Origin of the sequence: Caballeronia sordidicola, assembly GCF_001544455.2 — a bacterium.
GTDB lineage: Bacteria > Pseudomonadota > Gammaproteobacteria > Burkholderiales > Burkholderiaceae > Caballeronia > Caballeronia sordidicola.
Window position 1 is genome coordinate 115343 of the sequence record NZ_FCOC02000015.1, and the last position, 57472, is coordinate 172814.

At 60.8% G+C, this 57472-nt stretch carries 52 protein-coding genes and 1 pseudogene (2 of these 53 cut by a window edge); 27 read left to right on the plus strand and 26 right to left on the minus strand.

Annotated features, from left to right (window positions below; genetic code table 11):
* The 3 genes from AWB64_RS21725 to AWB64_RS21735 form a co-directional block, all read left to right on the plus strand.
* Positions 1 to 409: the 3' end of an error-prone DNA polymerase gene (locus AWB64_RS21725; RefSeq protein ID WP_060857499.1), read on the plus strand. The gene continues 2741 nt to the left of window position 1, outside the view; the window shows 409 of its 3150 coding nt (coding positions 2742-3150); its start codon lies beyond the left edge, outside the window; it ends in the stop codon at positions 407 to 409.
* 156 nt (positions 410 to 565) lie between these two features.
* A complete protein-coding gene (locus AWB64_RS21730; protein WP_060857500.1) occupies positions 566 to 2995 on the plus strand; it encodes a penicillin acylase family protein in 2430 nt (809 codons plus the stop codon).
* A gap of 240 nt (positions 2996 to 3235) precedes the next feature.
* Entirely contained in the window at positions 3236 to 3715 is a 480-nt protein-coding gene (locus tag AWB64_RS21735; RefSeq protein ID WP_060857501.1) for a YjjA family protein, read from the plus strand.
* Positions 3716 to 3797: 82 nt separating this feature from the next.
* Here the strand turns inward: AWB64_RS21735 and AWB64_RS21740 are convergent, their stop codons facing one another.
* Positions 3798 to 5669, minus strand: coding sequence for an ABC transporter ATP-binding protein (locus AWB64_RS21740; RefSeq protein WP_060857502.1), 1872 nt, complete (start codon positions 5667 to 5669; stop codon positions 3798 to 3800).
* A 518-nt stretch (positions 5670 to 6187) separates the two neighbouring features.
* Here AWB64_RS21740 and AWB64_RS21745 point away from each other — a divergent pair.
* The 5 genes from AWB64_RS21745 to AWB64_RS21765 all read left to right on the plus strand — a co-directional run bounded on the left by AWB64_RS21745 (position 6188) and on the right by AWB64_RS21765 (position 10294).
* Positions 6188 to 6763 (plus strand): RNA polymerase sigma factor, encoded by a 576-nt coding sequence (locus AWB64_RS21745; protein ID WP_060857503.1) that lies wholly within the window; start codon positions 6188 to 6190, stop codon positions 6761 to 6763.
* Positions 6760 to 7203 carry a hypothetical protein gene (locus tag AWB64_RS21750; protein ID WP_060857504.1) on the plus strand — a complete coding sequence of 148 codons (444 nt, stop codon included), beginning with the start codon at positions 6760 to 6762 and terminating at the stop codon, positions 7201 to 7203. Before AWB64_RS21745 ends, AWB64_RS21750 begins: the two co-directional genes overlap by 4 nt.
* Positions 7200 to 7673, plus strand: coding sequence for a periplasmic heavy metal sensor (locus AWB64_RS21755; RefSeq protein WP_063493259.1), 474 nt, complete (start codon positions 7200 to 7202; stop codon positions 7671 to 7673). The genes AWB64_RS21750 and AWB64_RS21755 overlap by 4 nt, the downstream gene beginning before the upstream one ends.
* 73 nt (positions 7674 to 7746) lie before the next feature.
* The gene (locus tag AWB64_RS21760; protein ID WP_060857505.1) at positions 7747 to 9141 is read left to right on the plus strand and encodes a DUF1800 domain-containing protein; all 1395 of its coding nucleotides are present in this window, start codon (positions 7747 to 7749) and stop codon (positions 9139 to 9141) included.
* 4 nt (positions 9142 to 9145) lie between these two features.
* Positions 9146 to 10294: a DUF1501 domain-containing protein gene (locus AWB64_RS21765; RefSeq protein ID WP_060857506.1), complete on the plus strand. Its 1149-nt coding sequence runs from the start codon at positions 9146 to 9148 to the stop codon at positions 10292 to 10294.
* A gap of 82 nt (positions 10295 to 10376) precedes the next feature.
* Here the strand turns inward: AWB64_RS21765 and AWB64_RS21770 are convergent, their stop codons facing one another.
* Together AWB64_RS21770 and AWB64_RS32000 are read right to left on the minus strand one after the other, a co-directional pair.
* On the minus strand, positions 10377 to 11009 hold the full coding sequence (locus tag AWB64_RS21770; protein WP_099050583.1) for an alanyl-tRNA editing protein: 633 nt from the start codon (positions 11007 to 11009) through the stop codon (positions 10377 to 10379).
* Between the two features lie 43 nt (positions 11010 to 11052).
* On the minus strand, positions 11053 to 11295 hold the full coding sequence (locus tag AWB64_RS32000) for a hypothetical protein (RefSeq protein WP_167353935.1): 243 nt from the start codon (positions 11293 to 11295) through the stop codon (positions 11053 to 11055).
* Between the two features lie 43 nt (positions 11296 to 11338).
* Here AWB64_RS32000 and AWB64_RS21775 point away from each other — a divergent pair, with 43 nt between their 5' ends.
* Both AWB64_RS21775 and AWB64_RS21780 read left to right on the plus strand, forming a co-directional pair.
* Positions 11339 to 11830, plus strand: a complete 492-nt coding sequence (locus AWB64_RS21775; protein WP_244164145.1) for a hypothetical protein — start codon at positions 11339 to 11341, stop codon at positions 11828 to 11830.
* Positions 11831 to 11880: 50 nt separating this feature from the next.
* Positions 11881 to 13041: a PAS domain-containing sensor histidine kinase gene (locus tag AWB64_RS21780; RefSeq protein WP_244164146.1), complete on the plus strand. Its 1161-nt coding sequence runs from the start codon at positions 11881 to 11883 to the stop codon at positions 13039 to 13041.
* A 6-nt stretch (positions 13042 to 13047) separates the two neighbouring features.
* Here AWB64_RS21780 and AWB64_RS21785 read toward each other — a convergent pair whose 3' ends face one another.
* Positions 13048 to 14541: an MDR family MFS transporter gene (locus AWB64_RS21785; protein ID WP_060857508.1), complete on the minus strand. Its 1494-nt coding sequence runs from the start codon at positions 14539 to 14541 to the stop codon at positions 13048 to 13050.
* A gap of 188 nt (positions 14542 to 14729) precedes the next feature.
* Here AWB64_RS21785 and AWB64_RS21790 point away from each other — a divergent pair, with 188 nt between their 5' ends.
* Positions 14730 to 15155 (plus strand): GFA family protein, encoded by a 426-nt coding sequence (locus AWB64_RS21790; RefSeq protein ID WP_060857509.1) that lies wholly within the window; start codon positions 14730 to 14732, stop codon positions 15153 to 15155.
* Positions 15156 to 15165: 10 nt separating this feature from the next.
* Here AWB64_RS21790 and AWB64_RS21795 read toward each other — a convergent pair whose 3' ends face one another.
* From AWB64_RS21795 to pdxR, 3 genes and pseudogenes are all read right to left on the minus strand, one after another.
* Positions 15166 to 18651, minus strand: coding sequence for a response regulator (locus AWB64_RS21795; RefSeq protein WP_060857510.1), 3486 nt, complete (start codon positions 18649 to 18651; stop codon positions 15166 to 15168).
* A gap of 233 nt (positions 18652 to 18884) precedes the next feature.
* Positions 18885 to 19598, minus strand: a pseudogene (mnmC2, locus tag AWB64_RS21800) (tRNA (5-methylaminomethyl-2-thiouridine)(34)-methyltransferase MnmC2); the annotation flags it as partial.
* Positions 19599 to 19641: 43 nt separating this feature from the next.
* Complete coding sequence (pdxR, locus tag AWB64_RS21805) at positions 19642 to 21111, minus strand: MocR-like pyridoxine biosynthesis transcription factor PdxR (protein ID WP_060857511.1); 1470 nt, start codon at positions 21109 to 21111, stop codon at positions 19642 to 19644.
* 145 nt (positions 21112 to 21256) lie between these two features.
* On the opposite strand from pdxR, the gene AWB64_RS21810 reads away from it, so the two are divergent.
* Both AWB64_RS21810 and AWB64_RS21815 read left to right on the plus strand, forming a co-directional pair.
* Positions 21257 to 21967 carry a GNAT family N-acetyltransferase gene (locus AWB64_RS21810; RefSeq protein ID WP_060857512.1) on the plus strand — a complete coding sequence of 237 codons (711 nt, stop codon included), beginning with the start codon at positions 21257 to 21259 and terminating at the stop codon, positions 21965 to 21967.
* 15 nt (positions 21968 to 21982) lie between these two features.
* Positions 21983 to 22444: a GNAT family N-acetyltransferase gene (locus tag AWB64_RS21815; RefSeq protein ID WP_060857555.1), complete on the plus strand. Its 462-nt coding sequence runs from the start codon at positions 21983 to 21985 to the stop codon at positions 22442 to 22444.
* Positions 22445 to 22496: 52 nt separating this feature from the next.
* Here the strand turns inward: AWB64_RS21815 and AWB64_RS21820 are convergent, their stop codons facing one another.
* The 6 genes from AWB64_RS21820 to AWB64_RS21845 form a co-directional block, all read right to left on the minus strand.
* Positions 22497 to 24299, minus strand: a complete 1803-nt coding sequence (locus AWB64_RS21820; RefSeq protein WP_060857513.1) for an NAD(P)/FAD-dependent oxidoreductase — start codon at positions 24297 to 24299, stop codon at positions 22497 to 22499.
* An 84-nt stretch (positions 24300 to 24383) separates the two neighbouring features.
* Positions 24384 to 25526 carry a sigma-54-dependent Fis family transcriptional regulator gene (locus AWB64_RS21825; protein WP_060857514.1) on the minus strand — a complete coding sequence of 381 codons (1143 nt, stop codon included), beginning with the start codon at positions 25524 to 25526 and terminating at the stop codon, positions 24384 to 24386.
* Positions 25527 to 25668: 142 nt separating this feature from the next.
* Positions 25669 to 27624, minus strand: coding sequence for a sigma-54-dependent Fis family transcriptional regulator (locus AWB64_RS21830; protein ID WP_244164147.1), 1956 nt, complete (start codon positions 27622 to 27624; stop codon positions 25669 to 25671).
* 102 nt (positions 27625 to 27726) lie between these two features.
* Positions 27727 to 28119 (minus strand): DUF779 domain-containing protein, encoded by a 393-nt coding sequence (locus AWB64_RS21835; RefSeq protein ID WP_060857515.1) that lies wholly within the window; start codon positions 28117 to 28119, stop codon positions 27727 to 27729.
* Between the two features lie 76 nt (positions 28120 to 28195).
* Positions 28196 to 29716, minus strand: coding sequence for an aldehyde dehydrogenase (adh, locus tag AWB64_RS21840; RefSeq protein WP_060857516.1), 1521 nt, complete (start codon positions 29714 to 29716; stop codon positions 28196 to 28198).
* A 209-nt stretch (positions 29717 to 29925) separates the two neighbouring features.
* Positions 29926 to 31263 (minus strand): hypothetical protein, encoded by a 1338-nt coding sequence (locus AWB64_RS21845; protein ID WP_060857517.1) that lies wholly within the window; start codon positions 31261 to 31263, stop codon positions 29926 to 29928.
* A gap of 260 nt (positions 31264 to 31523) precedes the next feature.
* On the opposite strand from AWB64_RS21845, the gene AWB64_RS21850 reads away from it, so the two are divergent.
* Genes AWB64_RS21850 through AWB64_RS21860 form a run of 3 tightly spaced genes read left to right on the plus strand, consistent with a single transcriptional unit; the run spans position 31524 to position 34438 of the window.
* Entirely contained in the window at positions 31524 to 32129 is a 606-nt protein-coding gene (locus AWB64_RS21850) for a lysozyme (RefSeq protein WP_244164148.1), read from the plus strand.
* Positions 32130 to 32158: 29 nt separating this feature from the next.
* Positions 32159 to 33202: a hypothetical protein gene (locus AWB64_RS21855; RefSeq protein ID WP_060857519.1), complete on the plus strand. Its 1044-nt coding sequence runs from the start codon at positions 32159 to 32161 to the stop codon at positions 33200 to 33202.
* A gap of 36 nt (positions 33203 to 33238) precedes the next feature.
* Entirely contained in the window at positions 33239 to 34438 is a 1200-nt protein-coding gene (locus AWB64_RS21860) for a T6SS phospholipase effector Tle1-like catalytic domain-containing protein (protein WP_060857520.1), read from the plus strand.
* A gap of 58 nt (positions 34439 to 34496) precedes the next feature.
* On the opposite strand, the gene AWB64_RS21865 is transcribed toward AWB64_RS21860, so the two are convergent.
* The 3 genes from AWB64_RS21865 to AWB64_RS21875 form a co-directional block, all read right to left on the minus strand.
* Positions 34497 to 34823: a DUF4148 domain-containing protein gene (locus AWB64_RS21865; RefSeq protein ID WP_060857521.1), complete on the minus strand. Its 327-nt coding sequence runs from the start codon at positions 34821 to 34823 to the stop codon at positions 34497 to 34499.
* A 471-nt stretch (positions 34824 to 35294) separates the two neighbouring features.
* Positions 35295 to 35981, minus strand: a complete 687-nt coding sequence (locus AWB64_RS21870) for a TetR/AcrR family transcriptional regulator (RefSeq protein ID WP_060857522.1) — start codon at positions 35979 to 35981, stop codon at positions 35295 to 35297.
* Positions 35974 to 36207, minus strand: a complete 234-nt coding sequence (locus AWB64_RS21875) for a hypothetical protein (protein ID WP_060857523.1) — start codon at positions 36205 to 36207, stop codon at positions 35974 to 35976. The genes AWB64_RS21870 and AWB64_RS21875 overlap by 8 nt, the downstream gene beginning before the upstream one ends.
* 118 nt (positions 36208 to 36325) lie before the next feature.
* Here AWB64_RS21875 and AWB64_RS21880 point away from each other — a divergent pair, with 118 nt between their 5' ends.
* The gene (locus tag AWB64_RS21880; protein WP_060857557.1) at positions 36326 to 36676 is read left to right on the plus strand and encodes a response regulator; all 351 of its coding nucleotides are present in this window, start codon (positions 36326 to 36328) and stop codon (positions 36674 to 36676) included.
* Positions 36677 to 36690: 14 nt separating this feature from the next.
* Here the strand turns inward: AWB64_RS21880 and AWB64_RS21885 are convergent, their stop codons facing one another.
* The gene (locus AWB64_RS21885; protein WP_099050584.1) at positions 36691 to 37536 is read right to left on the minus strand and encodes a phytanoyl-CoA dioxygenase family protein; all 846 of its coding nucleotides are present in this window, start codon (positions 37534 to 37536) and stop codon (positions 36691 to 36693) included.
* A 309-nt stretch (positions 37537 to 37845) separates the two neighbouring features.
* Here AWB64_RS21885 and AWB64_RS21890 point away from each other — a divergent pair, with 309 nt between their 5' ends.
* Entirely contained in the window at positions 37846 to 38871 is a 1026-nt protein-coding gene (locus AWB64_RS21890) for a TcdA/TcdB catalytic glycosyltransferase domain-containing protein (protein WP_060857525.1), read from the plus strand.
* Between the two features lie 12 nt (positions 38872 to 38883).
* On the opposite strand, the gene AWB64_RS21895 is transcribed toward AWB64_RS21890, so the two are convergent.
* Complete coding sequence (locus tag AWB64_RS21895; protein WP_060857526.1) at positions 38884 to 39795, minus strand: AraC family transcriptional regulator; 912 nt, start codon at positions 39793 to 39795, stop codon at positions 38884 to 38886.
* Between the two features lie 155 nt (positions 39796 to 39950).
* On the opposite strand from AWB64_RS21895, the gene AWB64_RS21900 reads away from it, so the two are divergent.
* From AWB64_RS21900 to AWB64_RS21925, 6 genes are all read left to right on the plus strand, one after another.
* Positions 39951 to 40730 (plus strand): SDR family NAD(P)-dependent oxidoreductase, encoded by a 780-nt coding sequence (locus tag AWB64_RS21900; RefSeq protein ID WP_060857527.1) that lies wholly within the window; start codon positions 39951 to 39953, stop codon positions 40728 to 40730.
* Between the two features lie 84 nt (positions 40731 to 40814).
* Positions 40815 to 41468, plus strand: a complete 654-nt coding sequence (locus AWB64_RS21905; RefSeq protein ID WP_060857558.1) for a TetR/AcrR family transcriptional regulator — start codon at positions 40815 to 40817, stop codon at positions 41466 to 41468.
* 246 nt (positions 41469 to 41714) lie between these two features.
* Positions 41715 to 42113, plus strand: coding sequence for a VOC family protein (locus tag AWB64_RS21910; RefSeq protein ID WP_060857528.1), 399 nt, complete (start codon positions 41715 to 41717; stop codon positions 42111 to 42113).
* 344 nt (positions 42114 to 42457) lie between these two features.
* Positions 42458 to 43030, plus strand: a complete 573-nt coding sequence (locus AWB64_RS21915) for a DUF2760 domain-containing protein (RefSeq protein ID WP_060857529.1) — start codon at positions 42458 to 42460, stop codon at positions 43028 to 43030.
* The gene (locus AWB64_RS21920) at positions 43027 to 44874 is read left to right on the plus strand and encodes an Hsp70 family protein (RefSeq protein WP_060857530.1); all 1848 of its coding nucleotides are present in this window, start codon (positions 43027 to 43029) and stop codon (positions 44872 to 44874) included. The genes AWB64_RS21915 and AWB64_RS21920 overlap by 4 nt, the downstream gene beginning before the upstream one ends.
* 6 nt (positions 44875 to 44880) lie before the next feature.
* Positions 44881 to 47694, plus strand: a complete 2814-nt coding sequence (locus AWB64_RS21925; protein WP_060857531.1) for an Hsp70 family protein — start codon at positions 44881 to 44883, stop codon at positions 47692 to 47694.
* An 81-nt stretch (positions 47695 to 47775) separates the two neighbouring features.
* Here the strand turns inward: AWB64_RS21925 and AWB64_RS21930 are convergent, their stop codons facing one another.
* Entirely contained in the window at positions 47776 to 48045 is a 270-nt protein-coding gene (locus tag AWB64_RS21930) for a hypothetical protein (protein ID WP_060857532.1), read from the minus strand.
* 383 nt (positions 48046 to 48428) lie between these two features.
* On the opposite strand from AWB64_RS21930, the gene AWB64_RS21935 reads away from it, so the two are divergent.
* The gene (locus tag AWB64_RS21935; RefSeq protein WP_157766673.1) at positions 48429 to 48617 is read left to right on the plus strand and encodes a hypothetical protein; all 189 of its coding nucleotides are present in this window, start codon (positions 48429 to 48431) and stop codon (positions 48615 to 48617) included.
* Positions 48618 to 48644: 27 nt separating this feature from the next.
* Here AWB64_RS21935 and AWB64_RS21940 read toward each other — a convergent pair whose 3' ends face one another.
* The 6 genes from AWB64_RS21940 to AWB64_RS21965 all read right to left on the minus strand — a co-directional run bounded on the left by AWB64_RS21940 (position 48645) and on the right by AWB64_RS21965 (position 55648).
* Positions 48645 to 49163, minus strand: a complete 519-nt coding sequence (locus tag AWB64_RS21940) for a DUF6622 family protein (RefSeq protein ID WP_060857534.1) — start codon at positions 49161 to 49163, stop codon at positions 48645 to 48647.
* A gap of 231 nt (positions 49164 to 49394) precedes the next feature.
* On the minus strand, positions 49395 to 50246 hold the full coding sequence (locus AWB64_RS21945; RefSeq protein WP_060857535.1) for a carbohydrate ABC transporter permease: 852 nt from the start codon (positions 50244 to 50246) through the stop codon (positions 49395 to 49397).
* A gap of 26 nt (positions 50247 to 50272) precedes the next feature.
* On the minus strand, positions 50273 to 51181 hold the full coding sequence (locus AWB64_RS21950) for a carbohydrate ABC transporter permease (protein WP_060857536.1): 909 nt from the start codon (positions 51179 to 51181) through the stop codon (positions 50273 to 50275).
* A gap of 55 nt (positions 51182 to 51236) precedes the next feature.
* On the minus strand, positions 51237 to 52493 hold the full coding sequence (locus AWB64_RS21955; RefSeq protein WP_060857537.1) for an ABC transporter substrate-binding protein: 1257 nt from the start codon (positions 52491 to 52493) through the stop codon (positions 51237 to 51239).
* A 57-nt stretch (positions 52494 to 52550) separates the two neighbouring features.
* Complete coding sequence (locus AWB64_RS21960) at positions 52551 to 54494, minus strand: beta-galactosidase (RefSeq protein WP_060857538.1); 1944 nt, start codon at positions 54492 to 54494, stop codon at positions 52551 to 52553.
* An 11-nt stretch (positions 54495 to 54505) separates the two neighbouring features.
* Positions 54506 to 55648, minus strand: coding sequence for an ABC transporter ATP-binding protein (locus AWB64_RS21965; protein ID WP_060857539.1), 1143 nt, complete (start codon positions 55646 to 55648; stop codon positions 54506 to 54508).
* A gap of 281 nt (positions 55649 to 55929) precedes the next feature.
* Here AWB64_RS21965 and AWB64_RS21970 point away from each other — a divergent pair, with 281 nt between their 5' ends.
* Both AWB64_RS21970 and AWB64_RS21975 read left to right on the plus strand, forming a co-directional pair.
* Entirely contained in the window at positions 55930 to 56952 is a 1023-nt protein-coding gene (locus AWB64_RS21970; protein WP_060857540.1) for a LacI family DNA-binding transcriptional regulator, read from the plus strand.
* A gap of 82 nt (positions 56953 to 57034) precedes the next feature.
* Positions 57035 to 57262, plus strand: coding sequence for a helix-turn-helix domain-containing protein (locus AWB64_RS21975; protein WP_060857541.1), 228 nt, complete (start codon positions 57035 to 57037; stop codon positions 57260 to 57262).
* Here AWB64_RS21975 and AWB64_RS21980 read toward each other — a convergent pair.
* Positions 57259 to 57472, minus strand: the 3' portion of a protein-coding gene (locus tag AWB64_RS21980) for a DOPA 4,5-dioxygenase family protein (RefSeq protein ID WP_060857542.1). It continues 137 nt past the right edge of the window; only the last 214 of its 351 coding nucleotides appear in the window; its start codon lies off the right edge, out of view — the gene reads right to left on this strand; the stop codon is at positions 57259 to 57261. The genes AWB64_RS21975 and AWB64_RS21980 overlap by 4 nt on opposite strands.

A 57472-nucleotide genomic window follows, 5' to 3' on the forward strand; every position in this document is an offset into this window, starting at 1 on the left:
TGAAATCATCAGCGACTACAAGACCGCCGGTTTATCGCTCGGGCGTCATCCACTTGAATTGCTTCGGCCGGAATTGCTTGCACATCGGTTGATGCCGGCTGCGACGTTGCGCAATTATCGCAATGGCAAGCTGGCGCGAGGATGCGGATTGGTGACCGTGCGGCAGCGGCCGGGAACCGCAAAGGGCGTGATGTTCGTCACGCTGGAAGACGAGACCGGAAACGTGAATGTGATCGTGTGGCCGAGTTTGCTGGAGAAGCAGCGTCGCGAAGCGCTGGGCGCGACGCTGCTTGCGGTGTATGGCACCTGGCAGTGCGAGGGAGAAGTGAGGCACCTCGTGGCGCAGAGGCTGGTGGATATGTCGCATATGCTGGGCGGCTTGACGAGCGTCAGCCGGGATTTTCATTGACACGGTCAAGCAAGCCCGCATGCGACGCATGGTCAGCAACTGGACAAATTCCGCGTCACACCGCTGCAGTCACGGCCGTGCTATGGTTTTTCGCCGTGCGCCAGAGCTTCACGGCGAAAAACCATATCGTGCGCCACGAACTGTCCGGATCTATCGATGAAAAGGCGCTTCTTCGCCTCGCTGATCACACTCCTGTGTCTCCTGATACTGATGGTCGCGGCGGCCGGAACCGCCGGCTGGATGACCTTGCGTGGCAGCCTCGCGCGACTCGACGGTACGCATGTCGCGCCGGCGTTGTCCGCCCCGGTCGGCATCGAGCGCGATTCGCTCGGCGTGCCCACCATCAAAGGCAATACGCGCAACGACGTTGCGTTCGGAACCGGCTTCGTGCAAGCGCAGGACCGATACTTCCAGATGGATCTGCTGCGCCGCGTCGCGTCCGGTGAAATGTCCGAACTGGTCGGCCCCGCCGCACTTGAACTGGATCGACGCAACCGGCCGCATCGTTTTCGCGAACGCGCGCGCAAGGCGTTCGACGCCCTGCCCGCCGCCCAGCGGCAACTGATCGAGCGTTATACGGCGGGTGTCAATGACGGGCTTGCGTCGCTCGCCTCCCGGCCGTTCGAATATTGGGTGCTGCGCACGCCGCCCGCTGCATGGCGGCCGGAAGATACGCTGCTGGTGGTGTACGCAATGTACTTCGACCTGCAGTCCGACGAGGTGCGCCACATCCTCTCGCGCGCGGCCTTGCGCGAACGCGTACCCGCCGACTTGTTCACGTTCCTGTTACCCGCGACGAGCCATTGGGATGCACCATTCGATACCGCCGTGTCTTCCAGCAATCAACCTCCGGCACCGCCTGCAACGCATCCGGACTGGTTGCAGTCATCGAGAAGCGGCTCGCAGCACGGCAGCATCGCCATCACGGATTCCATGGTCGGCAGCAACGGCTGGGCAGTCGATGCCGCCCACAGCGCGCATGGCGGCGCCATCCTTGCAAGCGACATGCATCTGGGTCTGTCGTTGCCCAACATCTGGTACAGGCTGTCGCTGGCGTGGCCGGGAGCCGATGGCCAGTTGCGCCACGTCACGGGCGTCAGCCTACCCGGGGCGCCGTTGGTGATCGCCGGAAGCAACGGGCGGATCGCCTGGGGCTTTACGAACAGCTACGGTCGTTTTATCGACCTGATTGCGTTGCAGCGCAATCCCGCCAATCCGCTGGAATATCGCGTAGCAAGCGGCGAGTGGGCGCTTGCTGCCGTCATTCATGAACGCATTCTGGTGAAGGGCGGCGCGAGCGTGGACCTGCCCGTCGTCGAGACACAATGGGGGCCGCAGATCATCGCCGGTTCAAATGCAGATGCAAACAAAAATGCCTATGCGCTGCGCTGGGCCGCGCACGACCCAGAAGCCGTGAACTTGAACCTGCAGCAACTGGAAGACAGCGCGAACGTCGCGCAGGCGCTCCACATCGCGCAAATCAGCGGCATTCCCACACAGAACTTCATGGTCGCGGACTCGAATGGCGAGATTGGCTGGACCCTCGCCGGGCCGCTGCCCAAACGCGATGCCGCAACCGACCCATCCACAGGACCGCTTAGCGACTTGCCGTTTAATTCGGCGACGTATCGCGGATGGCAAGGCTATCTCGCGCTCGATGCTTATCCGTCGCGCATCGCCACGCCGCTCGGGCGGCTCTGGAGCGCGAACAATCGAACCTTGCCGCTCGATCAGGAGGCGCTCGCGGGCGATGCCGGCGCGGATCTCGGCGCGCGTGCATCGCAGATTCGCGATGACCTGCTAGCGTTACCGCGCGCCACGGAACGCGACATGCTCTCGATCCAGACGGACGACCGCGCCCCGTGGATCGACAACTGGCGCAGCGTTGCCCTCTCCGCGCTCGATGCCGCCGCGCTGGAAGACCATCCGCAACGCGCGGAATTCCGCCGGCTGATCGAGACATGGAACGGCCGCGCGGATGCCGGCTCAACCGGTTACCGGCTCGTGCGCGCATTCTATTTTTCGCTCTACGACGCGTGGTTCGGAAAGCTCGACGCGGACCTTGCCGCAGCCGGTTCGCAACTTGGCTATCGCGCCGCGAGTTCACGCTACGACGCGGTGATGGAAGCGCTCGCCGCACACCATGCGTGGGTGCCGGATGGCTTCGCCGACTGGCGTGCGTTCATGCTCGACAGAATCGATCACGCGATCGCGCAATTGCCGTCAGGCACAAAACTCGCCGATGCACGCTGGGGCGAGCGCAATCGCGCGGCGATCGAACATCCGTTTGCGCGGCTCGTGCCGCCGTGGCTGCCCTGGGTGCGCAACTGGCTTGGCGCACCGCACGACGCGCTGCCGGGCGACATCAACATGCCGCGCGTGCAAACGCCAACATTTGGCGCATCGGAGCGCATGGTCGTGTCGCCGGGACACGAACAGGACGGCATCTTCGAGATGCCTGGCGGCCAATCGGGCAATCCGCTGTCGCCGTATTTTCTGGCGGGACACGACGCATGGGCACGCGGCGAAGCAACGCCGTTCCTGCCGGGTAAAACGGTGCATCGGCTTGAACTGATGCAGCATTAGAAACCAAAAACGCTTTTACCTCGCTTACGTCAGCACGCTTACGTCAGCGGCCGAGTCAAGCCTGCAAACGGCTGCCAGTTCCGTTATGAAGATGGCCGTTTTGTCATGTTGTGCGGAACCAATGCATTGATTAGGCGCTCTGAACCCTGCGCCAGCGCAAACAAGCCGCGTTCTCTTCCGGCCTCACGCGCGAAAAGCACTATATTGGAAGCTCGTTTTTGTTATCTGAAGGAGTACAGCATGAAATTCCGCACAACCCGAAGCACCGTTGCAGGCATCGCGATTGCGCTGTCGTTGCCTTTGTTGTCCATGTCCGCCGCGCACGCGCAACTCGGCAATCTGCTCAAGGGAGGAGGAAGTTCCGACGGGTCATCGAGCAGACTCAGCAACCTTGGCAGCATGGGCAGTGCGCTGACCGGGCAATCGCTGACATCGGGCAGCACCAGCAACGTGGCGGGCGTGCTGCAGTTTTGCATCAAGAACAACTATGTCAATGCCAACAGCGCCTCAACGGTAGAAAACTCGTTGATGAGCAAGCTGGGCGGCACGTCGGCCGCATCGCAGGATAGCGGGTACACCGACGGCGCGAACGGCCTGTTGAAAAGCGGTAACGGCAAGCAGGTCGACCTGAGCGGCAGCGGCCTGAAAGAACAGGTCACCAAGCAGGTCTGCGACAAGATCCTGTCGCAAGGCAAGTCATTGCTTGGCATGGGGCAATAAGCAATCGGGCAATAAGCCACGGTTCAAGGAACGGTCCCGCTTGCCGGGACCGTTCTTTTGTCACAGCCTATCTTTTTACAATCTATCTTCCCGCGGCCAGCGTAGCGTCGCCAACATAACCATGCGTCATTGAAGGTTCATCGAATTCCTTCATCAGTCCGAGCGCCTGCCGTTCATACAACCGGCGATACAACCCGTTGTCGACCTGAATCAGCGCGTCGTGGCTGCCCTCTTCCGCAATCCGGCCGCGGTCGAGCACGAGCAACCGGTCCAGCGCCCGCACCGTGGAAAGCCGATGCGCCACCACCAGCGTGGTGCGCCCGACCATCAGCCGTTCCATTGCCTGCTGGATCAGCACCTCGCTTTCGCTATCGAGGCTTGACGTTGCTTCGTCGAGTATCAGCACCGGCGCGTCGGCCAGGAAAGCGCGTGCAATCGCCACGCGTTGCCGTTCTCCGCCCGACAACTTGATGCCGCGCTCGCCCACCAGCGTGTCATAGCCTTGTGGCAACGCCGCAATGAAGTCATGCGCGCTCGCAAGCCTGGCGGCACGTTCGATTTCCGCTTGCGTCGCGCCCGGCTTCGCATACGCGATGTTCTCCGCGAGCGACCGGTGAAACAGCACGGGCTCCTGCTGAACGATCGCAATTTGCGCGCGCAGCGAAGCCTGGCGAACATCGGCAATGTTCTGTCCGTCGATGGTGATCTGCCCGCTGGAGACGTCGTAAAGACGCTGGATCAGCTTGATCAGCGTGGTCTTGCCCGATCCCGAATGCCCAACCAGTCCGACGCGTTCCCCTGGCGCGACATGCAGCGAGAAATCGTCGTAGAGCGGCCTGGTGTGGCCGTCGTAGCAGAACGTCACGTGCTCGAAGCGAATCTCGCCCCTGGTAATCGCAATGGGGCCCGCACCCGGCTTGTCTTCAATGCCCAACGGCTGCGCCTCCAGCGACACGAGCTCTTCCATGTCGTTGACCGAACGCTGCAAGTTGCGCACATGCATGCCGATTTCGCGAAGATAACCTTGCAGCATGAAGAACATGGTGAGCGTGAACGTGATGTCGCCGACGCTGGCTTTATCGGCGTTCCAGAGCAGCAAGGCCGCGCCGAGAATCGCCACCTGCATGGCGACGAGCATGCCGCCCTGCACGCCGCCGTTGATCGTGCCGCGCGCCCAGGTGCGCTTCGTGCGGTGCCGCCACTTGCCGATCACCCGCGCGAGCCGCGCCTCTTCGCGCGTTTCCGCGCCGAAGGCCTTGACTACCGTATTGCAGCTCACCGCGTCGGCCAGCGCGCCGCCCATGCGCGTATCCCACGCGTTGCCAAGCCGCGCGGCGGGCGCGACGAACCCGAGCGACAACGCCACGGTCACGCCGATATAAACCAGCGACCCAATGCCGACCACCACGCCCATCACGGTCCAGTGCGCGCCCAGCAGCAAGGTTGCGCCAACCAGCATGACCAGCGAAGGCAACAGCGCGATCAGCAACGTGTCGTTGAGCAGGTCGAGCGCCCACATGCCGCGCGTGATCTTGCGGACAGTGGAGCCTGCAAAGCTGTTGCCGTGCCAGTCGGTGGAAAACCGCTGCACACGATGAAACGCGTCCGCTGCGATTTCGCTCATCATCCGCAACGTCAGCGCGATGATGTTCATGAACACGAGTTGACGCAACAGCGTTGCGCTAAGGCCAAGCGCGGCCAGTGCGCAAAACGCGGTAACGGCTGCCTGCCACGCAAGCGCCTTGCCGCTCGCGCCTGCAGCGAGTGCGTCGACAAGGCGTCCTGCGAAGAGCGGCGTGAGCACGTCGGCTAGCGCCGCGAACAGCGCAAGCACAACGATTGCAACGATCCGCCAGGGCTGCTTGCCCCAGTGAACAACGGTGAAACCGAGAACGTCCTTGAACGCCCGTCCGCCGAAGTCGAGTTTTCTTGCGGTTTTTCTTGTATAGGCCATTTGCCACAGCTCGTGGCGCGAAACGCCGCGAAGCTATCCTGTCGAAAAGAAAATAGAGCGACAGCCAAAGCGCGCCTCTTGCGAGCAAGGCGAACGGATCAGGGGCTGTCTGGAATGAGCGCGGGCTTCAGCACCTGCGCGGACGGCGACTCAGGCGTGTCGCGGCGTCTGGGAAAAGACAGCACAAGGGAGAGCGATAGCCATTGGATACATATGGTGCCTCCCTTTGAGAGATGATTTGAAAGATGAAATGCGGTGTAGGGTTTGACTTTTAGAAGCGACCCGAGTCCTGATTTTATCAGGCGTGTGCGCTCCTTGCCAACACCCGCGGCGAACTTTCGGCCAGCTCATCGGCCACTTCACAAAGCCGTAAAAAAGCCGAGACCGCGCGACGGATTTTCGCTGCAACTACGTTCAAGTATTCGTGCCGCGCGCCGGTCGTGGTTTACTGATGCGCGCGCCGGGCCGCTCGAACGCCCGGCGCGGGCTGTTCAACATGTGCTGCGAGACCCAACACATTGATCGAAGAAGATCCGGACGCGGACCTGCTGGCTCGCATGAACGACGAGGAACCGGGTGCAGTTCGCGAAATGGTCGCGCGCAAGCTGCCGCGTCTGCTCGCGCTCGCCACGCGCATGCTGGGTGACCGTGACGAGGCAAGCGACGTGGCGCAGGAAGTGTTCATCCGCATCTGGACGCAGGCGTCGCGCTGGCAGCGCGGGCAGGCGCGCTTTGACACGTGGCTGCATCGCGTGGCGCTCAATCTTTGCTATGACCGTTTGCGCCGACGGCGCGACGTATCGCTTGACGACGACATTCCGGAGCCGGCCGGTCACGCGCCGCTCCCGGAAGACCAACTCGACGATACTGCCCGCAACACCCGCATCGCCGCGGCGCTCGCGGCGCTTCCCGCGCGTCAGCGCGAGGCGCTCGTGCTGCAGTATTACCAGGAACTATCGAATATTGAAGCCGCCGCCGTGATGGGCATCAGCGTGGACGCGCTGGAAAGCCTGCTTTCGCGGGCGCGCCGCACATTGCGCAGCCGTCTTGCCGGCGAACGCGGCGAGCATGTCTCTGGAAAGGAACGCCGATGACCCCCGAACGTTTTCGCCGCCTCACCGAGGCTTATGGCGCGATGCCTGAACACTGGCCACAAGCCGAGCGCGCAGACGCAGAGGCGCTTCTCGCGCAACGCCATCCCGACGCGCTGGCGGCGCTTGCCGAAGCCGGTTCGCTCGATCTGCTGCTGTCGGCGCACGCTGTCGCCGCGCCCGAAACCGAGTTGATCCGGCGCATCGTGGAATCGTCGCCAGCGGGCTCGTCCAGTCGCAAACCCGCGTGGAAAAAGCCTAACTGGTGGCTGTCGGGCGCGGGTTTTGTCGGCGCGGGCGTGGCGGGCATTGCGGCCGGTGTACTGGTCATGTCGCTGGCCACATCGCTTTCGGGCGCCCCGGGCGGGCCGCCCAGCCTCTTCGATCAAACCGGTGAAAGCACCGTTTTCAGCAACGGCACGACCGACTGGAGCGATCAATGACCATGCCTATAAAAAGGCTCAGGACGCTGCTGGCCGTATCGGCGGTGCTCAATATCTTTCTGCTTGGCGCCATTGGCGGCGGCGCATACAGGTGGATTGAAAAGCAGAAAGCCGATGCGCTTGCGCAGCAGCGCGGGCTGCGTTTTGCCGCCGCCGAATTGCCGCAGGCACGCCGCGACCAGTTGCGCGATGCGCTCAGGCAGACGCGCCGTGAAACTTTGCCGCTGATTCTCAGCGCGCGCTCGGGACGGATCGATGTCGTGCAAGCGCTTCAATCGCCGCAATTCGATCGTGCGGCGCTCGACGCCGCCCTCGCGCGCACGCGTGACGCCGACATGGCCGTGCGTGCGCGCGTGGAAGGCACGGTCGCCGATTTCGCCGCGACGCTGGACGCTGGCGAACGCATGAAACTCGTCGACGCGTTGCAGCGCCACGGCCCGTTGCACGTCGGGCCTGCACCGAAAAAATAAACTGGCGGGATAGCGACGGAATCGCCCCGCCTTCACGTTTAAGCACCATGGCAACTCAAAACGGTGGGACACCATGACCGGCGTGACGCCTGCTGCAATCGCGATGAACCGCTTCGGCCTCGGCGCGCGCGCCGGGGAAACGGCGCCGTCCGACCCAAAGGGGTGGCTTGCCGCGCAACTCACGGGCGCGACCTACCAGCCCGTGTCGCCGGCGCTCGCAAACCAGCCTTCGAGCAGCGTGCTGGCCGCGGATTTCGCCGAGGCCCAAAGCGCGATCCGCGCAGCCGGCGCCGACGACAAAAAGGGCGTACGCAAGGCCTACAATGAGAAACTGCGCGATACATACCGCGCCGCCGTCAATGCGCGATTCACGAGCGCGTTGCAGACGCAGGCGCCGTTTGTCGAAAGGCTGGTGGCGTTCTGGGCGAATCACTTTGCGGTATCGGTGGAAAAACCCGCCGTCGCGGTCCTCGCCGGTTCATTCGAAACCGAGGCTATCCGTGCGCACGTGCTCGGCCGTTTCGAGGACATGCTGGTTGCAGCCGAACGTCATCCGGCCATGCAGATTTTCCTCGACCAGGCACGCTCCGTCGGTCCCGATAGCCCCGCCGCAGAGCGCGCCGCTGCGCGCCATCCGGATAACAAGCCGGGGCTCAACGAAAACCTCGCGCGCGAGATCATGGAACTGCATACGCTTGGCGTGCGCAGCGGTTACGCCCAGCAAGATGTCACCGAGTTCGCGCGTGCACTGACCGGATGGAGTATTGGCGGGATGGGCGGCGGACCTCGGCGCAACGACGCCGCGCCCGGACAGTTCGTGTTTCGCGAGCCGCAGCACGAGCCGGGGACCCGCACGATCATGGACCGCCAATATGACCCGCCTGGCGAACAACAGGCGCTGGCCGTGCTGCACGATCTGGCTCGATCGCCCGCGACGGCGCAGCATATCGCCCAAAAACTCGCCCGGCATTTTGTCGCCGATAACCCGCCGCCCTCGCTCGTCGAGCGCCTCGCCAGCGTATTCAGCGCGACAAACGGCGATCTGCCGAGCGTGTATCAGGTGCTGATCGATTCGCCGGAAGCGTGGTCGCCCGTCGACGCCAAGTTCAAGACGCCGTGGGACTGGACCGTGTCGTCCATGCGGGGTCTGGGTCATGACGATACTGGCAAGATGCAGGTTGCGCCCTTGCTTACGCAGCTTGGCCAGCCCGTCTGGCGCCCGGGTTCTCCCGCCGGTTACGACGATATTGCCGCAAGCTGGGCCGCGCCCGACGCGCTCGTGCGCCGCGTGGAGATGGCCCAGCGTCTTGCAGCACGCATAGGCGATACGCTCGATGCCCGCACGCTCGGCAATCAGTTGCTCGTGGGTTCATTGAGCGATGCTACGGCATCCGAACTATCGCGCGCCGAAAGCGCGCAAACGGCGCTTGCGCTATTGCTTGTTTCCCCCGATTTCCAAAGGAGATGACACCATGATCACGCGTCGGAATTTCTTGTGGTGCGCCGGTGCGGGCGTTGGTTCAATGCTCGTGGGATCGCGCATGGCGTTTGCATCGGTGGAATCGGACAGGCGTTTCGTGTTCGTGATCCAGCGCGGCGCGGCCGATGGACTCAATATCGTCGTGCCTTATGCCGATCCTGCCTATTCGAGTCTGCGCGGCGCGCTGGCAATCGACCCCTCGTCCGCGACAAAACTCGACGGCACGTTCGCGCTACATCCGTCGCTGGCTGAAACCGCGAAGATGTACGCCGCGCAGCAGGCGCTGTTCGTGCACGCGGTTGCGTCGCCGTATAGGGACCGTTCCCACTTCGACGGACAGAATGTGCTCGAAACCGGCGGGACCGCGCCGTATCAACCGAAGGACGGCTGGCTGAACCGGCTGGTGTCCATGCTGCCGGTATCGAAGGCGAACGCCATTGCGCTCGCGCCCACGGTGCCGCTCGCGCTGCGCGGCCGGGCCGACGTGACGTCATACGCGCCGTCCGGACTGCCGCAAGCACCCGACGACCTGCTGGTTCGCGTCACGCAACTCTATTCCGGCGATCCACAGCTTCACGCGCTCTGGACTTCGGCAATGGACGCCCGTGGCCTTGCCGCCGATGCCGGTGCACGCCAGGACCCCGCTAGCCTCGGCAAGCTCGCTGCGAGCTTCCTGAGCCGTGCGGATGGTCCGCGCATAGCCATGATAGAAACCGGTGGATGGGATACGCACACCGCGCAGAACCAGCGGCTCGGCGCACAGCTCAAGGCGCTGGACACCATGATGGCCGCCATGCGCGATAGCCTTGGCGAGCATTGGGCCAACACCACCGTGCTGGTCGCAACCGAGTTCGGCCGCATGGCCGCGGCGAACGGAACGGGCGGGACGGACCACGGGACGGCGTCGGCCGCGATGCTGTTGGGCGGCGCCGTGCAAGGCGGCAGGATCCTAGCGGATTGGCCGGGGCTTGCGCCTTCGGCGCTTTATCAGGGACGGGATTTGCGGCCGACGCTCGGGCTGGATTCGTTGATAGCCGCGGCGGCCGCCGAAACATTCGGTCTTGATCCTGTGCGGGTCAGATCGAGTCTTTTCAATCAAAAGGCTGCAAGCCCGATGTCGACACGGCTGCTTCGTACCTGATCTGTTCAAGGCATCCAGATTTTGGATTATCGATAAACATCTGGAATGCCGTGTCTTGCTGCTGCTTTGGGCGAACACCTGCTCATTGGCCCAACGCATAATGCACGGAGACCTGCCCTTTCTTTTCCTTGATCTTCAGGATTTTTATCTCGCCAATATCCGAGGTCGATGCAACATGCGTCCCGCCGCAGCTGTAAGCGGGCAAGTCGCCGAACGTCACCATCCGCATGCCGTCGTGCTCAGTCACACGTCGCGCGAGACTCCTTGACGTCAAGCCGTTGACGAGTTGTTCCAGCGCCGCGGCATCGAGCGCTTGCGCATTGCCTTGCGCCTCGAACACCACGCGCGCTTCGCCTGGCCAATGATGGCCCTTTACCGCCTGCCAACCGTTCTGCTCGCCTGCATAACCAAGCAAATGGCCCGCTGAATGAAGACGCGCATGCAGGCTTCTTGCCTCAGCCACAACCCTTATCACGACCTCGCCTGCTTCAACTGGACGGTCCGCAAAATGAACGATCTCGTCGCCGTCCTGCACGACACGAAGCACGTTCGCTTCACCTATCGTGCCTGCATCCGACGGCTGGCCGCCACCCTGCGGATGAAACAGCGTTGCGTCCAGAATGATCCGAAATTGCCCATTCTCGTCAGGCGTGCAATCGAGCACGCGCGCGGACATCTGCAATTCGTCGCTGCTGAAATAAATGCGGTGTGCCACGTCCTAATCTCCTTACAATTTCTTGAAGCATCGATTTCGCTCATCATTCCCGCATGATTCTAGCGTCGATTTCCGTAACGGATATTTCGCCAGATTCGGCATGGAAATTAACGTGCGCATGGTCGCCGATACACTCGCCCGACATCACGCCGGTTTTTGGCCGGGAACCGCGGTTACGATAATCTTCGTCCGGCGCGATATGATCGGGGAAAGACGGGCGACGCTCCAACGCGTCAAGGGTCGATTTCCCAAACGGCGAAAAGCACCAAACAAGCGCCCCAGTCATGCTCCGCCGGGTTGAGCGGAAGTTCCGGCGGTAACTGGTGCATATGGACAACTACGGCAACAATGGGTCTAGAGCTTTGGATATTTTTTATTACTGGAAGGATTATGCGTCGGACATTAAGGAAGGGCGCATTGGAACACTGGGTTCAAATGGGGACAAACTCGAGGGGATGAAGGAGCGTCTGCCCCGCAAGGTCTGGACATTTTTGACCCCCAAGACAATGAAAGGCAAGCTTCAGCTGATCGGATCCTTTTTAGTGACCGACACGAAGCCCGAGAATTTCGTGCCCAAGTGGAAGCACAATCTTTTCTACGATGCCGCATCGCCAAAGTCGGTTCTGTACCCGGATTCGGGCACGATCGAGCATATCGAGGAAATAAGCGACTTCATCAATACACGTTTTCACGCGGCTGTGCGTGCCCGGTTCCAGGGCGACAAGAGTCTGCTCGAAATGGAAGCGGATGTCGTTCGCGGTCTGGAAAAGCTTGTCCAGAACTACGAGACCATCCAGTTGATGGACGGGTTGAAGAAGTAACGGGAAGTGAATGGGCACTGCGGTTGACGATCAATCCAGGAGAGAAACACGTGTCGGGCGATCTCAAAGGCGACCCATCTTCCTCGCGTGAGCTGGCTCCGGCTCCGGCCAACAACGCGCCGCCAAGCAAGGCGTTCCCGCACGGGTTAAGCGATGTTCACTTCCGGATGCTCGTCGACGCGGTACAGGACTATGCGATCTTCATGCTTGATCCGCAGGGCCATGTCGCAAGCTGGAATCGCGGCGCGCAAAGCATCAAGGGTTATACGGCGAGCGAAATCGTGGGGCAGCACTTCTCCGTGTTCTATACACCCGAGGACATTGCGAGCCGCAAGCCGCGCACCGAACTGACGCTGGCGGCAGCGGCGGATCGCATAGAGGACGAAGGCTGGCGCGTGCGGAAAGACGGCTCGCGCTTCTGGGCGAATGTCACGATCACCGCGATTCGTGCGCCCGACGGCGCACTTCAAGGTTTCGCGAAGGTGACGCGGGACATGACGGATCGCCTGCGGCTGATCGAACTGCAGCACGCCCGTGCATTGTCCACGCACGTGCAAAGCGCCCGCGAAGAAGAACGCGCGCGGATTGCACGTGAGCTTCACGACGATCTAGGCCAGCAACTGATCGCACTCAAAATAGATGTCGCGATGCTCGATCAAGGTTCGTCGCACAAAGACGGCAAGGACGAAAACGCCCTTCCGGTCGAATCACGCACGCTTTTTTTGCAGGACAAGATTGATTCCATCATTGCTTCGGTACGGCGGCTGGCCGGCGGTCTGCGGCCGCCCATGCTCGACGACCTGGGACTCGAAGCCGCGCTCGAATGGCTCGTTGAAGAATTTCGCAGCCGCTACAAACTCGTTGTGACCGTGAACAACCTCGCGGCTTCGCTGGACTTGTCGGCGGCTGCCTCTACAGCCGTTTTTCGATTGGTGCAGGAGGCACTGCACAACGTCACGCGTCACGCAGAAGCCACCTGGGCTCGCATCGAGTTGCGCCTGACGCCCGATAAACTCCTGCTGCACATTGAAGACAACGGCAAGGGAACAACGCTTGACGGCAACCGGAACAAGGACAGCTTTGGACTTCTGGGCATGGAGGAACGCGTGCGCCAGCTACAGGGACGGATTGCTTTCGACAGCGCCCCGTCGGATGGATTTCGAATCGACATCGAGTTGCCTGTCAGCGCGATCAAGCACCAGACAGAGTGAGCACCGTCAGTCCTCCAGCGGCGCCAGGCCCTCCACCGGCATCTTCCGTTGGCCGCCAATATCGACCCGTGGCACGAACAGCAGGAACCCTACGACGAATATCGCGATCACGAAGATCGATACGAACGTCAGGTGCAACGAGTCGTGCAACACCTGACGTATCGCGTCGCCACCGCCGAGGCTCGTTGCCTGGTTTTGCAACAACGCTTTCAATTGTTCCGATGTCACCGCGGCCACGTTCTTCGAATGGCTCAGTCCGAAATTCAGCACCGCGCCGAATAACGTGGCGCCGAGCGTGCTCCCCAGATTCCGCGAGAACAGGTTCGACGCGGTCGCGCTGCCGCGTTGCGCGACATCCACGATCTCCTGGATCAGCATAAGCGAACTGACGCTCGACGTACCCATGCCGAACCCCATGATGAGCGAACCGAACGCCGCGATCAGCGGCGAGCTTCCCGGCGCCAGCATCAGCAACAACACCGCGCCAGCTGGAATGAACGCACTGCCCCAGATCAGGATTGGCCGCAATCCGAAACGATGCAGTGACTTGGCCGCAAAAGTCGCGCCGGCGGGCCAGCCGACCATCATCATGGTGAGCGCCAAGCCTGCGATTACAGGTGAACGATGCAGTACGCCCTGCACGTACATGGGCAGGAACGTGGTCGCTCCCATGAGAATCATGCCGGACAGGACGGTCGCGCCGTTGCACGCGGCAATCGGGCGGCGGCTCCAGAGCGCGAATGAAATCATGGGCTCGGCTGCGCGCTTTTCCTGCATCAGGAAAAACAACAGGCATACCACGAATGCGCCGCCGGCCATGGACGCCTTGGCGATATCGTCGTCGCCCGCATAGGTCAGCGCCATCATCAGCGCCGTGATTGTGACCATGAAGAGCCCCGCGCCCGCGAAGTCGATGGACGGCCGCGAATGCCGCTCGGATTCGCGCAGGAACATGATGAAACCCGCCGCCGACAAAAGCCCGATCGGCACATTCATCCAGAAGATCCACGCCCACGAAAAATCATGGATGATAAAACCGCCGACCATGGGACCGACGACCGCGGAAATGGCCCAGACGCTCGCGAGATAACCCTGCACCTTGCCGCGTTCGCGCGCCGGATAAAGATCCGCCACAATCGTCAGCGTGACCGGCTGGATCGCCCCCGCGCCAACGCCCTGGATCAGGCGAAATACGATCATGGCGGGCATGGACCACGCGAAGCCGGCGAGCACCGAGCCCAGCAAGAAGATTGCTATGCCGATGAGCGCAATGGGCTTCCTGCCGTATAGATCGGCAAGCTTGCCGAAGATGACGGTCATCGCGGTCTGGGTCAGTAAAAATGACGAGAAGACCCAGCTATACAAATGCAGGTCGCCAAGTTGCGCGACGATCTGCGGCATGGCCGTGGAAACAATGGTGGCTTCGATGGCGACCATTGCCATGGAAGCCATCACCGATGCAATGACTAACGGACGCGAAGTCTGCTGGCTGCGGGGCATGGGAATTGTTGTAATGAAGGAACGTGGAGCCGGCGCGGGGCCGTTGCCGCCGCGACGAATGAAACGGTCGCAGCAAGGCGGCCATCCGTAAGTATGAACCCTGCTAAGAATATTCGCTCGACGGGAAAAGCGCGGCGGCCTCGGCACACCTACACTACGGGCATACGAAACTCTTTCATTCAACGATCATGAAGCCATCGACCGGAATTCAAGCGAGCACGTTGCTTGCCGGAAAGTGCCTGTGCGGAGCGGTTCGCTACGCGGTGAAAGACGAATTCGCCTATGCGCTGAATTGCCATTGCTCCAATTGCCGCCGCGCAACCGGCTCGGCTTTCAAACCGTTCGCAGGAATAGAGCGGCATAAGCTCAGGCTCACGCACGGCGAGGACGCGTTATTGATCCACGGCGACCCGCACGCTGCGCACGACGTGCATTGCAAGCGCTGCGGCTCGCTGATGTATTCGATCGTCCGCGAAGGCGCGTATGCGCATGTCACGATGGGCACGCTTGTCGATAGCCCGGCCATTCGTCCCACGGCGCATATTTTTGTAGGTTCGAAGGCGCCGTGGTACACGATCACCGACTCGCTGCCGCAACACGACGAGTTCGATTGACCTCGATCTGCTAAGCCCGAATCCGCTCCAACCCCGGCAACCAGACACGCAGCAGCGAATAAAGCCTGTCCAGATCGATGGGCTTGGCCAGGTAATCCGTCATGCCGGCCGCGCGCGCCTGCTCCTGGTCGTCTTTCATTGCCTTCGCCGTGATCGCGATAATCGGCAGGTTCCTGAAGCGGGCATCGGCGCGAATACGGCGCGTGGCTTCCAGCCCGTCCATCTCGGGCATCATCACATCCATCAATACCAGGTCGATATCCGGTACTTCGTTGAGCTTTTGGATAGCCTCGAAACCATTCCGCGCAATATCAACCGCCATGCCCTTGTGCTCGAGCGCGCTGCTAAGCGAGAAGATGTTGCGGATGTCGTCGTCAACAAGAAGAATGCGGCGGCCCTCGAACGCGCGGTCACGGCCGCGCACGGTCTTCAACATGGTCTGCCGTTCGGTAGACAGATCAGTCTCCACCTTGTGCAGGAACAGCGTGACTTCATCGAGCAGACGCTCGGGCGAACGCGCGCCCTTGATGATGATCGAGCGGGAGTACCTGAGCAGGTCGGCCTCTTCCGCATGCGTCAGGTTGCGCCCGGTATAGACAATCACTGGCGGGAACGAATACATGTTCTCGCCCGACATGCGGTGCAGCAACTCGCCGCCCTGCATGTCAGGCAGTTTCAGGTCGATGATCATGCAGTCGAAAATGGTCGTGCGCAGCAACCCAAGTGCTTCCTCGCCGAACTCGACGGCGGTAATCTCGATGTCGTCATCGCCAATGAGCTGCACGATACTTTCGCGCTGGCGGGCATCGTCTTCGACCAGCAGCACCCGCTTGACCTTCTGCGTGAACTTGTCCTCGAGCTTGCGGAAAATTTCCTTGAGCTGCTCGCGCGTGGTCGGCTTGATTGCGTAGCCAATCGCGCCAAGATGCAGCGCGGCCTCGCTGTTGTCGTTGGCGGACACCACATGAACGGGAATGTGACGTGTCTGCGGCCCGTCTTTCAACTGCTGCAAGACCATGAGCCCGGAGCGGTCAGGCAAGCCGATGTCGAGCAGGATGGCATCGGGCAAATGCTGTGCGACGAGTTGCATGGCTTCGGCAGCGGTCTGCGCGACCAGACAGCGGTAACGCATTTCGTGCGCGAGGTTGTACAGGATGCCTGCAAACTCCGGATCGTCTTCGATCACCAGCACGGAACGCCTGCCGGCCTTCGCGTCTTGCCGGTCGTCGTCATACGCGGGCACGGGCGCTGTCTCCACGAGCGGCGCTTCAGCAAGCACGACCGGAATGTGCGGCATGACCGGGACATGCGCCGGGAAAACGACAGGCACGTCTTCTGCCACATTGCCCGCATCCGTCCAACTGGAAGGCAAGATGAGTTCGAACGTGCTGCCGGCGCCCAGCGCGCTGCTCACGCGGATCGTGCCGCCTAGCAGCTTCGCCAGATCGCGGGAGATCGAAAGCCCGAGTCCGGTGCCGCCATAACGGCGGCTCGTCGTGCCGTCGGCCTGACGGAAGGCTTCGAAGATCGTCTCGTGGTTTTCCGGCGCAATGCCAATGCCCGAGTCCCTCACCGCGAAGCGCACGTGCTCCCCGCCCGTGCGGCTCAGCGTGAGCGCGATCGTGCCGGCATCGGTGAACTTCAGCGCATTCGATATCAGGTTCTTCAGTATCTGCTCGAGCCGCCGTGAGTCGGTGAAAATCGACTGCGGCGTGCCGGGTTCGATATCCACGGTGAACGCCAGCCGCTTCTGCCCGGCGAGCGGCTCGAAGGTGCGCTGCAACGACTCGGTCAGGCGCGACAGCGATACGTCTTCGGGCGCGAGTTCGAGCTTGCCCGCCTCGACCTTCGAGATATCGAGAATGTCGTTGATGAGGTTGAGCAGGTCGTTGCCGGCCGAGTAGATCGTGTTCGCGAACTTGACCTGTTCATCGCTCAGGTTGCCGGTATGGTTTTCCGACAGCAGCTTCGCGAGAATCAAGGAGCTGTTCAACGGCGTGCGCAACTCGTGCGACATGTTCGCGAGGAACTCGGATTTGTAGCGGCTCGCGCGCTGCAAGTCGTCGGCGCGCTCTTCGAGTTCCGTCTGCGCCTTGTTGAGCGCCTCGTTCTTCTCATCGAGCGTCAATGCCTGATACGTGAGCTGCTCATTGATGGTTTCAAGCTCGGCCTTCTGATTGTTCAGATTGGATTGCGACTCTTCCAGCGCGGCCGTCTGCTCTTCCAGTTCCTCATTGGCGGATCGCAATTCCTCCTGCTGAACCTGCAACTCCTCATTCAATTGCTGCGTTTCCGCGAGCACGTCCTGCAGGCGCTCACGATACAACGCCGCTTCCACCGACGCGCCCACGCTTGCCGATATCAGCTTCAGGAAGTCGATATCCCGCGCCGCCGCCGGCTGCATGAAGCCAAGTTCGATCACACCGTTCACGGCGCCGTCGTTGTCGATGGGCGTCATGACAATGCTCTTCGGCGGGCTGGTTCCAAGACCCGAAGTGACCTTCAGATAGTTGTCGGGGATATCATCGAGTTCGATCAGGCGACGCCGCGCGGCCACCTGACCGACGAGCGTCTCGGCGTCCTCGAAGCTTTGTTCGCGCGCCTCGTTCTCGCGGCTGAAACCATACGCGGCGACGCGGCGCAACCGGCCGCTCTCGTCGCGAACGTAAAGCGCCGCCACCACCACACCAAGATATTGCGCAAGGAAGTCGAGCATGGCGCGGCCAAGGCGCGGCAACGCCTGCTGTCCGACGAGGCTCTCCGCAAGCTGGCTCTGCCCGGTTCGCAGCCACGCCTGCTGATGCAGGACTTCGTTGTGTTCGGCCTGGGCTGTCAGCGCGCTATCGTAGGTCTCGGACAGCTTCATCAACTCACGGCGGCCGAAGATGGCAAGCAATGCGCTCAACGACAAACTGATTGCGAGGAAAATGGCGACAGCCGTTGTCGTGACCTGCCGGGCAGTCGCCGCGCGTTCCCAGCGCAGGTTCAGCTCCACGTCCAGGAAGTCCTTGAACTCGCGGCGCGTCTCGTCGAATTCAAGTTTGCCGCGCCCGCTGCGCAAAATCTCCACGACATCCTGATTCGCCCGGCGCATTGCGATCGTCTGTTCGGCGAAGCGATCCCATTGCGCCTGCAATGCTTCAATGCGCTTCAGGCGTTCGACTTGGGGCGGGTTATCGCTGACCAAATCCATCAGCGTCGAGAGCTTTGCGTTAAAGCTCGCCTTGCCCAGTTGGTACGGCGCGAGAAAGCTGTCATCGCCCGTGAGCAGGTAGCCGCGCTGCCCCGACTCGCGATCGACCGCGAGCTTGATCAGGTCGTTGCTGTCGCCAATGACACGCTCCGAATGCTCCAGCCAGTTCATGGCGGACAGCAGATAAAACAACAGCGCGACAAACACGACCGCAGTCGCGATCCCGGCGCCAATAGGCAAGGCGATATTGCGCCGGATAATGCGGCGGAAGCTGTTTTGATCGACAGCGCGATGATCGGGCATTGCTTTATCCCTGTTATTGATTGAGCGCCTCGAAGGACGCCATACATGCCATTTGGAAGCGTGCGCGGTGCCTTATGACAAAGCCGCCGACAAAGCCGCCGCGCACGCAGGCGCAGATAATACAGTCTCCAAAGCGTACTGTCGGTGATGATGAGCACCCGGCCTTTCAGACGTATTTCATCAAGGACAAAACCGTCTTGATTGGCAATTTTTACTATATTAAGCAAAGCTTATTGCGGTAAATATTGCCCGATCAGCATTGCGCGTTTCCAACCAAAGCCCGGCACTTTTTTATATTCGAAGCCCGCGTGCAGCAGTGCGCGTTTGACTTCGCCCGCGCTCGTATACGTGGAGAACGTTGCACCTTCGCTCGCAAGACGGCCGAGCGACTCAAACAAGGCCGGCGTCCAGAGTTCGGGATTCCGGGCCGGCGCAAAACCGTCGAGATAAAACGCATCGGTGCGAAGCTGCAACGTGGGCAAGACCGAGACCGCATCGCCGAAAATCAGCGTCAGGGTGACACGGGTGTCATCGAAGGCGAGCGTATGGATGCCGGGCGTGAGGTCCGGCCACGCATCGGCAAGCGTTGGCGAAAGCGCCGCGACGGCTGCGTCGTCGATAGTCGCCGCATGCGTGAGACGGAGATCGCTGGCGCAGAACGGATGTTTTTCGACCGATACGAAATGCAGACGATCGCTGCGCGACGGATCCGCACGCCATGCAGCCCACGTCGTCAGGAAATTGATGCCCATGCCAAAGCCGGTTTCCAGCACGGTGAAATCCGGGCGGCGCTGCCATCGTTCCGGCAAGCCGTTACCTTGCAAGAATACGTATTGCGCCTGCGCGACGCTGCCCACGACGCTGTGATAAATGTCGCCGTATAGCGGCGAATAAGGCGACCCGTTCGGGCGGAACGCAACGGTGGCGGGAATCAGCGGTTCGGGCATGTTTGGTTCGTTGATGATTGATTGGTCAGCGCGCTCGGCGCATTCACGGCAGCATCGATCTTACGATCCGCGCGAGTTTTTCGACGGCGGCGTCCGCCTCGGTCACAGGCACGCTTGCATAACCCAATACCAGTCCGTTATAGGCTTCGGCGTTCGCGCCGGCCAGGCAAAATTCACTGACCGGGACCGCCCATAGCCCTTCCGAGCGCGCTGCATTGCATACGTCCATATCACGCAAGGGCGCGTTCAGCCGGGCAGTCAGATGCATGCCGCCCGCCCCGCCCGATACCGTCAGCAAGTCGCCGAAATGGTGGTCAAGTGCGGCCTGCAACGCTACGCGCCTGCGCGCGTACAGCCCGCGCATGCGCCGCAGGTGCCGCGTATATGCGCCGCTTCGCATGAAATCCGCGAGCGCCAGTTGATCGGCTGTACGGCCCTGCCGCGATATCTCCCCGAGCGTGCGCGCGAACTCGCGGGAGAGTCCCGGCGGCACAACCATGAAACCAATCCTCAGCGCGGGAAACATGGTCTTGCTGAACGTGCCCAGATAGATCACGGGTGTGTCGACCGCCAGTCCCTGCATGGCCGCGAACGGCGAACCCGTGTGGCGGAACTCGCTGTCGTAGTCGTCCTCGATCACCCATGCACGATGCGCGCGTGCGTCCGCGATGATCTGCATGCGCCGCTCGATGCTCAGCACGCTCCCAAGCGGATACTGATGCGACGGCGTCACATAGATCAGCTTGGGCGGAGAGTGCGCCCAGTGCGAAGCTGCGGGCGCCATGCCGTCTGCGTCGACCGGGATGGACACGAGCGACAGGTTCGCTCCCTTGAACGCCGCGCGTGCACCCGCATAACCGGGATCTTCCACCCACACGCGGTCGCCGGCGTCGGCCAGGATGCGTGCGCAAAGGTCGAGGCTTGTCTGCGTGCCGTCGGTGATAAAGACCTGATCGATGTCGCAGCGCACGCCTCGCGAAACCTTGAGGTAATCGACCAGCGCCTGCCGGAGTTCGGGCGTGCCGGCACTGTTCGCGTAGCCCAGATCCGTTGCGGCGAGCTTTCGCCATGCGCGGGCGATGGCGGCGCGCCACTGCGTCATGGGGAATTCGTCGAGGGCTGGCAGGCCCGGACGAAACGATACCGCGATGGGACTGGTCTGCGATTCGCGCCTCAAGCCGTCGATACGCCGCGAGAGTTGCGCCGGATGAGGTTTCCTCGCGGGCGGTTTCGATTGCGTTCGCATTTGCGTGCCGACCGGAGCCACCACGGAACCCTGCCGGCTTACGTGCAAGAACCCTTCCTCCGCGAGCTGCTCATAGGCGAACATGGCCGAGTTGCGCGCAATGCGAAGTTCGCTCGCGAGTACGCGCGTTGCGGGCAAGCGCGTGGCTGCCGGAAGCAGGCCGTCCAGAATGGCGTCGCGCAACGCTTCGTAAAGCATGCGTTGTTGCGTGATCTTCCGGCCATTCAGGCGTTCGGCGAAGGTTGAAAAGAGTAAGGCAAGGTCCATGCACTGGCCGACCGTGGAAGCACGCGCGAGAAACGTGGCTCTAAATAAAACAGGGTTATTGGGTCTATCAATGGCGCCATCGACATTTTATTCTTATACCAGAGTCGAGAACCATCACGAATCAATCACCTGAACGGAGAATCGATTGAGCACGTTTCAGAACGAATTTGCACAGCCCATTGGCGCACCGCTTCCAAACTGGCAAGGCGCCCGTGCGCCGGCACGCGTCGCGCACGAAGGGCGCTATTGCCGTCTGGTTCCCGTTGATCCGGCCACGCATCTCCACGATCTGGCCGACGCTTACAACTCGGCCACGGATGCGCGCGACTGGACGTATCTGGCAACAGGACCGTTCAGCACGCTGGAAGCTCACCGGGCACATCTGGAAAAGCTCGCGTCGACGTCCGACCCGTTGCACTTCGCCGTGATCGATGCAGCCAGCGGCAAGGCGCTCGGCACGCTCGCGCTGATGCGCATCGACCCGGCGAACGGCGTGATCGAGGTGGGTTTTATCGCTTTCTCGCCGCTGCTGAAAAAAACCCGCATTGCGACGGAGGCAATTTTCCTGCTGATGCGCCATGTCTTCGATGACCTTGGCAACCGGCGCTTCGAGTGGAAATGCGATTCGCTCAATGCGCCCTCGCGCGCCGCGGCCAAGCGCTTCGGCTTTACTTTCGAAGGCATCTTTCGCCAGGCCGTGGTGTACCGGGGACGCAACCGCGATACCGCGTGGTTCTCGATCCTCGATTCCGAATGGCCGGCGCTCAAGGCAAGCTACGAGCGCTGGCTCGATCCAAAGAATTTCGATACGGGCGGTGCGCAAATCGAACGCCTTTCTACTGCCAACGCGCGCTGAATCGAAGACATGTTCATGACTGGTACCGTACAAATAAGACCGGTCGAGGAAGCCGACTACGCGCCATGGAAGCGTCTCTGGGACGGTTATAACGCGTTCTACGGGCGCACCAAAGACACCGCGCTGCCGCAGGACATCAAGGACTCGACGTGGGCGCGATTTTTCGATGTCAACGAACCCGTGCACGCGTTGGTCGCAGAGCAAGATGGCAAGCTGATCGGCATCGTGCATTTCATCTATCATCGCAGCACGACCCTGCTCGGTCCTATTTGCTATCTGCAGGATTTGTTCACTGCGGAGGCCGCGAGAGGACACGGCGTGGGCCGCAAGCTGATCAACGGGGTGTATGCATGCGCGAAAAGCGCGGGTTCGGAGCGCGTTTATTGGCATACCCACGAAACCAACGCCACGGCAATGCAGCTCTACGACAAGGTCGCCGATAAGCCGGGGTTCATGATGTACCGGCAAGCTCTTTGATGGTTGAATTCGCGCGCGATGCCCGTTCTCCCGCATCGCGCGCGAGCAAACATCACGACAGGTGGTGCACTTCCTGCAAGCCGTACACCGGCGTTTCAATGCCTTCCATGCGCGCCTTCAGTTGCAGCGAAAGATACTGCGAGTAATGCCGCGACTGATGCAGGTTGCCGCCATGAAACCACAACGCCTGTTGCTGCGTGGGTTTCCACATGTTGCGCTGCTCGCCTTCCCACGGTCCCGGATCCTTGGTCGTGTTCGAACCCAGTCCCCACACCTTGCCGACCTTGTCCGCCACTTCGCGCGAGATCAGATCCGCGGCCCAGCCGTTCATCGAACCATAACCGGTTGCGTAGACGACGAGATCCGCCTCGAGCTCGCTGCCGTCGCTGAGCACCACCGAATGCTCCTTCAGCTCGACCACGTCGACACCGCTCTTCAGCTTGATCTTGCCGTCCGCGACAAGATCCGACGCGCCCACGTCGATGTAATAGCCCGAACCGCGCCGCAGGTATTTCATGAACAGGCCCGAGCCATCGTCGCCGAAATCGAGCATGAAGCCTCGCTTCTCCAGGCGCTCGTAGAACTCGGCGTCACGCTTCTTGATGGCGTCGTAGACCGGAATCTGGAACTCATGCAGGATCTTGTACGGAATCGATGCAAACGTCAGATCGGCTTTCATTGTCGTCATGCCGGAGGCCACGGCGCGTTCCGAGTAGAGATCGCCGAGCGCGAGTTCCATCAGCGAATCCGACTTCACAATATGCGTGGACGAACGCTGCACCATGGTCACATCCACGCCGGCTTCCCACAGCGCCGCGCAGATATCGTGCGATGAATTGTTCGCGCCGATCACAACGACCTTCTTCCCCTTGTACGCGTCAGGCCCCGGATGTTGCGACGAGTGATGCTGCTCGCCCTTGAATACATCCATGCCCTTGAACCGGGGCACGTTGGCCTTGCCCGACATGCCAGTGGCGAGCACAAGCTGTTTCGGCCGGAGCGTCACGTTCTCGCCGTTGCGCTCGACTTCCACGATCCACTCGCCGGCCGATTCGTCGTAGCGTGCCGACTTGCACGTTGTCGCCCCCCAGTAGTTCAGCTCCATCACTTTCGTGTACATCTCCAGCCAGTCGCCAATCTTGTCTTTCGGCGAAAACACAGGCCAGTTGTCGGGAAACGGCAGGTACGGCATGTGGTCGTACCAGACCGGATCATGCAGGCACAGCGTCTTGTAGCGGGCCCGCCACGCGTCGCCGGGCTTTTCGTTCTTGTCCACGATGATGGTCGGCACACCCAGTTGGCGCATCCGCGCGCCAAGCGCAATGCCGCCCTGTCCGCCCCCCACGATCAGGCAGTACGGCTGCTTCTCGTAACCCAGCGTTTCCTGTTCAGCCGCACGCTTTTCCGTCCAGCTCGTGCGGTCGGTGCGCGCGCCGTGTTCGGCACCCATCGGCCGCTTCCGACCTTTCGGCTCTTCATGACCCTTGAGTTCGGTCATGGTGGTGAGCAGCGTCCAGATCAGGCCGTCCCTTACGCGGATGAAACCTGTCCCGCGTGCGACGCCAGTTTCGAACGTGATCCAGGCTTGCGTCACACCGTCGGATTCGGTCGCCGTTTCGCCGTCCGCGATTTTCAGCTTCGAGGGCTTGACGGCGTTCAACTGCGCATCGAGCATGGCGGCGATCTGCTCCCGTCCTTCCATGGTCTTGATGTTCCAGGTGAACGCGACAAGGTCGCGCCAGTAGCCGTCGGGTTGGAATAGCGCAGCGGCAGCGCTTGCGTCACCACTTCTCAGCGCGGCTTCGAACGCCTCCAGGATCTGGGAGATAGTCTGGTTCGGATTGGTTTCAGGCATGGTCGCTCCTCCATTAAATATGGATCACTAAACATCGGTTGAATAACGCGGGTTCTTTGCCCGCTGGAAAAGATGCTGTTCAAGCTAGCGCCGGTGAGGCGCTACGATTCCCAACTTCGCAATACGTCTATAAAGCGTCGCCCGCGAAATACCTAACGCTTGCGCGGCAGTGAGCGGCCGCCACTTGGCTTCGGTCATCGCGGCGGTGATGCGGTTGCGCTCCAGCACTTCGTTTTCCGATAACGCCGGCTGCGCCCCCTCCTTTACCTGCGGCGTCGGCGTGCTCGTCGCAGCGCGCGCAACAGGCTGCCTCACGCGTGCATGCAGCGCAGCGCCGGACGCGATCAATCTGAATGAAATGAAGTCGCGCCCTGGACGTGCATCGAGCAGCCGTTCCGCGCGGATATCGAAAAGCTCGCCGACATGGCGCGGCAACTGATTGAGTCCAGGGACGCACTCCTTCGCGCGCCGGTTTGCGGCGACGGCGAAACCGCGTGCGTCGAAGGCGATAAGGATTTCGGGTTGCGCTTCAACATAATGGCGGCTGCGATGCGCAAGCAACACCCAGCACTGCGTGGTCGCATTCAGAAAGAAACCGTCCTCAATCAACACCGCGCTCTGACGCACGATGTGGTTCACGAGCCGCTGGCTTTCGCGCTCTTCCGGCGAGCGCACTGCCGATGCATCCAGCACGCCGATCAACTCTCCCTGCACGCCGAAGATGGGCGACGCACTGCACGTGAGCGTGGTGAACGCCGCGCGAAAATGATCGGTCCTGTGCACGGTGATCGGTTCGGCATCGAGCAGCACCGACGCAACGCCGCACGTGCCCTCTTCGCGTTCGGACCAGCATGAGCCGGGATAAAGCCCCGCGCGCTTGAACTCGTGACGCCGGTCGCGATCGACCCGGTAATCGATCGTGACGCCTTGCGCGTCGGTCAGCATCACACAGTAATCCGCTTCGCGAACAGTCTCGTGCAACCGGGACAAACATTGCCCGGACGCGCGCAGCACGGTTTCCTCGCGCTGCTGGATATTGCGTAATTCGGGGACGGTCAGAATGCGCGGACCCATGGTCGCGCCCGGATCGAGATGATATTGCTCGAGCGACCGCCTGTACGACGAAGCAAGCCTGACCGAATCGGCGTTCGCATCCCGACTGCTCACGCGGCCTTCAATCACGCTGCGTACGCGATCAATATGTCTGGTCTGCGAAACATACGGCATGAAGAGTCTCCGGCGGATTCGGCTATGCGCGAACGTTCACTGAAACATCCTGGCATGGTGACGTTTTATCACGCGTGTTCCGGGAGATCACACCGCAGTGCACCATCCTCGCGAATGAGACGTTTGTCTCAAACGGCGTCGATCAGCGGCGACGTGATTGCCCAAGCGCCGCCATCTTCCGGTACAGCGTATTGCGCGACACACCAAGCATGCGCGCGGCGGCCGATACATTGCCGCCGTGCTTGTCGAGCGCAGCAGAGACGGCGGTCAGTGCAAGATGGTCCAGACGTATGTTCTCTTTCAAGACCGGCTGCAATGCCACGCCTTGATACTCCAGAAAATCTTCCGGAAGATGGTTGAGCCGGATCGTGGTCTCGTCGTCATTGAGCATTGCGCAGGCGGTCTTCAGCACGTTGGCAAGCTGGCGAAAATTTCCCGGCCACGCGTGTTGCGTGAAAGCGTCGAGAACCTCCGGTGAAACCCTGATAGCAGGCCCGTTCGCGCGCTCGGCCCTCAGGATCTTTTCAACCGTCACCGCAAGATCCGTGCGTTGCCGCAGCGGCGGCAAGGTCACGAGCAAACCGTTGATGCGGTAGTAGAGGTCCTCGCGAAACTCGCCGCTGCTCACGCGTTCACGCAAGTTTCGGTTGGTCGCGCAAATCAATGCGAAGTCGACCGGCACGCAACGCGCGCTGCCCAGCGGCGTCACCGTATGGTCCTGCAGTACGCGCAACAAGCGGCTTTGCAGGGCGAGCGGCATATCGCCTATTTCGTCTAGGAACAACGTGCCGCCATCGGCCTGCAGGATCTTGCCGCGCGCGCCTCGCTTCGATGCACCCGTGAACGCGCCCTCTTCGTAACCGAATAATTCGGACTCGATCAATGTATCGGGAATGGACGCGCAATTCACCGCGACGAACGGTCCGTCGCTGCGCGGCGAATCCCTGTGCACCGCGCTCGCGAGTACATCTTTGCCCGTCCCCGTCTCGCCGCCGATCAGGATCGGAATGTTCTTGCCCATGACCTTGCGCACGCGTTCGACGAGCGCCGCCACTTGCGGGTCGCCAGTGAGCAGATAGCGCAGGCCGGACAACCTGGCTTGAGGCTCCGGCGTGCGTTTGCGTGCGGTAACGTCCGTGATCTCGCTTGCGTCCGTGCTGAATGCGACCGGCGTGGAGCGCCTGAAGTCCACGCTCGCGAAAACATTCACGCCGCTTGGCAAGCGCAATGAAATCAGCCGGTCGCTCGGCGTGACCATACCGTGGCGCATGAGATCAACCAGCTCGCCGCAGGAAACATTGAACAGCGATGACAAGCCATGCGCCTTGAGCGACGCAAGCGGCAAGCCAAACTGAAACTGCGCACTGCGATTCGCGGAGAGAAACCGGCCATCGGCCCGAAACGCGGCGATGCCTTCCATCAACGTGCCGATAAACTCGGGACGCCCGTGGAAATGAATGCGCAAGGCCTCGGGAAACGCGCTCGTGAACAAATGGTTCTCGATCATCTGCGCCGACATCTTGGCAAGCGCCATGGTGTGGCGGCTATGGCCGCGGCAATCGCCGGATACGTCGAGCACGCCCAACAACTCGCCGAAAGGATCGAGTATTGGCACGCTGGAGCAGGCGAGGAACTGATTGGCGCGCAGATAATGCTGGTCGCCGAGGATCATGGTGGGCTCGCCGGCGGCTATGGTGGTGCCCACGGCGTTGGTGCCCTGCTGCTGTTCGCTCCACAAGGCGCCCGGACGCAACGCCACGCGATCCGCGCGCGCCAGGAAATCGTCGTCACCCAGCGAATGAAGGATCAAGCCTTGTGAATCGGTCAGCACGACCATGCTGTGCGTATTTGCAATCTGCCCGTAGAGCGTTTCGATCACCGGCAGCGCATGCGTGCACAGCGCGCGGTTCTGTTCGCGCTTGAGCAGCAAGTCGGGTTCGCCGAGCACGCTGTAGTCAGGACGCATGGTTTCCGAGAGGCCGAAACCGCGGGACCTTTCGTGCGATTGCCTGATGACGTCGAGCACTTCGATACGGTTCGAACCGCTCAATCCGCTCAACGCATTTACCCGGCCTGAAGAAAGCGGGTCCATAGCCATTGTCTCCTCCGCCAACGTTCGCGGAGGGAGGCGGTGGCAAGCTCCGTCCGTTGCGTGGTCGATCGAGACAATGTACCACTACCAACGGCGTCTTTCCCGGCTTCAACCTGTTACATGCTCGACCGGATGTTCGTCGAGCCATGCGGATTCGTTGTCGTCGAATAGGCGCGAGCGCGTGAGAAAACGCAGACCGCTTGGGCGTTCCAGCGAAAACATGCCGCCGTTGCCCGGTACGCAATCAATGATCAATTGCGTGTGCTGCCAGTACTCGAATTGCGAATCGCTCATGTAGAACGGCACGCCGCCAATCTCGCCGAGCTTTACGTCGGACGAACCGACCATGAACTCTGCAACTGGAAAGCACATGGGCGCGCTGCCGTCGCAGCAACCGCCAGATTGATGAAACAATATCTGCCCGTGTTCAGCCTTGAGCTTTTCGATCAGTTCGATTGCCGCGGGCGTGGCGGTCACGCGTGAAACTTCATCGTGGCTCATCAGGGTTTCCACTTAAAAGTGCGAGGGGCAAGCCGCGCTGCACATGCGCAAGCGGCTCGCCGTCAGACTACCCGGTTTAGAAGAAGCCGAGCGGTTTGTCGCTATAGCTGACCAGCAGGTTTTTCGTCTGCTGATAGTGGTCGAGCATCATCTTGTGATTCTCGCGGCCAATGCCCGATTGCTTGTAACCGCCGAACGCGGCGTGCGCAGGATAAGCGTGATAGCAATTGGTCCATACACGGCCTGCCTGGATGTCGCGGCCGAATCTGTACGCTCGCGTGCCATCACGTGTCCATACGCCCGCGCCGAGACCGTAGAGCGTGTCGTTGGCAATCTCGAGCGCTTGCGCTTCGTCCTTGAAGGTTGTCACCGACACCACCGGCCCGAAGATTTCCTCCTGGAAAATGCGCATCTTGTTGTGGCCTTTGAAGACGGTCGGCTTGATGTAGTAACCATTCTTCAATTCGCCATCCAGCGCATTGCGCTCTCCACCGATCAGGCATTCGGCGCCCTCCTGTTTGCCGAGATCGATATACGACAGGATTTTTTCGAGCTGTTCCTGCGAGGCTTGCGCGCCGATCATCGTCTTCGAATCAAGCGGATGACCCTGGCTGATCGCGGCCACGCGCTTGAGCGCACGCTCGATGAACTTGTCGTAAATGCTTTCTTCAATCAGCACGCGCGACGGGCAGGTACAGACTTCGCCCTGGTTCAGCGCGAACATGGCGAAGCCTTCGAGCGCCTTGTCGAAGAAACTGTCGTCCGCGTTCATCACGTCGGCAAAGAAAATGTTCGGGCTCTTGCCGCCGAGTTCGAGCGTCACCGGAATCAGGTTCTGGCTTGCGTACTGCATGATCAGGCGGCCAGTCGTGGTCTCGCCGGTGAACGCGATCTTCGAAATGCGCTTGTTCGACGCAAGCGGCTTGCCCGCCTCCAGTCCAAAACCATTGACCACATTCAGCACGCCGGCCGGCAGCAGGTCCTCGATCAATTCAAGCAACACCAGAATGGATGCAGGCGTCTGCTCCGCAGGCTTGAGAACCACGCAATTGCCGGCGGCAAGGGCGGGGGCAAGCTTCCATACCGCCATCAGGATCGGGAAATTCCACGGAATGATCTGGCCGACCACGCCAAGCGGCTCGTGAAAATGATAAGCGACCGTGTCGTTGTCGATCTGCGAAATCGAGCCTTCCTGCGCACGTACGGCGCCGGCGAAATAGCGGAAATGATCGATGGCGAGCGGGATATCCGCAGCCATGGTTTCACGCAGCGGCTTGCCGTTATCGATGGTCTCGGCCACCGCAATGCGCGTCAGGTTCGCCTCCATGCGGTCGGCGATCTTGTTCAGAATGTTGGCGCGCTCCGTGGCCGAGGTCTTGCCCCATGCGATTTTGGCTTTGTGCGCCGCATCAAGCGCCTGCTCGATATCGGCTTCGCGCGAACGGGGAATGGACGTGAACGCTTCGCCTGTGATCGGCGAGATGTTGTCGAAGTATTCACCGCCTACGGGCTCAACCCATTTTCCACCGATGTAATTGCCATACTGCTTTTTGTACGGGAAATCGGTGTTCAGGAACTGCATCTCAGCGTGATTCATGTGCGTGCTCCTCGCGTGTCGGTGAGTGTGACCGTCCCGGCGAACATTGCCCTGGCCGGTGGAAATCTGCACGCGAGATGCATGCCAACGAACCTGAGGCGAATATATACAAGGCGTGCGAGCGTTTGAGCCTATCGCTCCTGTTGTTCCATTGCTCCGTTTCGGAACACTTGCGCCGGACACTGTGATGAAACAGAACACGCTTGCCTTCACTTCGGGTCGCGGCGCCGCTCCTGTATGTTCAAATTGAAGACCCGCGTTGTCAGCGTATCGAGCATGCGGAAAAATCCGTCGGCGGCATAACCGGCAATAAACGCAAGGCCTGAAGCACTGAGCGTCAGCACGCCTGCGCCGGCGCTAATTTGCGTTGCGGTCGCCGACGGGCTGAAGAACAAGCCCACCGCCACGCCCGCCATCAGCCCAAGCGGCACGCGCATCAACGCAAGCGTCTCGTCTCTTGGCGCGAGCAGGTTGTCCGTGATCTTGTTGCCTATATCGCGCAGCAGCGAAGCAATGGTGCCGACCAGCGCAAAGAGGATCGGCAGGACATAGCTTGCATAAGTGGATAAAACCAGTGTGATCGACTGAATAGCTTCCTGGCGCGCCTTGTCCTCGCGCGGCGCCCCAGGACGCGCTGACGGACTTGTCCACTCGCCCCTGCCGACCGCGGTTGGAAACACCAGCATGAGGGCGCTGGAAGGGAAGCTGTTGGCGAACGTCGCGGCATCTGCAATCGACATGTCGTAGCGCGCCTGCATATAAGACCAGTCGTTGCATAGCAGCCGGACCGCGTTGGTCTGGGCATCTATTCCCGATGCATCGCAACGCTCGGGCACCGTCTTGCGGCTCGTGATTATTCTGCCGTCAGCGGAGCCGGCGGCGTTGTCCTTGTCGACTTCCGCGTAGATCTGCTGCGTGATATCCGCCGCGGCCCGGCCGTCCGCCTCGAAGCGTGCCGTGATCTGCACGCCATATGTGACGAGCCACAGCAGCAAAGCGGCAAAGACAGTCACGCATACACCAATCACCGTATTGAATTTATGGATCCAGCGAAACCGGCGAGCGCTTCCAACGAGTCCCGGATAAGCCTCGCGCGCAACCGACGCGCGTGTCTGCGTTTCACGGTCAGGGTCGTGCATCCCCTGGATGGGCCGTTGCTCCTCTACGAAAATATAGGTGTATGCAATGGTCAATCCCGTCGCCGGGTAGGCAAGGCTGTTCAACCGGTCCTTCACATAAAACAGCAAGGTGGCGTCGTAGGCCTTGTCGGTTGAAGGCGATGTTGGCGGATAGCGCAGCTTGCAGACCCACTTGATGGTCTCGAACGCATCAAGCGTGTGATTGCGTTCGGCAACGGCCGGTTTTTCTCCCGGAGGCGGCGTATCCGTCGGCGAGCGCGGGACTTTGCCATCGAGATCCCATATATGCGAATCCGGCCGGCCGGAAATGAAATCGAGCAGCAGATGCACTTCGTTCAGTTCGCGGCGGAAGATGAGTTCGTCGAACGTGCCGGGGTGATGATGGTTGCTCTGGTCCGATGACGTCATCCGTTGCCTCGATTTTTTTTAGGCGGAGCGAATGCCGGGATGAGCCGTTCCGCGTGAAATGTGAGTTCGCGTGCTGTTCATCGAAGACGATTCAAAAGGTCTGCAATTTCAAATTCCGATGAGCCGCGCGGGAGGCGTGGTGAGTTATGTGGCCTGGCGAACGTTGAGAGCGTTTCGCGAATGCTCGTCACAGGTTCCTTTCCAAAAGAGAACCCACTCGTTCGTCCTTCGTATGGCGCGCCAGGATGCATGAGTGTCATGTGCCCGAGGGCCGCTCCGAGCACAGTAAGGAGGACGTCATGACCCCTCGCGCCGTATGCGAAGCCGCTGTAAACCTTGTGAAGCTATATGAAGGCATCCCGGGATTTGGCGATGGCACCGGGACGATCCGTCCATATCTCGACCCGGTGGGCATCTGGACGATCGGCTGGGGCCACGCGATTGAAAGCGGAGGCCATTTTCTGCGCGGCAATGCAGCACTTGCCGAGGTCAAGGCGCTCTACCCCAATGGCATCACTGTCGCGCAAGCACAAACGCTCCTTGAAAGCGACCTCATGCAAGCGGGCGCGGGCGTTCTTGCATCGGTCATCGTCCCGCTCAATGACAATCAGTATGGTGCCCTGACCAGTTTCGCGTTCAACCTCGGCATCGCAAATCTTCGTTCGTCTACCTTGCTGAAACTGCTCAACGCAGGAAACTTTGCCGGCGCCGCGGATCAGTTTCTTCGCTGGTGTCATGCAAACGGCCAGGCGTTGCCAGGACTGCTGAAACGCAGGAACGCCGAACGCAGCCTGTTCCTCGAGCGGGTTTCGCCGCAGCCCGCCATTGTTGCCGTGCCTGAAGCTGGCGCAGCACACGCCATTTGAGCGGCCGCGGCCGCAATGCCGGAGGCTATATGAAGCGACTTTTTCACGGCGCACTGGCGGTGCTTGCATCGATACTGCTCTGCGCCAGCGCACATGCGCAGCCCCAGGCGCCCACGGTCATCCACGGCTCATTGGGCGATGTCATCCGCGTTCCCATCGCGGGGGATTGCCCCGCGTCATCGGTCGTCCGGCAGTACACATTGATCGTCGATGGCGACAACACCGGAATCACCGCGCAGGGATGCGCGGCAGACCCTCGCGCCGTGTCCTTCTTGCTCGGCAGGACAACCGATGCGCCGCCGCCCGAAAATACTGCGGCATGGCATCGGTTGACTGGCTTTCCGTGGCTGGGCAATGGCTCCGCGCTGATGCGCGAGTTGCAGGTGAGTGTCGCGGACGCCGACGGAAAAATTGTCGCCGGCCCCGGCACAACGCTTCTGTTCGAGTGGTCGCGCGGGTGGCGCATTGCGGTGGCCGCTGCCGTGGCTATCGCGACGGTCGCGCTCTTTATCTACCTTGGCGCGAGCACGGCCTTGCTGCGGGACGTGGGCGCCGAAACCACGGTGCTGTTCCAGAACCGCACGTTCAGCCTTGCGCGAACACAGATGGCGTGGTGGACGGCGATTATCGTGGTGTCCTACGTGTTTGAGTGGCTGGCGCTTGGAGGCGTGCCGCCGTTATCGGCGCAGCCGCTGGTTCTGATGGGTATCTACAGCGTGCTGGGTGTCAGCGCACGAGGCGTGGACCTGTCGCGGCGCACGCAATTCCCTTCTACAACTCCGCACTTCTTCAAGGACCTGACGAGCGATGAGAGCGGCGTCGCCGTGCATCGCTTGCAGATGCTTGTGTTTACGATCGTAGTCGGCCTGATGTTTCTTAATCAGGTGTTCACCACCGGCACCATGCCGCACTTCGATATCAATACGCTTTTGCTGCTGGGCATCAGCGGCGCGACTTACATAGGCTTCAAGACAACCGAGGCACAGCCCAAGCTCGATGGCACGGCGGTATCGGGCAGCACTGCGGGCGATGCTCTCAAATCCGGATACTCCACAGGTGACGCCCTGCCCTGATCCCACAAAACCGCTCACTCAACTAGAAGGATCGTCATGCCAAAGAATATAGTGTTCTGCGCCGACGGCACCTGGAACGGACCCAACTCCGGCGAAGACGACGACACGCCCAAGACCACGAACGTATGGAAGCTGTTCCTGAATCTCGCCAGCGATCCCCATTCGGGCGCCGTGGTCTATGCGACCGAACAGGAATCGTCGCTGACCGCCGGCGGTCAATGCCTGCAAGTAGCCAAGTATCTGCACGGCGTGGGCGACTCGAACAATGCCATCATCAAGATGCTCGGCGGGGTTTTCGGCTGGGGGTTGATTGCGCGGATTGTTCGCGGTTATACATTCATCTCGCGAAATTACGAAGAGGGGGATCGCATATTCATTATTGGCTTTAGTCGCGGGTCTTACACCGCGCGGGCGCTTGGCGGACTCATCGTCGACCAGGGCCTGCTCAATGCAAAGACGCTCGATCTGAGCGATCCGCTCGTCGGGTATCGCAATGGCGTTGCCGCGTGGCGTGCGCATCGCGCGAACCGGGCTACAGCCATTTCAAAAACGTGGAATACGTCCGTCGTTTCGCTGTTCCGGGAGGTGACGAGCTTCCTGACGCTCTCCCCGCCCATCGATCCAAAGGACCTTATTTCAGGCATCAAGATTCAGGCTATAGGCGTATGGGACACGGTCGGATCCATGGGCATACCGCTCTACGTGGAGTCAAACGACCAACGCGTCGACGTTTTCCGCTTCGCCGATACGGCGCTGAGTCCCGCCGTGCTGTATGGCTTCCACGCAATCAGCGTGGACGAGCAGCGCGGCGACTTTACGCCAACGCTATGGGACGAACGCGCCAACATCACGCAAGTCCTCTTCCCCGGAGCGCACTCCGACGTCGGCGGCGGTTATCCCTCGGCCAACAACGAGAGCGGTTTGTCCGATGGCGCGCTCGCCTGGATGACCAGCAGCCTGGCCGAAATCGACAATGGCATCATCTTCCAGAACCCCTTCCTGCCGATGTCGCCCAGCGCGCTCGGCGTGGCTCATCAACCGTGGGCGAGCGGCGTGTTCGTTGGCCTTCCACATGGTCCGCGCGACTTTTTGACGTCCTTGCCGCTCGGCGCACATCGCTCGATTCGCGACAGGCTCGCCGGAACATCTGTGCTCGGCGATCCGGTGGGCGCACCCGGCCCTTACGTACCGTCGACGCTCAAGGACTACTTCGCAACGGTCGAGACATGGGCGTGAACCAAAGGGCGCTGTGGAGCGCCAGGCTTAAGAAGCCAGCCTGACGCTCCACACGGCATTATTGGCCTTTGTAGATCGACTGGGTATCGATCGATGCCTGCGGACGTCCCGCCTGCGATGATCCGCTTGACGATGTGCCGTACTCGCTGTCTTGCGGAGTCTGCGCCTGCGCTTGGTTCTTTTCGGCCACGCGTGCAAGCGCGGCTTGCAGGTCCGCAGGATAGGTCGTGTCGCTTGCACTGCCGGTGTACCCCGCGTCGCGAAGCTGGACGAGTTCATTGTTCACTTGCTCGCGGGTGATGGGCCCGTTGTTCTGCTGAGCAAACGAAGTGATCGGCCCGGCCAACACCGATACAATAAGGACTGCATAGATCGACGATTTCATGTTTACCTCCAGAAGGTTGTGTCCTGCGGTTGAGGCTCAGGTTCGCAGGGTGTTTCCCCGGTGTGATAAAAATAGATCGCCGGTGTTACACACGATTAATAAGTTTATTAAATGCCATGTAACGCCGACTCGGACAAGACCCAAGCGGGACCGCGAATTCTTTTTTTCGTAGTACGTGCTTTCGTCACTCAAGCCAACCACATCGACCGGTCCGGTTGATCCGGGAAAGGTTGTTATCGATCGATGGGTCTAGTGTCGCCGGCAAACGCCGTTGCCGAAACCATGCTGAGGAAGGGGCTTGAAGGAGCCCGCCTGAAGGAGGGATTCTTGCCTTCACACCGGCTTCGCGTTCGATGATATGAAAGCCCGCGTCGATAGAACCGAAAGCGCGCAGGTCGTTCACGCCATACCAGCGAAAGCTTCTGAGTTCTTCTGGAGCTTTGCGTCGAGCGCTATTTCAGCGCTCGACGCCTACCCGATCCGCATCTGATCGATGGTCGCCTCGACCAGCGCATCGGCGCTTTCCACCCCTTCAGCCGATAGCGCGATGCCGCTAAGGCGCCCATCAATGAGCAAGGTGGCCAAGCCGTGCACATAAGCCCACGCCGCGGTCATGGCGACCGCGCGCGCGGCGTCCAGCTTCACCGACGCTGAAGTCCGTTCGCTTGCCTGATCGGCGTCGCTTGTGACGTCGGCCAGCGCCAACGCTGACATGCGCCGTGCTTCAACCAGCGACGCCCGCGTGTTGTCGAGCATTTCCCCCCGCGACATGAGCCGGAACAAATCCGGGTTCGCGACGGCAAAACTCACATATCCGCGAGCGATGGCGCGACGCCGTTGCGGCCCCGGCCGCAAGCCGTCCGCGTGCTTCAACATGGTCTCGGTGAGGCGCAGATGGCCGCTGGCCGCGAGTTCGCTCAGGACGCCGGCTGTATCGCCGAAATGGTGCTGCGGCGCTGTGTGCGACACCCCGGCTTCTCGCGCGATGGATCGCAAGCTCAGGCCGCTGATGCCGTCGTTTCGCAGCACGGTTTCAGCCGCCGCGAGCAGCGCACGCGGCAGCGCACCGTGGTGATAGGGTTTTTGCGCAGGCGGCGCGTCGGTACTCTGGGTTTTCTTGGACCTGGAAACCGCTGCGGGTTTTCGGCGTTCATTCATGGCGGCCACGGGCAGGAGAAGTGAGGAGCAGCGTTGAGTGGAGCGAAAGTAAACTTTCCAACGGAAACATGCTCGCGTCGCACGCGCCGATTGTCAACCTTTTTTGGGCGAAATGGGCTGCCTCGCCCGGTTTTGGGGAAATGCAGTAATCGCCGCCGAAGCCATCGCGGTTGTAATAATGACCCGCGCCTGCCGCACACGCGCGCTGGGCAAGCGCCACCGCCATGCGCGATCAACCTGGCACTGTCGTTGCATGGATATGTGCGAACGCGCGATCTCGTTCATTTCACCTGCCTGTCGGACGTCAAATCCAAGCAGCACACCACACAAATGCCGAGGACATCGTGCACATTCTTTTTATCGACGACCATAAAGATTCAGCCGACGCGTTTGGCGAAATTGCCTCGGGCCTGGGACACAAGGTGCAGGTGGCGTACGACGGCCGCGCCGCTCTGGAGTTGACGCAAGCTCAAAGCTTCGACGTGGTTTTCTTCGACATCGAATTGCCCGATGCAGACGGCCGTGAACTCTGCCGGCTGGTGCGCGAAGAGGGCGCGTCACGCGACGCATGCGTGATCGCGGTGACAGGCCGCACCGATCTGCGCGACGACGATCTGGAACCGTTCGACGGCTATCTCCACAAACCGATCAGCGCGGGCGCCCTGGAGCGCGCGCTGAGGTTTTCAGAAGGCTAAAGCTGGTCTTTTCCCTAACGCGTCGCGTTGGTGCGGCCTTCGGCGTTTTTCGCGACCGCAACGGCATCGAGATTTTGCGGATACGGAAAATTCAAGCCGAGCAATTGACGCATGGTCGGGCTGGCGCTCTTGACGAACGCTTCACCGACCATCGCGCGCAGGTCTTCCATTGGCTTGACGAACTTCGGAAGGTACTGGATCAGCACGGCGCTACGATCCTGCACGCTGTGATTGGGCATTGCGCAATGCCATGTCGCGCCGAAAAACACAATCGCATCGCCCGGCTCCGCTTCCATGCGCTCGCAGCGCTCGAAGAAGGCATCGCCGTCACCGGGGTACCGTAGCTCGTGTTGGGTATGCGGCACAAAAGCGGTCGCGCCGGTCTGCGGCGTGAAGGGGTCAAGCGGAATAGTGACTTGCGCGTTGAGCGGGAAGCTCGTGTTGATGCCGACCGGGAACGTGCCCGGCGCATGAAAATCCCAATACGGATAATCGATGTGCGGCTCCTGTCCCGGCCCGTTCGGGAGAATCCGGTTGGCGGCAATCGATCCCATGATGAAGTCATCGCCAAGAAAAAGCCGCATGGCCTCGACAATCGCGGGATGCTCCGCCATTTCTGAAAATACGCTGCCCTTGGCAAGCAGATTCCACACACGGCGCTGTAAATGCAGGCGCTGATCCTGCGCCGCCTGCCCCTGAAAATGCGTAACGGTCTGGGCCCGATCCTGCGAATGCGCCATCACGATACTGCGCGCCTGCGCAACTTGCTCCTTGCTGAACGCGCCTTGTATGCGCACAGCACCCGGGCCGCGCAAGAGCGCTTCCACCACGGCATGAGGCGTCACTGCATCGGCTTGCATGCTTTGCACGGCTGTCTCCCTTCTGCTTTCTGATTTCTGCCTGGAACGCGACACTCCGGCCGCTGATAGAAACAAGCATAGAAGAGCATCATCGCCAATGCAACGATAATTTTACTATTTTACTTGATGGAATTTTTATTCCATTTTCCGATGTTTCTTCTGGATAGCGACGTATTTCCAATGCGCCCGACACCAATTGGAATAGGGCAAAGGCCCTGAGTGTTGTCAGTAAACGAGAGGCGTCGATCAGCCACGTCGAATCTTGACGTCCACCTTCGCCAGCCGCTGACAGACATCGGGAAATCCAACTTGAAAGCCATACCCAAGAAGCTGCATATCATCTGGATCGGTAACGACATCCCTCAGCGTAATCGAGACTGCATTGCGACCTTTCCCACCAAGAATCCCGACTGGGAAGTCAATCTGTGGATCGATGCAAAACAGTTGCTGACTGGCGAACGGCGCCGCGCCGCCACCACGCACTATACGGCGCAGAACAACAACGGCTCGGGCGTGAGCGTGGATCAATGGAAAACGGTCGCCGAGCGCGTGGGAAAGGACGGCGACGATCGCGCAACCATGAAGTATCTGGAGCAATATTTGAACTATCGCGGTGAAGCATTGCAGGGCATGCGCGTGCAGAAGATCAACTCCATCATGGCGTTTTGCAAGAGCAACCGCATCAAGCTGCGCGAGGTAGAGCGCGATCTCAACATGGGAAAGACCGCGCCGATTTATCGACAGGAACTGGTCGAGCGCGGCGGCAATTTCGGTGCGGCCAGCGACATCCTCAGAATCGAAATCCTTATGCAGTACGGCGGCGTGTATGTCGATACGGACGTCTCCTGCGCAAGTCCGCTTGGATCGATTATTTGCCACGAGTCGTATCCGCGATTCTCGGCCGTCAACCACGCGTGGAAGGACGGCGTCAGCCAAAGCGACTGGGAGTCCGCCGCGTGGTGGGAAACCAAAGTGGGCAGCCAGACGCCCGCCATCAGCAATTCCGTGATCGCATGTCACCCCAGAAGCAAAGGCATGAAGACCTATAAAGCCATGGTGCGGAGCAACTTCAAGACGCTCAAGAATGACGCCGCGCGACGCGAGCTTTATTTCAACGATGTTCGCAAGAGCACGATCCAGATGACCGGCCCGACCGCTGCATCGAAAGGATCGGGATTCACCAGCGTCAAGGAAAAGCTGGAACGCAGCGTGGGCGGCATCACGACCGAAGCCGATCTGACGGCCAGGCAATTGAGCGACAAGCTGTTCATGCGGGACAACTGGTACTTCCCCATGTACATGATCGTCGATCGCTATTTTCACGACTGGCTGTAGATTGCCTGAATGTCAGACCGTTCCGGCCCTCAACGTAACGACATCGCGCCGAGGCGGCGCGCCAAACATGCGCGCGTATTCACGGCTGAATTGCGATGCACTTTCATACCCGACCTGAAACGCGGCCGTCTCGGCATTGGCCGCGTCCATCAGCATCAGCCGCCGCGCTTCGAGCAGGCGCAGTTGCTTCTGGTACTGAAGCGGCGTCATCGACGTCAGCGTCTTGAACTGCCGGTGAAACGCCGAAGGACTCATCTGCGCCTGCACCGCGAGTTCTTCGATCCGCACGTTTTCAGCAAACCGGTTGCGCAAAGAATGGATCACACTGACCACACGATGTGCGTGACTGTTGCCCAGCACGATCGCCGCGACGTCGGCGGCGCGGGGGCCTGTGAGCAGCCAGTAGCAGATTTCCCGCATGATCGACGGATAAAGCATAGGAATGGCTTTCGGCGTATCGAGCAGGCGCATCAGCCGCAGTGCGCAATCGGCCAGCGGCCCGTCGAAGTCCGTGACGAAGACACCGCGCGCGGCCTCGCCGCTCGCGCCGATTGCCTCATGTGTCTCTTCAGACGCGGCCAGTCCTTCGAGCACGTCACGCATCACGGCGAGATCGAATTCGATCACGATGCCAAGAAACGGCTGCGTCCTGCTCGCCTCCACGACCCGGCCAACCGCCGGCATCTCGACGCTGACAACCAGCGCCTGTCCCGCGCGGTAGTGAAAACGCTGATTCCCGAAGATGGTCCATTTCGCGCCCTGCACGATAATGCACAGCGCAGGCTTGAAGATGAGATGCGACGGCTGTCTTTCCCGATTCGAGCGCAGGATCATCACACCGTTGACAGGCGTGAGATATGGACCGTCACCGGGCTGCGAATCGGTGTAACGCGTGACGGCTTCCAGCAAGGCATCATTTGACACGTGCAAAACTCCCTCGGCGCTAGAACCCTGATGATATAGGCGTTCCGGAGAAAACACCCGTGACAGGATCAGGCAAGAAGTGGCCAAGTTCGGGCATTCAACGCGGGCTTGCGCGAGCGTATCGTTGGTTGAACACGAACTCAACGGAGCCATCCATGCCCATCGAAACCAGCCACACTTCCAGCCGCAAGATCGCCATTGTCACGGGAGGAAGCCGTGGTCTCGGCCGCAATACCGTTTTGAATCTGGCGAAGCGCGGCGTCGATTCAATCCTGACGTATCACTCGAATCGCGCGGAAGCCGACCAGGTTGTGGCAGCGGTCCGCGAAACGGGCGGCAACGCGGTTGCTCTTCAACTCGATACAGCCAACACCGCTTCCTTTGACACCTTCGCGGCCGGCGTGCGTCAGGCGCTTGCCGACCTGGGCGCGCAGCGTTTCGACTATCTCGTGAACAACGCGGGCACCTCGCTCCACAAGGCATTCGATGAAACCACCGAAGCCGAACTCGACGCCCTTTATGCGGTTCACTTCAAGGGCGTGTTTTTCCTCACGCAGAAACTCCTGCCAATCATCAACGACGGCGGCCGTATCGTGAATATTTCGTCCGGTCTCGCGCGGTTTTCGCTTCCCGGGAGCAGCGCGTATGCGTGCATGAAGGGCGCAGTCGAAGTGCTTACGCGCTACCTCGCAAAAGAACTGGGTGAGCGCGGCATTGCCGTCAATACCGTGGCGCCCGGCGCTATCGCGACGGACTTCAGCGGCGGCATGGTCCGGGACAATCCCGAAGTCAACAAGCGTGTCGCCGACATGACGGCGCTCGGCCGCGTAGGCCAACCCGATGACATTGGCCCGATGATCGCGGCGCTGCTTTCGGACGATAACCGCTGGATCAATGCACAGCGCATAGAAGTATCGGGCGGCATGATTATTTGATTTGGCAGTGCCTGGATAAGCTGGAGATGCGTGTCCCAATGCTTGTAAAATAGGAGCTAATACTCGCTTTTGGACGCAAAACTCGTGATAACGAAGAGACGCCCGTCGCTCAGGCCGCGCAAAGTTCCGCAGCAATCCCGCGCCGAACATACGGTAGCCGCGATCCTGGAAGCAGCGGCGGCCATTCTCGAAACACGCGGCATGGAGGGGTTGAATACCAACCTCGTTGCCAAACGCGCGGGGGTCAGCGTTGGCACGCTGTATCAGTATTTTCCCAACAAGGACGCGCTTGTCGTCGCGCTCAGTCTGCGCGAGCAAGCCGCGTTCTACGCCGAAGCGGACTGCGCGCTACACCAGCCGACCGGTCAGAGCGCGTTGAAATACCTGATCACCGTTTCGGTACACCAGCAACTGCGCCGCCCGGCGCTGGCGCGCGCGCTGGATTTCGAGGAAGGGCGTCCTGCCATTGCCCGGGAACTCGGAACGTCCAAGGCTGCTTTTCACGAACTGATGCAACAGATCCTGTCGCGCGACGATATCCCGCCACAGAACAACATGGAGATCGCAACGGATGACCTCCTCGCCATCCTTCGCGCCGTCGTGGATGCGGCGGGAGAACGCGGTGAAGTGGATCGCGGTGCGCTGGAAGAACGCGTCGGACGGGCTCTGTTTGGCTACCTCGGCATATGCGATCGGCCGCCTGAGAAATCCAGGGCGCGACACAAGCGTCCGGCCTGATTAATGCCATGCGGACTGGCCATGCCAAAAAGCGAGCAAACATTCAGCGCCTTGCGCGGCTCAGCACGAAAACCCACGCCCCTGCTAGTTCCAATGCCGAATAAACCAGCACAGCTAAAGCGAGTTTAAAAATCGAGTAATTGCTCGCAAAATGAACGTCATGGCGCATCGCCCTGAAGACGCTGCCCGGCAGGGTCGCATCGGCGAATAAGCCTGCACATCAACTACATTTTGTGAGATCGAGCAATGAAACTTAATCAGCAAGCCAAACTCAATCATCTGAGCTTTCCCTCTGCCAACGTAGCCGAGACAGCCGAATTCTTCGAGAAATTTCTCGGCTGCGAGGTTGTGGCCACCGGCCAGCATTGCCTGCTCAAGCGCAGCGGATTCGATATCGTCCTCGAACAAGTCAACGATATCGAACCCGTCTGGCCGAAAAATTTTCACTTCGGCCTGGAAGTCGAGACGCTCGAAGACGTCCATTCGCTTTATCGCGAATTCCGGGAAGGTGGCGTTCAGATGGAAACGGAAGTGTTCAACAATACGCGAGGCTCGCGGTTCTTTTGCCGTGCTCCGGGTGGCGTGCTGATTGAAGTCAATACGCGCGAGGACATGCAAAAGGATCAGTGGCAGAAGCTTTTTTAACAAGCCTCCGCAGATTCGCCGCAATCAAAACAAAACTTGAATCCGAGCCGTTGCGGCCCCGCGCTGCAATGGCTTGCATTCAGAGAATTTCGACGCGCTACAGCCTTTAACCGCTCCGTAAAAGCACGGAATCACAGTCTCCCTTCTCGCGGCTTTCGCCCGCAAATCACGGTCATCGAACGGCCGATGCTCACATCAAGGCAAAATACGGGTTTCGCAACCATTGCGCGCGCCAGCGTTTTCGCCGGAGGCGCGCGGCTTGCAGCGCATTTGCCGATCAGAAAATGCCGCCGGATCATGGGTCAGCTTCAGACCGTGTCCCGAGAGCACATCAGGAGTCGTTTATGAGTGATTTGAATGCGTCGTTCCTCAGCCGGTTTTCTCTGGCCGTGGGAACGTTCTTCGCCATACTGGGCGACCGTGAAGTCGCAGCCGGCGTACGCCGTGTGCGTAGCGGCGAAGCCGTGGCCCCGGAACCGCCACCAACGCCAGCACCCGCGCCAGCATCGGCCCCGATCGTCCGGACGATAAAAGAAGCCACCCCCGACGCCGCGCTCCAACTGCTGGGCCTGCTGCAGCGCGATGCACGCTTTGTCGATTTCATCGAGGAAGACGTGGCGGCTTATTCCGACGCCGAGATCGGCGCGGCCGCACGGCTCGTCCACGATGGCTGCCGCACAACCTTGCGGGAGCATTTCACCATCCGGCCGGTGCGCGCGGAAGCCGAAGGCAGCCGTGTGACACTGCCCGAGGGTTTCGACGCAAGCGCCATTCGTCTCACCGGCAACGTGGTCGGCCAGGCGCCGTTCAGCGGCAACCTGAGTCATCGCGGCTGGAAAGTCGAGCAAGTGCGTCTGCCGAAGCTGACCGAAAGCCACGACGCATCAGTGATCGCGCCCGCCGAGGTGGAACTATGAGCGGCGCGCGCTATTCCATCGGTATCGACCTGGGCACGACGCATTGCGCCCTTTCGTACGTCGATCTCACCGCGAGCGACGGCGAGAAAACCGCGCAACGCGTGCTGCCGGTCACCCAACTCACTGGACCGGGCGCGATCGAGGAACTGGAACTGCTGCCGTCGTTTCTCTACCTGCCGCATCCGAGCGAATTCAGTCCCGGCGACCTGAGCCTGCCGTGGACCGCCGAGCGCGATTTCGCAGTCGGCGAACTGGCGCGAAACCGGGGCGCGGCCACGCCTATCCGGCTGGTATCGAGCGCCAAGAGCTGGCTTTGCCATCCGGGCGTCGACCGGCGCGCGGCCATCCTGCCAAACGACGCGCCGCCCGAAGTCACGCGCGTCTCGCCGCTCGAAAGCTCGGTGCGCTATCTCACGCATCTACGCGAAGCGTGGAACCACGCGCACCCCGACGCGCCGTTCGGCGAGCAGGAAATCACCGTCACGATTCCGGCCTCCTTCGATCCCGCCGCCCGCGACCTCACGGCAGAAGCCGCCGAAGCAGCGGGCTATGGCCGCATGACCTTGCTCGAAGAACCGCAGGCCGCGCTGTATAGCTGGATCGAGATGAGCAATGGCCTCTGGCGCAAGCAGGTTCAAGTGGGCGATGTGATCCTCGTCGTCGATGTCGGCGGCGGAACCACCGACTTCTCGCTGATCGCCGTGATCGAACGCGAGGGCAATCTCGAACTGCATCGAATTGCGGTCGGCGAACACATCCTGCTCGGCGGCGACAACATGGACTTGGCGCTCGCCTACGTGGTCGCGCGCAAGCTCGCGGCACAAGGCACGCAGGCGGACGCGTGGCAGCTTCGCGCGCTCACCTATGCGTGCCGGTCGGCCAAGGAAACGCTTCTCACCGATCCAGCCGCGCAAACCGTGCCGCTGGTGGTGCCTAGCCGCGGCTCCAAGCTGATCGGCGGTTCGATCCGCACCGAACTCACGCGCGATGAACTCACGCAGACCATTCTCGACGGCTTTTTCCCGCAAGCCGACCGTGCTGACCGTCCGGTCAGCCGTGCGCGTGTCGGTCTGACACAACTCGGCCTGCCGTATGCGCAGGACGCGGCCATTCCGCGTCATCTCGCGGCGTTCCTGGGCCGCCAGGTGAACGCGCTGAACGAGATCGAGGGCTTGCGGAACACACTTCCCGAAGGCGCCAGCTTCCTGCATCCGACGGCCGTGCTGTTCAACGGCGGCGTGTTCAAGTCTGAACTCTTGGCGGGCCGCATTCTCGATACCGTCAACGGCTGGCTCAGCGCCGAAGGCGCGCCGCCGGCCCGCTTGCTCGCGGGCGGCGATCTCGATCGCGCGGTCGCGCGCGGCGCGGCCTACTACGGCTATGTTCGGCGCGGCAAAGGCGTGCGGATTCGCGGCGGCACGGCCCGTTCGTATTACGTTGCAGTCGAGTCGGCGATGCCCGCTGTGCCCGGCATCGAACCGCCCGTGCAGGCGCTGTGTCTCGCGCCTTTCGGCATGGAAGAAGGCACCGAGGCCGCGTTGCCGCCGCAGGAATTCGGGCTGGTCGTCGGCGAACCGGTGCACTTCCGGTTCTTCGGTTCTTCGGTGCGGCGGCAGGATCAAGTCGGCACGCTGCTCGACTTCTGGGGACCCGATGAATTGCAGGAACTCGAGGAAATCCAGGCGACGCTGCCGACCGAAGGGCGCACGCCCGGCGAAGTCGTGCCCGTGAAGCTGCATGCACGCATTACCGAAGCCGGCACGCTCGAACTGGAAGCCTTGCCGCGCGATTCCGGCGAGCGCTGGAAAGTCGAGTTCGATGTACGCGCCAACGCAAATAGCTAGGCGCTCATGAAGCAATACATCGTCGGGATCGATCTTGGTACGAGCAATACGGTCGTGGCGTATGCCGACGCTCGCGCCAGGAACGGATCGAAGGAGATTCGTGTCTTCGATATCGATCAGCTCGTCAGTCTCGGCGAAGTCGCGGGACGGCCGCTGCTGCCGTCCGCGCGATATCACCCGGCTTCGGGCGAACTGAATGCCGGCGACCTGCAGTTGCCCTGGCGCAATGCCAATCCCGCCGAAGAACCGCAAGCAGTGATCGGCCGCCTTGCCCGCGCGCTTGGCGCGCAAGTGCCGGGCAGGCTTGTGGCAAGCGCCAAAAGCTGGTTGTCGCATGCGTCGGTGGACCGGGTCGCGCCCATCTTGCCGTGGGGCGCGCCGGATGACGTTGGCAAGGTTTCGCCTGTTGCGGCGAGCGCGAGTTATCTGGCGCATGTGCGCGCGGCGTGGAACGCGCATTTCCCGCATGCGCGAATGGAAACGCAGGACGTGGTGCTGACCGTGCCCGCTTCCTTCGACGATGGCGCCCGCGCCCTGACGCTGGAAGCGGCCCGCATGGCCGGCTTGCCGCAATTGCGCTTGCTTGAAGAACCGCAAGCGGCGTTCTATGACTGGCTGTTCCAGCATCGCGCGACGCTTGATTCCGAACTCGCGCAAACGCGCCTCGTACTCATATGCGACGTCGGCGGCGGCACGACCGATCTCACGTTGATCAAGGTCGAGCTGAAAAATGGCGAGCCTGCCGGCGAACCGCAACTCACGCGAATAGGCGTTGGCAATCATCTGATGCTCGGCGGCGACAACATGGATCTGGCGCTCGCGCATCTAGTCGAAGCGCGAATGGCGACAACGTCCGCGCGGTTATCGGCGGCGAGTTTGTCGCAACTGGTCGAGCGGTGTCGCGCGGCCAAGGAACAGTTGCTCGGCGCAAACGCGCCGGAAACCATGTCGATCACGCTGCTCGGCGCGGGCTCGCGGATGATCGGCGGCGCGCGTTCGGTCGAAGTATCGCGGCAGGAAGTCGAGCAGATCATCGTCGATGGTTTTTTCCCCGCGGTTGCATCGAGCGAACGCCCGCGACGCTCGCGCAGTGCGATTGTCGAATTCGGCTTGCCCTACGCAAGCGATGCCGGAATCACGCGCCATATCGCGGCGTTCCTGAACCAGCACACGGCGCAGTCGCGCGAGGCTCTGGATTCACCTGAAGCCGACCGCGACACGTTGCCGGTCCCCGATACCTTGCTGCTCAACGGCGGCGTGTTCCGTGCAGAAGCACTGGCCGCACGTCTCGCCGATACCCTCGGTTCATGGCGCGGAAAACCGCTGCACGCGCTTCACAACGACAACCCCGATGTCGCCGTCGCACGCGGCGCGGTCGCGTATGGCCTTGCGCGCGGCGGCGTTGGGCCACGCATTGGCGGCGGCGCGGCGCGCAGTTATTTCCTCGTGCTCGAAGACGAAGGCCAGGAGAAAGGCGCAAGCCAGCAAGGCATCTGCCTCTTGCCGCGCGGCACGGAAGAAGGCCGCGAAGTGTTTCTGCAAGACCGCGTGTTCACGCTCTTGCTCGGCTCACCGGTGCGATTCCATCTGGTTTCATCGACGGGAGACAGGGTCTATGCACCGGGCGAACTGGTCGATCTGTCCACGGGCGATTTCGTCCGCTTGCCGCCCATTGCCACCGTTGTGCAGCCACGCTTCGCCAAAGGCCCGCGCGAAACGCCGGTGCAACTTTCGGCGTCGCTGACAGAAGTCGGGACGCTGGAAGTGCATTGCATCGATCAAGGCGATCCATCGAAGCGCTGGCAGCTCGAATTTCAGTTACGCCGCGAAGCTTCAGCCAATACAACGGTTGGCGAAATACTTCATCCATCGTATGACAGGGCGATCGAACAGATCGATCGTTCGTTCGGCGCGCGTGCGCACGACGTTGATAGAAAGGAAATCAAGCGCTTGCGCGCGCAACTCGAACATGTGCTCGGCCCACGCGATACATGGGACAGCGCGTTGCTTCGTGAACTCTTCGGCGCGCTGTGGGAACGCGCGCGACGCCGGCGGCGCTCGCCGGATCACGAGCGCCTGTGGTTGAACCTTGCCGGTTATTGCCTGCGCCCGGGCTTCGGTTATCCGCTCGATGAATGGCGCGTCGAACAACTATGGACGCTCTTCGACGACGGCATCCAGTATCTCAACGACGCCCAGGTCTGGTCGGAATGGTGGACCTTGTGGCGCCGCGCCGCGGGCGGTCTGAACGAAGCTCAACAAGTCGCCGTGCTCGACGCCGTGGATTACGTGCAGTCCATCGCCGCCGCGCGAACGAAAACCAAAGCACCCTTCGATGCATCCAAGACCGGTCACGCCGATATGGTGCGGCTGGTGGCGTCGCTTGAACGCGTGCCTGTCGAGCGCAAGATCGATGTCGCGCAGAAGCTGTTCGCGCGGCTCGAAAAGCCCTCGGAAAACCATCAGGGCTGGTGGGCGATCGGGCGCATCGGCGCGCGCCGGCCGTTCTATGGCAGTGCGCATGGCGTGGTGCCGCCGGATATCGCGGCGCAATGGCTAGAAAGGATTTTTGCGCTCGACTGGAAGAAGGTGGAACCGGCCGCGTTCGCCGCTGCGCAAATTGCGCGCATGACGGGCGACCGCTCGCGAGACTTGCCCGATGACGTTCGCGCGCGCGTGGTTCATCGGCTGGAAAATGCGGGTGCGTCCAAAAGCTGGATCGAGATGGTGCGCGAAACCGTGGAACTCGACAAGGCAGACGAAGGCCGCGTGTTCGGCGAATCGCTGCCGCCGGGGCTGAAGCTTATCGCGGACGTATGACGTTCAACGAATGCGCGCGGGATGATCAGGACAGTGGATCAAGCCATGTCGCGCGCCTGATTCCGGCCCAACGCAACGCCGTCAGTGACCAAAGAACACGTCGCATTGCGTCCCACCAATGCACTGCCGCGGGCGCGACATGCTGCTTCGCGCGCTGCGCGTATCTTGCGTCCCGCCATACGATGTATCGGAAGTAGCTTGTGCTGAGGTGTTCGCATCGTGCACGACGGCCGCTTGCCCGGTCGGACGCGCGTCCTGCTGGACTGGCTGCTGCTGACTTTCCTGTCCTGTAGCGCCGCTCGCCATGGCGAGCAGAAATGCGCCACCTACAACCAACGCACGGGTTTTCATTTCGATACTCCTGCAAATCCAGGCACGTCACGCGAAAACTGCCGCCAGCGACGCGCCATATTCTGTATGTGCTTCGCAAACACACGGCAAAGCCGGACTCGAGCGAAGCAATACGGCGGCCCTGCTTACTGAGTTATAGGCCGCGCATGACTGTTTTCACAGCGGGATTTGCGCCTGGTCCGCGCTTGCGCACCCTCCTTCGGGACCCCGCGAAAGTAGGGCTGTGCAAAGAGCCGCCCCCATCTAAGCTGAGGTCATGGTGCTCAGCAACGTTTCAGCATGCAGATCGCTTACGAAACACCGCGCGTTGGCGTGATCGTCGTGGCATGGCGATTGCCATAGTTGCAACAGCGCCCGTCCCATGGAAGTCTTCGGAGAACATCATGATGTACGTCACAACGTGGCTGGCATCCATACTGATTGCCATGCTGGCCGTTTTCTTCATTTCGCTCGCCCTGCCGAATTCGGCATCCGACGAACTGAACCGCGCGTCCGCAGCTCAGGCCATATTCACCGGCACGGGCGCCAGCGTGCCACTAAAGCATGGCATGCCGCATGTGATTCGGCGGTAGGCTTGCCACCGTAGTCAAGATGTCCACTCACACCCGCTCGCCGAAAGAAGCCGGGGACCCTGGCCGGAACGCCAGGCAATACACCAGAAAACGCCCGGCAAAGATTCCGGCAACAAGTCCCGAGACGAGACCATCGAGCACCGGGTAAAGCGAATCGACTCCTGCGTGCGTGATCGCAAGCTCCACGCCCAGCCAGAACTTCGACGCGAACGTCAGCAGAATCAAAACCAACGGCACGATAGATCCGGGCAGCGTGACCGTCTTCTGTGCGCGATCCACTGTCAGCCGCGACCGGCGCGCGAGCAGAACGCCGATTGCAATTCCAAGCACCGCGCCGCCGACCCATGCGAGGCCGGTATTCCATCCCGCGGCCGGCTCCTTGACCAGATGCAGCAGGCCCCAGCCGGCAAACACCGCAGGCACTATCGCCAGTCTGGAGAGCGGCGCCGTGCCGCCTTTCATGGCCTTGACGCCTCGCGAAAGCAGATACACCAACAATACCCAGACCCAGACGGGCGTACCGCGCAAGATGGCTTCGATAGACATGGATGTCTCCCTTGAGTCGCGGACCCTTGGGGACCGCTTGAATAAAAACAGACAGGCGCAGCGTCTTGTGAACGTGGATTTACGCACAATCTTTACATTGGAAATATTTTGACGCTACACGAGCAACGCGTCAACATATCTTTCCATTGTAAAAATTAATTGAAATGGAAACTCCGATTCCTATGCGGAACCGGAATGCGGTGCAACACGATAAATCCCAGCCCGACAACATCAGCCCTTGGTTGCGCCGAATGTCAGGCCGGCCACGAAATGCCGCTGCATGGCAAAAAACATCATGACGGAGGGCAACGCGGCAAGAATCGACCCCGCCGACACCAGATTCCACGCCGTCACCCACTGCCCTTTCAACGCGGCCACGCCGACTGTAATCGGTGCAGCTTCGTCGCCTTGCGTAAGGCACAACGCCCAGAAATAATCGTTCCAGACAAACGTGAAGACAAGAATGGCGAGCGCCGCCAACGCGGGGCGAATCAACGGCAATACGATTCGAAAGAAAACCGTCCACTCGTTCGCGCCTTCAATGCGCGCCGCCTCGACCAGTTCGAACGGCAATTGCTTGATGAAGTTGCGCAGGAAGAGCGCGCAAAATCCGGTCTGGAAAGCGATATGAAACAGGATCAGCGCGCTGACCGTATTGAAGATGCCGAGTTGCAGGGACAAATCGCGCACGGGAATCATCAGGATCTGGATCGGCACGAAATTGCCCGCAACGAACGTCGCGAACAACGCCGTGTTGCCGCGAAAGCTGTAGATCGCCAACGCGAATCCGGCCATGGACGCAAGCACGATCGATCCAATCACGGCGGGCACGGTGATCAGCACGCTGTTCCACAAGTAGTGAAGCATGGGCGATGTCGTCAGCGCGTCGCTGTAGTTCGCGATCAACGAAAAGTGCCGGGGCCAGCCCCAGTAATTGCCTTCGACAAGTTCGTCGGACGAACGAATGGAAGTGACCATCACCGCGATCAGCGGCAAGAGCCAGATTACCAGCGCGACCGGCAGCGACGATTTGTAAAGCGCCCGGTTGACGGGCTTCCATTTGGCGACGGGCGTGGGAAACATGGTGTGCTCCTGTCTGATTCAGCAACTCAGCGTTCGGTCCGCAGCATTCTGCGCAAGTGATAGACGATGTACACCATCATGATCGCGAACAGCACGACGGCGATCGCCGCCGAATAACCGATGCGGTAATACTTGATTGCCTGGTCGTACATGTAATAGGCCAGCACGGTAGAACTCTCGTACGGGCCGCCGCCGCTCATCACGGAGATCAGGTCAAAGCTGCGCAACGCGCCGATGACAGTCACCACGATCGCCATGAACGTGGTCGGCCGGAGTTGCGGCAAGACGACGTGCCACAACATGGTCCAGCCCTTCGCACCCTCCATGCGCGCCGCCTCGATCTGCTCGGCGTTGAGCGACGTCAGCCCGGTCAGATACAGGATCATGCAATAGGCGGTTTGGGGCCAGAGCGCCGCGAAGATGATGCCGAAGGTGACATAGCGCGCGTCGCCGAGTACGGGCACGCCATGCCCCAGAATGACTTTGAGCAAGCCGAAGGTCGGATCGTAGAACCAGCTGAACATCAGTCCGACGACCACGCCCGACAGCACAAATGGCGCGAAAAACAGGGACTTCACCACGCGAATGCCGCGCACCGCCTGATTGAGATACAACGCGACGGCGAGACCCATCGGCGGCGCAAGAAGGAACAAGATCAACCACAGAACGTTGTTCTTGAGCGCCGTATAGAACGTCGGAGCCTGGAACAATTCAATGTAGTTATCGAAACCCGCGAAGGTCTTTTCCGTCATTCCGTCCCAGTTGTAGAAACTGAGCGTGACGCTGGAAATGATCGGCCAGATCACGTAGATAGCAACCATGATGCAGGCGGGCGCGAGAAACAGGAACGCGGCCAGCCGCTGCTGCCGGGCTGTCGCGGACATCCGCTTGCGGTGCTTCGGTTTGACCGCCGCAACGCTTAAGGTTTCAGACATACATGCTCCTGTCCTTCAAAAGGCAGCCCTTCGCGCGAAGGACCGCCGTCGCGGATCACTTCTTGTAAATGCGCTTGCGCGTGGCTTCGAGCTGCGCCAGGACCGCATCCAGTTTCGTCGGATCGGATACGAACTGCTGCATGCCCTTCATGCCTTCATCCGCCATCTCCTTGGTCATGTCGCGATCATAGAACTGAGCGATACCGCCCTTCGTCTGCGACAGGATCTGGAAGCCGATCTTCGAAATTGGATCATCCGGTTCCGGCGACTTGCTGTTGGCCGGCAGCGAACCAAGACCCTTTGCAAGCTGCGCGCTCATCTCAGGCGTCTCCACGAACGCGAGGAACGTATGCGCGTCCGCCTTGTTCTTCGCCTTCGACGGAATATGCAGCGACTCCACCGGACCATCTTCAGCGGTAGGCACCTTGCTGTCGATAATCGGAAACTGGAAGAAGCCCATTTGCGGCTTGATGTTCTGTGGGAAGCCGGCGGTAATGAACGTGCCCATCAGCATCATTGCGGCCTTGCCCTGGAACAGGAAAGGCTGCACGGCGTCGAGATCGTAGGAAAGCGAGTTGTCGATGAAGACCTTGTTGTCGATCAGTTCCTTCCAGGCGGTGTAGACCTTCTTCACGCGCGGATCGGTATAAGGCACGTCGCCCGCCATCAGCTTTTGATGAAACGCGTTGCCGTTGATGCGCAGGTCGAGGTAATCGAACCAGCCAGCGAGTGTCCATGCATCGCGGCCCGCGACTGCAACCGGTGCGATGCCTGCGGCCTGGAGCTTCTTGCAGGCATCGAGGAATTCAGGCCACGTCTTGGGCTCGGCTGAAATGCCGGCCTTCTGGAACAAGTCCTTTCTATAGAACATACCCCACGAATAATAGACGGTCGGCGCGGCGTACTGCTTGCCGTTGTAAGTGGACGATTCCTTGGTGGACGCGTACATGGCATCCCAGTTGTTCTTCTGCCAATCCGGCGTCAGGTCTTCGAACAGGCCGCGCTTCGCGTAATACGCCATGCGCTCGCCGTTGTGCCAGTTCACGATATCCGGCGCAACAGTCGAGAGCCAGCCGGGCAACTGGACCTTGTAGGCTTCTTCATCGACGAACGACACCTTCACGTCAATGTCCGGATGCGCCTTTTTGAAAGCATCGAAAGTCTGTTGCCAGACCGCGCGCTGACTTGCTCCCTTGAACGCGATGTTCACCGTCAGCGTCCCGGCTTGCGCCATGCCCGCGCTTGCCAGGACAGCGGCGAACGCAATGCTCGTCAAGCCGTTGCGCAATCCGTTGCGAATGGAAAATTTCATGCGTGTCTCCTCATCGATGAGTGTTGTTTGCCTTACCTTGCTTAGCCTGCCTGGGCTCTAAGCTGTCTTGTAGATCGCGACGCCTTGCGGTTCCACGTCCTCCTGTCCCACTATGAAGCTGCCTGCGTTCGGGACTTTATAAACGCTCGATGTGTAGTTGAAGACATAAGTCAGCGGGCCACGCCGGCTGATACGGATGCCGTCGGGCAGCGGTTGCGCATCGAGTCCCGCGGCGTTCGCGGCGTCCTGGAAGATGGCTTGCGTCAACGCATCGTCGAAAAGACTCGCAAGATAGCGGATCGATCCGCGACGCAAGATGGCGGGATGACCATCCGCGAATCGGGCTTCTACCTGCACGCCTTCTTCCGCTTCAACAAGGTCGCGCCAATGACGCGCTTCGCCGCGTTGGTCCACGTATTCGGTCACGTTCGGGCGCATGGATTCGACGCGCCACACGCGCATGGGAATCAACTGCGCGATATCGATACCCGGCGGCAACGCAGTGGGAATGGTGAGGTTGCCCGTCTTCGATCCTGTGCGCGGCCCAAGCACGACTTGCGCTCCGCTTGCTGCAAGCCTTGCCGCAAAGTCATCCGGCACGATGGGCAACGGTGGCACCACGATCAGCTTGTACCTGTCCATGGGCGCGCTGGCGGGAATGACATCGACGTCAAGCCCAAGGCTGCGCAGCGCACTGTAGTATTCAAACGCAAAACGCGGATAGTAAAAGTCGGCGCCTTGCGGATGAATCTCGAACAGCCACTTTGCTTCGTAGTCCCACACAAGCGCCACCTTCGCAGCGACGGGCAGATCGCCGTCTTCCATCGTCACAAGATCGATTTCCTTGGCAACTTGCGACGCTTCCTTGCCGCCCAGATCGAGCCGGTTATCCGGCGTGTTCAAGCCCGCGTGCATCTGCTCTTGTGCGAACGGCGCTTGCCGCCAGCGGAAGTACGAGACACAGCCCGCGCCGTGCGCAAACGCTTCCCAGCTCCAGAGCTTCACCATGCCTGGCAGCGGCGCGGGATTCCAGTGCGCCCAGTTCACGGGGCCCGGCTGCTGCTCCATGACCCAGAACGGCAGCTTCGACATGCCGCGATACACATCGTGATTGAACGAGGCAAAGTCCGGATGACCGGTACGCAGCCACTTCGCCTTGATCGATGGATCGAACCATTGTTCTTCAAGCGCACCAAGCGGATAGCTGTCCCACGTCGCAATATCCAGATCCGCCGCCACCTTGTAGTGATCGAACTCGGTGAAAAGCTGCATGAAGTTGTGCGCGACCGGACGTTCGGGTGAATGCGCACGGATGATGCCCGCCTGCATGCGGTTGTAGCGCACCACTTCGTCGGAGGCGAAACGGCGGTAATCCAGCCGATGCGACGGATGCGCTTCGGTCACGGTCGCGACCGGCAGGTCGATCTCGTCGAAGTCGCGATATTCCATGCTCCAGAAGACCGTGCCCCACGCGGTATTGAGCGCGTCGATGCTCCCGTAGCGCTGCTTGAGCCACGCCCGAAAGCGCTGCAACGCGGCTGGCGAATAACTGACCACCGTGTTGTGACATCCGAACTCGTTGTCCGTTTGCCAGAACGCGACGGCGGGATGCCGGCCGTATCGCGCGGCGACGGCCGTGCAGATCTTCTGCGACGCCTCGAAGTACGAAGGCGACGAAAAATCGTAATGCCGGCGCGAGCCGAACGCGCGCGGACGGCCGTCCGCGCCCACGGGCAGTATGTCGGGATGACGGTCGATCAGCCACTTCGGCGGCGTGGCGGTCGGCGTACACATGACGACCTTCAGGCCTGCGCCCGCGAGCGTGTCGATTGCGCGGTCGAGCCAGTCCCATTGATACTCGCCCGGCGACGGTTCGATCCGGCTCCACGCGAATTCGGCAATCCGGACCCGGTCGATGCCAAGCGCCTTCATGCGCGCTGCGTCGTCCTTCCACATCGATTCCGGCCAGTGTTCCGGGTAATAGCAAACTCCAAGACGCATACGAAGCGCTCCTACGCAAAGTGAGGAATGGCAGCCGACGTGACGGCGAAACCGTCTTCGGTAAATAGATGGCAGGAGGCGGTCGGCACACTGAACGCGACGTTCTCGCCTTGTTTCGGAGTCCTGTCGCCGGGCGCCTTGGCGATAAGAACCGCACCGCCCGCCTGCTCCAGGTGCAGGTAACTGTGCTCGCCAAGCTGCTCGACAAGCGACACCGTGCGCCTGATTTGCTGCTGTGACGCATTGCCTGCGATGGGTTCAAGATGCTCGGGCCGGATGCCGAGGGTGACGGCCTGGCTCGGCATCAGCGCGTCGCCGTTCGCGTGCACTTCGATTTGTTCGCCGGTTCCGTCGAGCGCGATCAGCACGCTTTGCGCATTGGCCGACATCACGCGAGCGGGCATGAAATTCATTCGCGGCGAGCCGATGAACCCCGCCACGAAACGGCTTTTCGGCCGGTGATACAAATCGAGCGGCGCGCCCACTTGCGCAATGCTGCCGTATTTCGCGGTATCGGCGCCAGCGTGCAGCAGCACGATCTTGTCGGCGAGCGTCATGGCTTCTATCTGATCGTGCGTCACGTAGACCACACTGGCCTTATCGAACTGTTTGTGCAGACGCGCAATCTCGACACGCGTTTGTCCGCGCAGCGTGGCGTCGAGATTGGAAAGCGGTTCATCGAAGAGAAACACGCCCGGGCTGCGCACGATCGCACGTCCGATCGCGACGCGCTGGCGCTGGCCGCCCGACAATTCCTTCGGTCTCCTTTCCAGCAACGCCTCAAGTTGCAGGACGCGCGCGGCTTCCCTCACCTTTTTATCGATGACGGCTTTCGGCGTCTTCGCGAGCGTGAGCCCGAACGCCATGTTCTGGTACACCGTCATGTGAGGAAACAGCGCGTAGCTTTGGAACACCATCGCCACGCCGCGTTGCGCGGCGGGCACCTCGTTGACGAGTTTTCCATCGATATACAGATCGCCGTCGGTGATGTCCTCCAGGCCCGCGATCATGCGCAAGAGCGTCGATTTCCCGCATCCCGACGGTCCGAGGAACACGCAGAACTCATGCTCGCCGATTTCCAGATCGACGTCGCGGATCACCGGCGCGTGATCTCCATACGCCTTTTGAACCGACCGCAAAGAGATACTCGCCATGCCAACGTCTCCGTGTTCTACCGAGGAGACAGACGCAGGTTAAGCGCTTAACCTTTTGCCGGTGAAAAAACGATCCATTGATGGATCGCCTTGCTCCGGCTGTCTCCGTCTTTGTGTTTTTGAACTTCCCTGGACGCAAATCTAGCGGTCTCTGCGGATTTATACAAATGCCGGGAAACCATCCCAAAATATGAGATCGCGCGTTGATACTTGCATATACACATGCGTTCGCCGAACTTAGGCGACGTTCCACTTAGGCGTTAACCCTTTCCCGAGATTCGATGACCACTTTGGCTGAAGTTGCCGCGCGCGCCGGCGTGACGCCCGCCACCGTCTCCAATGTGCTGCGCAAACGCGGCAAGGTCGGCGAGGCGACGCGGCAACGCGTGCTCGATGCGGTCGACGCGCTGGGGTATCGGCCGCATTTGACCGCGCGCGCGCTTGCCGAGGGCAGCGCGCCGACGCTTGCGCTGATGGTGTCCAGCATCGCGAATCCGTTCTATCCGGAGTTTGCGCTCGCGGCCGAGCGCACCGCACGCAAGAACGGCCGGTTCCTGATTGTCTGCAATACTAACGAAGATCCTGCGATTGCGCGTGCGTATCTCGATCAGATTGCGGGAACATTGTCGGAAGGCGTGCTCGTGATGAACGCCCGGCTTGACTTCGATGACCTCGACAAAACGCTCGCGCGCGGCACGCCGATCGTGCTGTGCATGTGGGAACGTCCGGATGTATCGCCGGGACTGCCGTGCGTGGCCGTCGATTTTTTCGCGGCCGGAACGCTTGCCGCGCGGCATTTGCTGGAGCTTGGGCATACGCGCATCGGCGCGATTGTCGCAAGCCAGCGCGACGGAGTGCAGGCCGCGCGATACGAGGGCTTCTGCCACACCTTGCGGGCGGCCGGCGTCGCGCATGCGGAGCAGGACGTGCGCTTTACGCGCGATGAAGTACAGCACGGCTACGACGCCGCGTGCGAGTTGTTGAGCGCGTGCCCGGACCTCACCGCCATCTTCGCGACCAATGACCTTCCCGCACTCGGCGCGATGCACGCAGCGGCCGATCGCGGCATGCGCATTCCAGAGGACCTGTCCGTGATCGGTATTACCGACATTCAGCTTGCACGCGAATCGCGGCCGGGTTTGTCGACTATCGCGGTCCCCACCGATGCCGCCGCGGCAATGGCCGTCGAATTACTCGAAGCGCTGATCGAGAACGGCGGCCGGGAAAAAGAAGCGCCCATGCGCGTTGCGCCCGACCCGGTGCTGGTGCAACGCGCATCGACGGGGCGCGTGCGCGGTGTCTGACGCAGTGTTTGAATCACGCGGTTTCAAACCCTTTCCGGCACCTTTGCAAACAGCGGATCGACTCCTTCCGCGATAGTCGGATATGAGAGCCTTTGCCGAGTTGACCGACGACTCGCCGATGATGCTGCTTGAGCCCATCCACATGCAGCTTGCGGTAACGTTGCCGATGCGCACGACGAAGAGTATCGGGGAAATAGCTGACGACGTGGGGTACAGATCGGAAGCGACGTATAGCAGGAAGTTTAAGGAGACGTACGGCGTGGGTCCGGGTGCGGTCCGGCAGGCGGGGCGCGGATGGTTGATTGTTTAGAGCAGGTTGTTGAGTACCAGTTCGTGAGAGTGTCCGATCCAGATGGCGGCATCGCGATGATCGCGAAGGGCGTCGCCGGTATTTGGATGAATGAAAATATCGAGTGAACCGTGATTTAGCGTGAGCCATTCAACGATGGCGGCGAACTGTCCGGGTTCGAATGCGAGTTGATAAGACCATTGTGGATGTGGACCGACGGTTTTTTCGTGA

Excerpts from the sequence above, each read along its gene's own strand:
- AWB64_RS21795 (WP_060857510.1), bottom strand. The coding sequence starts at position 18,651 with ATGCCCGATCATCGCGCTGTCGATCAAAACAGCTTCCGCCGCATTATC.
- AWB64_RS21730 (WP_060857500.1), top strand. The coding sequence starts at position 566 with ATGAAAAGGCGCTTCTTCGCCTCGCTGATCACACTCCTGTGTCTCCTG.
- AWB64_RS21750 (WP_060857504.1), top strand. The coding sequence starts at position 6,760 with ATGACCCCCGAACGTTTTCGCCGCCTCACCGAGGCTTATGGCGCGATG.
- AWB64_RS21935 (WP_157766673.1), top strand. The coding sequence starts at position 48,429 with ATGATGTACGTCACAACGTGGCTGGCATCCATACTGATTGCCATGCTG.
- AWB64_RS21845 (WP_060857517.1), bottom strand. The coding sequence starts at position 31,263 with ATGACGTCATCGGACCAGAGCAACCATCATCACCCCGGCACGTTCGAC.
- AWB64_RS21790 (WP_060857509.1), top strand. The coding sequence starts at position 14,730 with ATGAAGCCATCGACCGGAATTCAAGCGAGCACGTTGCTTGCCGGAAAG.
- AWB64_RS21820 (WP_060857513.1), bottom strand. The coding sequence starts at position 24,299 with ATGCCTGAAACCAATCCGAACCAGACTATCTCCCAGATCCTGGAGGCG.
- AWB64_RS21955 (WP_060857537.1), bottom strand. The coding sequence starts at position 52,493 with ATGAAATTTTCCATTCGCAACGGATTGCGCAACGGCTTGACGAGCATT.
- AWB64_RS21915 (WP_060857529.1), top strand. The coding sequence starts at position 42,458 with ATGAGTGATTTGAATGCGTCGTTCCTCAGCCGGTTTTCTCTGGCCGTG.
- AWB64_RS32000 (WP_167353935.1), bottom strand. The coding sequence starts at position 11,295 with ATGACTGGGGCGCTTGTTTGGTGCTTTTCGCCGTTTGGGAAATCGACC.
- AWB64_RS21940 (WP_060857534.1), bottom strand. The coding sequence starts at position 49,163 with ATGTCTATCGAAGCCATCTTGCGCGGTACGCCCGTCTGGGTCTGGGTA.
- AWB64_RS21785 (WP_060857508.1), bottom strand. The coding sequence starts at position 14,541 with ATGCCCCGCAGCCAGCAGACTTCGCGTCCGTTAGTCATTGCATCGGTG.
- AWB64_RS21960 (WP_060857538.1), bottom strand. The coding sequence starts at position 54,494 with ATGCGTCTTGGAGTTTGCTATTACCCGGAACACTGGCCGGAATCGATG.
- AWB64_RS21825 (WP_060857514.1), bottom strand. The coding sequence starts at position 25,526 with ATGCCGTATGTTTCGCAGACCAGACATATTGATCGCGTACGCAGCGTG.
- AWB64_RS21865 (WP_060857521.1), bottom strand. The coding sequence starts at position 34,823 with ATGAAATCGTCGATCTATGCAGTCCTTATTGTATCGGTGTTGGCCGGG.
- AWB64_RS21875 (WP_060857523.1), bottom strand. The coding sequence starts at position 36,207 with ATGGCGGTGGCGCTTGCCCAGCGCGCGTGTGCGGCAGGCGCGGGTCAT.
- AWB64_RS21950 (WP_060857536.1), bottom strand. The coding sequence starts at position 51,181 with ATGTCTGAAACCTTAAGCGTTGCGGCGGTCAAACCGAAGCACCGCAAG.
- AWB64_RS21815 (WP_060857555.1), top strand. The coding sequence starts at position 21,983 with ATGACTGGTACCGTACAAATAAGACCGGTCGAGGAAGCCGACTACGCG.
- AWB64_RS21765 (WP_060857506.1), top strand. The coding sequence starts at position 9,146 with ATGATCACGCGTCGGAATTTCTTGTGGTGCGCCGGTGCGGGCGTTGGT.
- AWB64_RS21965 (WP_060857539.1), bottom strand. The coding sequence starts at position 55,648 with ATGGCGAGTATCTCTTTGCGGTCGGTTCAAAAGGCGTATGGAGATCAC.
- AWB64_RS21755 (WP_063493259.1), top strand. The coding sequence starts at position 7,200 with ATGACCATGCCTATAAAAAGGCTCAGGACGCTGCTGGCCGTATCGGCG.
- AWB64_RS21910 (WP_060857528.1), top strand. The coding sequence starts at position 41,715 with ATGAAACTTAATCAGCAAGCCAAACTCAATCATCTGAGCTTTCCCTCT.
- AWB64_RS21925 (WP_060857531.1), top strand. The coding sequence starts at position 44,881 with ATGAAGCAATACATCGTCGGGATCGATCTTGGTACGAGCAATACGGTC.
- AWB64_RS21970 (WP_060857540.1), top strand. The coding sequence starts at position 55,930 with ATGACCACTTTGGCTGAAGTTGCCGCGCGCGCCGGCGTGACGCCCGCC.
- AWB64_RS21930 (WP_060857532.1), bottom strand. The coding sequence starts at position 48,045 with ATGAAAACCCGTGCGTTGGTTGTAGGTGGCGCATTTCTGCTCGCCATG.
- AWB64_RS21760 (WP_060857505.1), top strand. The coding sequence starts at position 7,747 with ATGACCGGCGTGACGCCTGCTGCAATCGCGATGAACCGCTTCGGCCTC.
- AWB64_RS21870 (WP_060857522.1), bottom strand. The coding sequence starts at position 35,981 with ATGAATGAACGCCGAAAACCCGCAGCGGTTTCCAGGTCCAAGAAAACC.
- pdxR (WP_060857511.1), bottom strand. The coding sequence starts at position 21,111 with ATGGACCTTGCCTTACTCTTTTCAACCTTCGCCGAACGCCTGAATGGC.
- AWB64_RS21855 (WP_060857519.1), top strand. The coding sequence starts at position 32,159 with ATGAAGCGACTTTTTCACGGCGCACTGGCGGTGCTTGCATCGATACTG.
- AWB64_RS21860 (WP_060857520.1), top strand. The coding sequence starts at position 33,239 with ATGCCAAAGAATATAGTGTTCTGCGCCGACGGCACCTGGAACGGACCC.
- AWB64_RS21975 (WP_060857541.1), top strand. The coding sequence starts at position 57,035 with ATGAGAGCCTTTGCCGAGTTGACCGACGACTCGCCGATGATGCTGCTT.
- AWB64_RS21830 (WP_244164147.1), bottom strand. The coding sequence starts at position 27,624 with ATGGCTATGGACCCGCTTTCTTCAGGCCGGGTAAATGCGTTGAGCGGA.
- AWB64_RS21920 (WP_060857530.1), top strand. The coding sequence starts at position 43,027 with ATGAGCGGCGCGCGCTATTCCATCGGTATCGACCTGGGCACGACGCAT.
- AWB64_RS21885 (WP_099050584.1), bottom strand. The coding sequence starts at position 37,536 with ATGCAAGCCGATGCAGTGACGCCTCATGCCGTGGTGGAAGCGCTCTTG.
- AWB64_RS21775 (WP_244164145.1), top strand. The coding sequence starts at position 11,339 with ATGGACAACTACGGCAACAATGGGTCTAGAGCTTTGGATATTTTTTAT.
- adh (WP_060857516.1), bottom strand. The coding sequence starts at position 29,716 with ATGAATCACGCTGAGATGCAGTTCCTGAACACCGATTTCCCGTACAAA.
- AWB64_RS21735 (WP_060857501.1), top strand. The coding sequence starts at position 3,236 with ATGAAATTCCGCACAACCCGAAGCACCGTTGCAGGCATCGCGATTGCG.
- AWB64_RS21740 (WP_060857502.1), bottom strand. The coding sequence starts at position 5,669 with ATGGCCTATACAAGAAAAACCGCAAGAAAACTCGACTTCGGCGGACGG.
- AWB64_RS21835 (WP_060857515.1), bottom strand. The coding sequence starts at position 28,119 with ATGAGCCACGATGAAGTTTCACGCGTGACCGCCACGCCCGCGGCAATC.
- AWB64_RS21900 (WP_060857527.1), top strand. The coding sequence starts at position 39,951 with ATGCCCATCGAAACCAGCCACACTTCCAGCCGCAAGATCGCCATTGTC.
- AWB64_RS21945 (WP_060857535.1), bottom strand. The coding sequence starts at position 50,246 with ATGTTTCCCACGCCCGTCGCCAAATGGAAGCCCGTCAACCGGGCGCTT.